General features: G+C 71.0%; 56 protein-coding genes, 1 tRNA gene and 1 riboswitch (1 of these 58 cut by a window edge). Of the genes, 23 read left to right on the forward strand and 34 right to left on the reverse strand.

The genetic code is table 11. The annotated features are described in order from the left end of the window. Positions 1-136: 136 nt before the first annotated feature. Positions 137-1,021: a PucR family transcriptional regulator gene (locus tag ACIGXO_RS32570; RefSeq protein WP_399794113.1), complete on the reverse strand. Its 885-nt coding sequence runs from the start codon at positions 1,019-1,021 to the stop codon at positions 137-139. Between the two features lie 474 nt (positions 1,022-1,495). Between ACIGXO_RS32570 and ACIGXO_RS32575 the strand changes: the two genes are divergently transcribed. The 3 genes from ACIGXO_RS32575 to ACIGXO_RS32585 all read left to right on the forward strand — a co-directional run bounded on the left by ACIGXO_RS32575 (position 1,496) and on the right by ACIGXO_RS32585 (position 4,893). Continuing rightward, positions 1,496-2,125 carry a hypothetical protein gene (locus ACIGXO_RS32575; RefSeq protein ID WP_399794115.1) on the forward strand — a complete coding sequence of 210 codons (630 nt, stop codon included), beginning with the start codon at positions 1,496-1,498 and terminating at the stop codon, positions 2,123-2,125. After that, positions 2,122-3,702 carry an NADH-ubiquinone oxidoreductase-F iron-sulfur binding region domain-containing protein gene (locus ACIGXO_RS32580; RefSeq protein WP_399794117.1) on the forward strand — a complete coding sequence of 527 codons (1,581 nt, stop codon included), beginning with the start codon at positions 2,122-2,124 and terminating at the stop codon, positions 3,700-3,702. Before ACIGXO_RS32575 ends, ACIGXO_RS32580 begins: the two co-directional genes overlap by 4 nt. Before the next feature lie 174 nt (positions 3,703-3,876). After that, positions 3,877-4,893, forward strand: a complete 1,017-nt coding sequence (locus ACIGXO_RS32585; RefSeq protein ID WP_399794119.1) for an SCO0930 family lipoprotein — start codon at positions 3,877-3,879, stop codon at positions 4,891-4,893. On the opposite strand, the gene ACIGXO_RS32590 is transcribed toward ACIGXO_RS32585, so the two are convergent. Together ACIGXO_RS32590 and ACIGXO_RS32595 are read right to left on the reverse strand one after the other, a co-directional pair. Next, positions 4,890-5,579 (reverse strand): class E sortase, encoded by a 690-nt coding sequence (locus ACIGXO_RS32590; protein ID WP_399794326.1) that lies wholly within the window; start codon positions 5,577-5,579, stop codon positions 4,890-4,892. The two genes, ACIGXO_RS32585 and ACIGXO_RS32590, sit on opposite strands and share 4 nt — an antisense overlap. A 199-nt stretch (positions 5,580-5,778) precedes the next feature. Continuing rightward, the gene (locus ACIGXO_RS32595; RefSeq protein WP_399794121.1) at positions 5,779-7,128 is read right to left on the reverse strand and encodes a DUF445 domain-containing protein; all 1,350 of its coding nucleotides are present in this window, start codon (positions 7,126-7,128) and stop codon (positions 5,779-5,781) included. A gap of 260 nt (positions 7,129-7,388) precedes the next feature. On the opposite strand from ACIGXO_RS32595, the gene ACIGXO_RS32600 reads away from it, so the two are divergent. Further along, positions 7,389-8,696, forward strand: coding sequence for an SGNH/GDSL hydrolase family protein (locus ACIGXO_RS32600; RefSeq protein ID WP_399794123.1), 1,308 nt, complete (start codon positions 7,389-7,391; stop codon positions 8,694-8,696). Positions 8,697-8,736: 40 nt separating this feature from the next. Here the strand turns inward: ACIGXO_RS32600 and ACIGXO_RS32605 are convergent, their stop codons facing one another. The 3 genes from ACIGXO_RS32605 to ACIGXO_RS32615 all read right to left on the reverse strand — a co-directional run bounded on the left by ACIGXO_RS32605 (position 8,737) and on the right by ACIGXO_RS32615 (position 11,346). Beyond that, complete coding sequence (locus ACIGXO_RS32605; protein ID WP_399794125.1) at positions 8,737-9,714, reverse strand: ATP-binding cassette domain-containing protein; 978 nt, start codon at positions 9,712-9,714, stop codon at positions 8,737-8,739. 2 nt (positions 9,715-9,716) lie between these two features. After that, positions 9,717-10,481, reverse strand: coding sequence for an ABC transporter permease (locus tag ACIGXO_RS32610; protein ID WP_399794328.1), 765 nt, complete (start codon positions 10,479-10,481; stop codon positions 9,717-9,719). A gap of 61 nt (positions 10,482-10,542) precedes the next feature. Continuing rightward, positions 10,543-11,346 (reverse strand): ABC transporter permease, encoded by an 804-nt coding sequence (locus ACIGXO_RS32615; protein ID WP_399794330.1) that lies wholly within the window; start codon positions 11,344-11,346, stop codon positions 10,543-10,545. A 328-nt stretch (positions 11,347-11,674) separates the two neighbouring features. On the opposite strand from ACIGXO_RS32615, the gene ACIGXO_RS32620 reads away from it, so the two are divergent. Then, positions 11,675-13,969 (forward strand): transglycosylase domain-containing protein, encoded by a 2,295-nt coding sequence (locus tag ACIGXO_RS32620; RefSeq protein WP_399794127.1) that lies wholly within the window; start codon positions 11,675-11,677, stop codon positions 13,967-13,969. Positions 13,970-14,043: 74 nt separating this feature from the next. Here the strand turns inward: ACIGXO_RS32620 and ACIGXO_RS32625 are convergent, their stop codons facing one another. The 3 genes from ACIGXO_RS32625 to ACIGXO_RS32635 form a co-directional block, all read right to left on the reverse strand. After that, complete coding sequence (locus tag ACIGXO_RS32625) at positions 14,044-14,364, reverse strand: multidrug efflux SMR transporter (protein WP_363261438.1); 321 nt, start codon at positions 14,362-14,364, stop codon at positions 14,044-14,046. A gap of 46 nt (positions 14,365-14,410) precedes the next feature. Further along, positions 14,411-14,470, reverse strand: a riboswitch (guanidine-III (ykkC-III) riboswitch). A gap of 122 nt (positions 14,471-14,592) precedes the next feature. Then, entirely contained in the window at positions 14,593-14,895 is a 303-nt protein-coding gene (locus tag ACIGXO_RS32630) for a co-chaperone GroES (RefSeq protein ID WP_019711573.1), read from the reverse strand. A 138-nt stretch (positions 14,896-15,033) separates the two neighbouring features. After that, positions 15,034-15,354 (reverse strand): DUF3618 domain-containing protein, encoded by a 321-nt coding sequence (locus ACIGXO_RS32635; RefSeq protein WP_363261437.1) that lies wholly within the window; start codon positions 15,352-15,354, stop codon positions 15,034-15,036. A 297-nt stretch (positions 15,355-15,651) separates the two neighbouring features. Here ACIGXO_RS32635 and bcp point away from each other — a divergent pair, with 297 nt between their 5' ends. The 5 genes from bcp (at position 15,652) to ACIGXO_RS32660 (ending at position 19,520) form a co-directional block, all read left to right on the forward strand. Continuing rightward, on the forward strand, positions 15,652-16,119 hold the full coding sequence (gene bcp / locus ACIGXO_RS32640) for a thioredoxin-dependent thiol peroxidase (protein ID WP_399794130.1): 468 nt from the start codon (positions 15,652-15,654) through the stop codon (positions 16,117-16,119). Positions 16,120-16,437: 318 nt separating this feature from the next. After that, positions 16,438-17,907, forward strand: coding sequence for an MFS transporter (locus ACIGXO_RS32645; protein ID WP_399794332.1), 1,470 nt, complete (start codon positions 16,438-16,440; stop codon positions 17,905-17,907). Positions 17,908-18,065: 158 nt separating this feature from the next. Continuing rightward, positions 18,066-18,719 carry an HNH endonuclease signature motif containing protein gene (locus tag ACIGXO_RS32650; protein ID WP_399794132.1) on the forward strand — a complete coding sequence of 218 codons (654 nt, stop codon included), beginning with the start codon at positions 18,066-18,068 and terminating at the stop codon, positions 18,717-18,719. Further along, positions 18,716-19,384: an HNH endonuclease gene (locus ACIGXO_RS32655; protein WP_399794133.1), complete on the forward strand. Its 669-nt coding sequence runs from the start codon at positions 18,716-18,718 to the stop codon at positions 19,382-19,384. The genes ACIGXO_RS32650 and ACIGXO_RS32655 overlap by 4 nt, the downstream gene beginning before the upstream one ends. A gap of 52 nt (positions 19,385-19,436) precedes the next feature. After that, positions 19,437-19,520, forward strand: a tRNA-Leu gene (locus tag ACIGXO_RS32660). Positions 19,521-19,599: 79 nt separating this feature from the next. Here ACIGXO_RS32660 and rdgB read toward each other — a convergent pair. From rdgB to ACIGXO_RS32685, 5 genes are all read right to left on the reverse strand, one after another. Then, on the reverse strand, positions 19,600-20,208 hold the full coding sequence (rdgB, locus tag ACIGXO_RS32665) for an RdgB/HAM1 family non-canonical purine NTP pyrophosphatase (RefSeq protein WP_399794135.1): 609 nt from the start codon (positions 20,206-20,208) through the stop codon (positions 19,600-19,602). Positions 20,209-20,335: 127 nt separating this feature from the next. Further along, on the reverse strand, positions 20,336-20,743 hold the full coding sequence (locus ACIGXO_RS32670; RefSeq protein ID WP_399794137.1) for a hypothetical protein: 408 nt from the start codon (positions 20,741-20,743) through the stop codon (positions 20,336-20,338). A gap of 101 nt (positions 20,744-20,844) precedes the next feature. Continuing rightward, entirely contained in the window at positions 20,845-20,997 is a 153-nt protein-coding gene (locus ACIGXO_RS32675; RefSeq protein WP_399794139.1) for an SCO1431 family membrane protein, read from the reverse strand. 199 nt (positions 20,998-21,196) lie between these two features. Then, complete coding sequence (gene rph, locus ACIGXO_RS32680) at positions 21,197-21,928, reverse strand: ribonuclease PH (RefSeq protein ID WP_031063195.1); 732 nt, start codon at positions 21,926-21,928, stop codon at positions 21,197-21,199. Between the two features lie 98 nt (positions 21,929-22,026). Continuing rightward, positions 22,027-22,260: a glucose PTS transporter subunit EIIB gene (locus ACIGXO_RS32685; protein WP_030250235.1), complete on the reverse strand. Its 234-nt coding sequence runs from the start codon at positions 22,258-22,260 to the stop codon at positions 22,027-22,029. Between the two features lie 226 nt (positions 22,261-22,486). Between ACIGXO_RS32685 and ACIGXO_RS32690 the strand changes: the two genes are divergently transcribed. Beyond that, positions 22,487-23,797: a PTS transporter subunit EIIC gene (locus tag ACIGXO_RS32690; RefSeq protein WP_399794141.1), complete on the forward strand. Its 1,311-nt coding sequence runs from the start codon at positions 22,487-22,489 to the stop codon at positions 23,795-23,797. 197 nt (positions 23,798-23,994) lie between these two features. Continuing rightward, positions 23,995-25,248, forward strand: coding sequence for a PTS transporter subunit EIIC (locus ACIGXO_RS32695; RefSeq protein ID WP_399794143.1), 1,254 nt, complete (start codon positions 23,995-23,997; stop codon positions 25,246-25,248). A gap of 90 nt (positions 25,249-25,338) precedes the next feature. Here ACIGXO_RS32695 and ACIGXO_RS32700 read toward each other — a convergent pair whose 3' ends face one another. After that, positions 25,339-26,091, reverse strand: a complete 753-nt coding sequence (locus ACIGXO_RS32700; protein WP_399794145.1) for an MBL fold metallo-hydrolase — start codon at positions 26,089-26,091, stop codon at positions 25,339-25,341. 253 nt (positions 26,092-26,344) lie between these two features. Between ACIGXO_RS32700 and ACIGXO_RS32705 the strand changes: the two genes are divergently transcribed. Continuing rightward, a complete protein-coding gene (locus tag ACIGXO_RS32705) occupies positions 26,345-26,866 on the forward strand; it encodes a type II toxin-antitoxin system PemK/MazF family toxin (protein ID WP_399794147.1) in 522 nt (173 codons plus the stop codon). Between the two features lie 86 nt (positions 26,867-26,952). Here the strand turns inward: ACIGXO_RS32705 and ACIGXO_RS32710 are convergent, their stop codons facing one another. The 7 genes from ACIGXO_RS32710 to clpS form a co-directional block, all read right to left on the reverse strand. Beyond that, complete coding sequence (locus tag ACIGXO_RS32710) at positions 26,953-27,903, reverse strand: PLP-dependent cysteine synthase family protein (protein WP_399794149.1); 951 nt, start codon at positions 27,901-27,903, stop codon at positions 26,953-26,955. Then, positions 27,903-28,181, reverse strand: a complete 279-nt coding sequence (locus tag ACIGXO_RS32715) for a MoaD/ThiS family protein (protein ID WP_399794151.1) — start codon at positions 28,179-28,181, stop codon at positions 27,903-27,905. The genes ACIGXO_RS32710 and ACIGXO_RS32715 overlap by 1 nt, the downstream gene beginning before the upstream one ends. 178 nt (positions 28,182-28,359) lie before the next feature. After that, on the reverse strand, positions 28,360-28,473 hold the full coding sequence (locus ACIGXO_RS32720; protein WP_342668472.1) for a putative leader peptide: 114 nt from the start codon (positions 28,471-28,473) through the stop codon (positions 28,360-28,362). A gap of 148 nt (positions 28,474-28,621) precedes the next feature. Beyond that, entirely contained in the window at positions 28,622-29,056 is a 435-nt protein-coding gene (locus tag ACIGXO_RS32725) for a Mov34/MPN/PAD-1 family protein (protein WP_030250248.1), read from the reverse strand. 93 nt (positions 29,057-29,149) lie between these two features. Continuing rightward, entirely contained in the window at positions 29,150-30,601 is a 1,452-nt protein-coding gene (locus tag ACIGXO_RS32730; RefSeq protein ID WP_399794154.1) for an amino acid permease, read from the reverse strand. 341 nt (positions 30,602-30,942) lie between these two features. Then, positions 30,943-31,545, reverse strand: coding sequence for a DUF2017 domain-containing protein (locus ACIGXO_RS32735; protein ID WP_399794156.1), 603 nt, complete (start codon positions 31,543-31,545; stop codon positions 30,943-30,945). Then, the gene (gene clpS, locus ACIGXO_RS32740) at positions 31,545-31,856 is read right to left on the reverse strand and encodes an ATP-dependent Clp protease adapter ClpS (protein WP_399794158.1); all 312 of its coding nucleotides are present in this window, start codon (positions 31,854-31,856) and stop codon (positions 31,545-31,547) included. Before clpS ends, ACIGXO_RS32735 begins: the two co-directional genes overlap by 1 nt. A gap of 189 nt (positions 31,857-32,045) precedes the next feature. Here clpS and ACIGXO_RS32745 point away from each other — a divergent pair, with 189 nt between their 5' ends. Both ACIGXO_RS32745 and ACIGXO_RS32750 read left to right on the forward strand, forming a co-directional pair. After that, a complete protein-coding gene (locus ACIGXO_RS32745; RefSeq protein WP_399794160.1) occupies positions 32,046-33,374 on the forward strand; it encodes a nicotinate phosphoribosyltransferase in 1,329 nt (442 codons plus the stop codon). Between the two features lie 271 nt (positions 33,375-33,645). Then, complete coding sequence (locus ACIGXO_RS32750) at positions 33,646-34,242, forward strand: isochorismatase family protein (RefSeq protein WP_399794162.1); 597 nt, start codon at positions 33,646-33,648, stop codon at positions 34,240-34,242. Between the two features lie 20 nt (positions 34,243-34,262). Here ACIGXO_RS32750 and ACIGXO_RS32755 read toward each other — a convergent pair whose 3' ends face one another. Next, complete coding sequence (locus tag ACIGXO_RS32755) at positions 34,263-34,598, reverse strand: hypothetical protein (protein WP_399794164.1); 336 nt, start codon at positions 34,596-34,598, stop codon at positions 34,263-34,265. 192 nt (positions 34,599-34,790) lie between these two features. Beyond that, positions 34,791-37,184, reverse strand: a complete 2,394-nt coding sequence (locus ACIGXO_RS32760) for an immune inhibitor A domain-containing protein (RefSeq protein WP_399794166.1) — start codon at positions 37,182-37,184, stop codon at positions 34,791-34,793. A 345-nt stretch (positions 37,185-37,529) separates the two neighbouring features. Here ACIGXO_RS32760 and ACIGXO_RS32765 point away from each other — a divergent pair, with 345 nt between their 5' ends. Continuing rightward, entirely contained in the window at positions 37,530-37,820 is a 291-nt protein-coding gene (locus ACIGXO_RS32765) for a hypothetical protein (protein WP_037800964.1), read from the forward strand. Positions 37,821-37,834: 14 nt separating this feature from the next. On the opposite strand, the gene ACIGXO_RS32770 is transcribed toward ACIGXO_RS32765, so the two are convergent. Together ACIGXO_RS32770 and ACIGXO_RS32775 are read right to left on the reverse strand one after the other, a co-directional pair. Beyond that, positions 37,835-38,440 carry an RDD family protein gene (locus ACIGXO_RS32770; RefSeq protein ID WP_399794168.1) on the reverse strand — a complete coding sequence of 202 codons (606 nt, stop codon included), beginning with the start codon at positions 38,438-38,440 and terminating at the stop codon, positions 37,835-37,837. A gap of 234 nt (positions 38,441-38,674) precedes the next feature. After that, positions 38,675-40,297 (reverse strand): RDD family protein, encoded by a 1,623-nt coding sequence (locus ACIGXO_RS32775; RefSeq protein WP_399794171.1) that lies wholly within the window; start codon positions 40,295-40,297, stop codon positions 38,675-38,677. Positions 40,298-40,551: 254 nt separating this feature from the next. On the opposite strand from ACIGXO_RS32775, the gene ACIGXO_RS32780 reads away from it, so the two are divergent. Both ACIGXO_RS32780 and ACIGXO_RS32785 read left to right on the forward strand, forming a co-directional pair. Then, positions 40,552-41,028, forward strand: coding sequence for an SsgA family sporulation/cell division regulator (locus ACIGXO_RS32780; protein WP_030250286.1), 477 nt, complete (start codon positions 40,552-40,554; stop codon positions 41,026-41,028). Positions 41,029-41,096: 68 nt separating this feature from the next. Beyond that, positions 41,097-41,444: a tetratricopeptide repeat protein gene (locus ACIGXO_RS32785; protein WP_399794174.1), complete on the forward strand. Its 348-nt coding sequence runs from the start codon at positions 41,097-41,099 to the stop codon at positions 41,442-41,444. Between the two features lie 175 nt (positions 41,445-41,619). Here ACIGXO_RS32785 and ACIGXO_RS32790 read toward each other — a convergent pair whose 3' ends face one another. From ACIGXO_RS32790 to hppD, 4 genes are all read right to left on the reverse strand, one after another. Continuing rightward, entirely contained in the window at positions 41,620-43,062 is a 1,443-nt protein-coding gene (locus ACIGXO_RS32790; RefSeq protein ID WP_399794176.1) for a dihydrolipoyl dehydrogenase family protein, read from the reverse strand. Positions 43,063-43,158: 96 nt separating this feature from the next. Then, the gene (locus ACIGXO_RS32795; RefSeq protein WP_399794177.1) at positions 43,159-43,446 is read right to left on the reverse strand and encodes a hypothetical protein; all 288 of its coding nucleotides are present in this window, start codon (positions 43,444-43,446) and stop codon (positions 43,159-43,161) included. Positions 43,447-43,586: 140 nt separating this feature from the next. Further along, positions 43,587-44,951, reverse strand: a complete 1,365-nt coding sequence (locus tag ACIGXO_RS32800; RefSeq protein WP_399794179.1) for an FAD-binding oxidoreductase — start codon at positions 44,949-44,951, stop codon at positions 43,587-43,589. A 131-nt stretch (positions 44,952-45,082) separates the two neighbouring features. Then, on the reverse strand, positions 45,083-46,228 hold the full coding sequence (gene hppD, locus ACIGXO_RS32805) for a 4-hydroxyphenylpyruvate dioxygenase (RefSeq protein WP_399794181.1): 1,146 nt from the start codon (positions 46,226-46,228) through the stop codon (positions 45,083-45,085). Between the two features lie 122 nt (positions 46,229-46,350). On the opposite strand from hppD, the gene ACIGXO_RS32810 reads away from it, so the two are divergent. The 5 genes from ACIGXO_RS32810 to ACIGXO_RS32830 are packed head-to-tail and all read left to right on the forward strand — an operon-like array spanning position 46,351 to position 50,585. Next, positions 46,351-46,818 (forward strand): Lrp/AsnC family transcriptional regulator, encoded by a 468-nt coding sequence (locus ACIGXO_RS32810; RefSeq protein ID WP_031063268.1) that lies wholly within the window; start codon positions 46,351-46,353, stop codon positions 46,816-46,818. A gap of 15 nt (positions 46,819-46,833) precedes the next feature. Then, positions 46,834-47,481: an ABC transporter permease gene (locus tag ACIGXO_RS32815; RefSeq protein WP_399794184.1), complete on the forward strand. Its 648-nt coding sequence runs from the start codon at positions 46,834-46,836 to the stop codon at positions 47,479-47,481. Next, positions 47,474-48,718 carry an ABC transporter ATP-binding protein gene (locus ACIGXO_RS32820; RefSeq protein ID WP_399794186.1) on the forward strand — a complete coding sequence of 415 codons (1,245 nt, stop codon included), beginning with the start codon at positions 47,474-47,476 and terminating at the stop codon, positions 48,716-48,718. Before ACIGXO_RS32815 ends, ACIGXO_RS32820 begins: the two co-directional genes overlap by 8 nt. Beyond that, positions 48,715-49,590 (forward strand): ABC transporter permease, encoded by an 876-nt coding sequence (locus ACIGXO_RS32825; RefSeq protein WP_399794188.1) that lies wholly within the window; start codon positions 48,715-48,717, stop codon positions 49,588-49,590. The genes ACIGXO_RS32820 and ACIGXO_RS32825 overlap by 4 nt, the downstream gene beginning before the upstream one ends. Further along, positions 49,590-50,585 (forward strand): glycine betaine ABC transporter substrate-binding protein, encoded by a 996-nt coding sequence (locus ACIGXO_RS32830; RefSeq protein WP_399794190.1) that lies wholly within the window; start codon positions 49,590-49,592, stop codon positions 50,583-50,585. The genes ACIGXO_RS32825 and ACIGXO_RS32830 overlap by 1 nt, the downstream gene beginning before the upstream one ends. Positions 50,586-50,615: 30 nt before the next feature. Here the strand turns inward: ACIGXO_RS32830 and ACIGXO_RS32835 are convergent, their stop codons facing one another. From ACIGXO_RS32835 to ACIGXO_RS32850, 4 genes are all read right to left on the reverse strand, one after another. After that, positions 50,616-51,395, reverse strand: a complete 780-nt coding sequence (locus tag ACIGXO_RS32835; RefSeq protein ID WP_399794192.1) for a PDZ domain-containing protein — start codon at positions 51,393-51,395, stop codon at positions 50,616-50,618. 23 nt (positions 51,396-51,418) lie between these two features. After that, on the reverse strand, positions 51,419-52,060 hold the full coding sequence (locus ACIGXO_RS32840; RefSeq protein WP_399794195.1) for an IclR family transcriptional regulator: 642 nt from the start codon (positions 52,058-52,060) through the stop codon (positions 51,419-51,421). 306 nt (positions 52,061-52,366) lie between these two features. Then, on the reverse strand, positions 52,367-54,142 hold the full coding sequence (locus ACIGXO_RS32845) for a DEAD/DEAH box helicase (RefSeq protein WP_399794197.1): 1,776 nt from the start codon (positions 54,140-54,142) through the stop codon (positions 52,367-52,369). A 125-nt stretch (positions 54,143-54,267) separates the two neighbouring features. After that, positions 54,268-54,319 carry the 3' portion of an MFS transporter gene (locus tag ACIGXO_RS32850; RefSeq protein ID WP_399794199.1) on the reverse strand. It continues 1,460 nt past the right edge of the window, so 52 of the gene's 1,512 nt are visible here — the last part of the coding sequence; its start codon lies beyond the right edge, outside the window — the gene reads right to left on this strand; its stop codon occupies positions 54,268-54,270.

Below are 54,319 nucleotides of genomic sequence, written 5' to 3' on the forward strand. Positions count from 1 at the left end.
GGGGGGCCCCCCCGCGCCCCCCCGCCGCCCCCCCCCCCCCCCCCCCCCCCCCCCCCCCCCCCCCCCCCCCCCCCCCCCCCCCCCCCCCCCCCCCCCCCCCCCCCCCCCGGCCGCGCTCAGAGGCCGTTCACCCGCGTCAGAGGCCGTTCACCCGCGCCTCCCTGGCGACGCCCAGTGGGCGGATGCCGGAGGTCACCGGCCGGGCCCGGCGCCCGGTCCGGGAGCGGTACCGCCGTACGTGGGCCAGCAGCCGCCGGCTGCGCAGCGCCATCTCCAGCTCGAAGCGGGCACGCGGGTCCCGCAGCTCGGGGCCGAAGAGCTTCTCGATCTGCCGCAGCCGGTACCGCACGGTCTGCGGGTGCACCTGGAGCACCTTCGCCGCCTCGGGCGCACCGCCGCCCTCCAGCCAGGCCAGCAGCGTGACCTCCAGGCGCTCGCTCTGCCGGGGCGTCAGCTCGTCCAGCGGGCCGAGCCGGCGCGAGGCCAGCGCCCTGGTCAGCGACTCGTCCTGGAGGAGCAGCAGCGCCGAGAGGTGGTCGTCGACGAACACCGGGCGCACGTCGGGCCCGCCGCGCGCCGGCCCGAAGGCGAGCAGCGCGCGGGCCCAGCGCAGCGAGGACGCGGCGTCGCCCGCCGGCACGGTGTGGCCGACCGCCGCCGGGCGGCCCTTGAGCGCGGCCTCCAGCCGGGGCCGGGTCTGGGTGTCCGGGTCGGGCACGAAGAGGCAGGTGTCGCCGTCGACGGTGCCGATCAGCGCGTCGCCCAGCGCCGCGGCCAGCTGCGGCGCCTCGGCGGCGGAGCCGAGGACGACGGCCTGGAGGGCGTCCGGTACGGGCCAGCCGGCGCACCGGGCGGGCTCGGCGAGCGCGGCGGGCGGCAGCGGGCGCTGCCCGGCGAGCGCGGCGAAGAGGACCTGCCGGGCGCGGGACACCGGCATCGGCGTGACGACCAGTCCGGCGGGGCGGCGTTCGCACTCCGTCCGCTCCTGGTAACCGAGCGACGTCAACAGGGCCTGTTCCATGGCCCATTGGACCGCTTCTTCTTTGGGTGATTCCGCGAGCAGGCCGGAAAAGGCGGGAAAAGCGATACGCAGCTCTTCCACCATCTTTTCGGCGAGCGACGGGAGTTCCTTTCGCAGAACCCGGGTCCACTCACCTCGGGGGCGTGACCAGATGCGGTTCAGGAGATCACACATCGCTACCTCGTTCCTGCCGTCGGGGGGCGGCTGGGATACGGCCGTTGTGTCTGCGAGCCAGGCTCTGAGTCGGCATCATCCGCACCGGGCACGGTGACGGCGATGCCGGTGCAGGAATTTGTCACAGCGCGATAAAGGTCCGGAAGGCCCCCGGCGCGTCCGCGATGCTGCCGCACACATCACCGCCGGAACGTACGCCAATTCCCGGCCCTTTCCGGGGCGTTACATGCCCTTCCGCGTCCTTACGCATCCTTTCGCTCGATTCCCGCTCGATTCCCGCTCGAATTCCGTGGAGGCCCGATGTCCGCGTCAGCCCGGCGCTCCGGGAGAAGGCTCCCGCTGCGCCCCGCGCTCCCCGCCGCGCTCCTGCTCTTCCTCGCCTTCCTCGCCCGCTCCGGCGCGGCCGCCCGGGCCGCGGACTTCCTGGACTTCGGGGCCGGCGTGCTCGCGCTGGTCGCGCTGACCGGCACCGTGCTGTGGGGCCTGGCCGCCACCGACCGCCGGGTGCTGTCCTCCGGACACCGGCTGCTGGCCCAGGCCGTGCACCGCGGCACGGGCGTGGCCGGACTCGGCTTCCTCGCCCTGCACATCGGGGTGAAGGTGGCCCGCGGCCAGACCACGGGCCGGGCCGCCGCACTGCCCTTCGCCGACGGGCCCCGGCCCGTACTGATCGGCCTGGGCACCCTGGCCGGTTACGCCTTCCTCGCGGTAGCGGTGACGGGCGCGGCCCGCACCGCCTTCACCGGCCGTTCCAGCGCCCGCTGGTGGCGCGCGCTGCACATGACCGCGTACCTGGCCTGGGCCGCGGCCCTGGTACACGGCCTGCGCGCGGGCCGCCCGTCCTCCGGCTGGGTCACCGCCGCATACGCCGCGTGCGTGGCGGCAACGGCCGTGACCTTGGCATACCGGCTCCTCGAGCGGCGCCCATGAGGGCGCCCCTCAGGGGCGCGGGGAACTGCGCGCCCAGCCCCAACGACGCCGCACCCGGCATCGAAATAGCAGCCCCACCCCCGTGGCCGCCCCGCCTCCTGGCAGGCGTCACCACCCCGTACGGCGACGCCGAACGGCTCGACCGCGTAGCGCATCTGACCGTGCACGGCACCGCACCCGTACTCTCCGCGGCCGAACTCGTCGCGCTCTCCGAAAACATCGGACTCCGCGGCCGCGGCGGCGCCGGCTTCCCCCTGGCCCGCAAGCTCACCGCTGTACAGACCGCGCTGCGCGCGGACCGCCGCGCCGCCGTCGTCGTCAACGGCACCGAGGGCGAGCCGAGCTGCCTCAAGGACACCGCCCTGCTCCTGTACGCCCCCCACCTCGTCCTGGACGGCGCACTCCTGGCAGCCCGGGCGCTCGGCGCACAGCAGGTCGCCGTCGGCGTGACCCGCCCCGACGTCGCGGACTCGGTCGGCCGGGCCATCGCCGAACGCGGCCCGATGCCGCAACAGTTACGCGTCACCCGCCTGCCGGAACGGTTCGTCACCGGCGAGGGCTCGGCCCTGACCGATGGCCTCGACGGCGGCCCCGCCCTGCCCTCGGGGCGCCGCGTCCGCTCCAGCGAGCGCGGCCTCGGCGGGCTGCCCACCCTGCTGTCCAACACCGAGACGTACGCCCAGCTCGCCGTCGCCGCCCGGCTGGGAGCACTCGCGTACCGCGGGGTGGGCGTGCCCGACGAGCCCGGCACCCTCCTGCTGACCGTCGCCGGCGCCCGCGTCCTGGAGGCCCCCACCGGCGTGCCGCTCGCCCGCGTACTGGAGTACTGCGGCACCGGTCCCGGCCAGGGCATCCTGATCGGCGGCTACCACGGCACGTTCCTCTCCCCGGCCGCTGCCCGTACCGTCACGCTCGACCGCGCGTCGCTCGCCGCGCACGGCGCGGTCCTGGGCGCGGGCGCCGTGCTCCCGCTCCCCGAGGGCACCTGCGCGGCCGGGGAGGCCGCCGCGGTGGCGCGCTGGCTGGCCGGGGAGTCGGCGGGCCAGTGCGGCCCCTGCGCGCTGGGCCTGCCCGCGCTCGCCGACGCGCTGGAGGCGGTGGTGCGCGGCGGCGGCGAGCGCGCCCTGGCCGCCGTACGGGACCGGTCCCGGGCCATCGCGCGGCGCGGCGCGTGCGGCCACCCCGACGGCACGGTCCGGTTCGTCGCCTCCGCACTGGCCGCGTTCCCCGAGGAGTTCGCCGCGCACGCGTACGGCGGCGGCTGCGGCCGCCCGGTCCTGGGCGCCCTGCCGCTGCCCGGCGGGTCCGCGCGGGCCGCCGCTCCCTCCGCCGCTCGGTCCGCCGCGCGGCCGGCCGCCCGCCCCGCCGCGCCCGCGGCACAGCTGGTCGTGGACTGGACGCTGTGCCGGGGCCACGGCCTCTGTGCCGACCTCGCGCCCGGCGTCGTCCGGCTCGGCCCGGACGGTTATCCGCAGCAGGCGGCCATGCCGCTGCCCGCCCGGATGCGCCGCCGCGCCCGGCTCGCCGTCCGCCGCTGCCCGGCGCTGGCCCTCCGCGTCCGGCCCGACACCGGCTGATCCCGTACGGACGTACGACGATCCGCCTCCGCCTCCGAACCGCCCGTCGCGCACCGCTTTCTGTCGTGAAGTGACAACTTCCGCAGGCGTTGAACGACGGCCGTCCCGCCCCCGTATCCCGGTCCGTATCCCCGTCCCGACGGCACCTCCGCCGCCCCCACCGAAGGAGATCCCATGAACACCCGAGCCGCCTCGGTCAACCGCCGCCAAGCGGGCATCGCGCTCACCGCGCTCGCCGTGCTCGCCCTCACCACCGCCTGCGGCGACAAGGACTACGCGTCGTCCGCCGCCGGCGACCGGGTCCAGCCCGCCGGCCAGGGCACCTCCGACAAGGGCTCCGGCTACGACTACGGGGCGGGGTCGGACAAGGGCGGCGGGTACGGCAAGGACGCGGCCGGCGGCGCCGCGGCCGGCGGGCTGGGCGCGGCCGCCAAGACCCTCGCCCTCAAGGAGGCGCCGGGGCTGGGCAAGGTCGTCACCGACGGCCAGGGCCTGACCCTGTACCGCTTCGACAAGGACACCGCCAAGCCGCCGAAGTCCGCCTGCGCCGGCGACTGCGCCTCGACCTGGCCGCCGGTCCCGGCGGCCGACGCCAAGGCCGCCACCGGCATCAACGCGGCCGACCTCGGCTCGGTCACCCGCGCCGACGGCGAGAAGCAGCTCACGCTCGGCGGCTGGCCGGTGTACCGGTACGCCAAGGACACCGGGCCCGGCGACACCAAGGGCCAGGACGTCGGCGGCGTCTGGCACGCGCTGGCGGCGGACGGTGGCAAGGCCGGCGAGGCGGCCCCGCAGAAGCCCGCCGCCCCCGAGGCGGACGTCTCGGTCGCCGAGAACGCGATGCTCGGGAAGATCATCGTCGACGGCAAGGGCCGCACCCTGTACCGCTTCACCAAGGACAATCCCTGGCCGATGAAGTTCGCCTGCACCGGCGCCTGCCTGGACACCTGGAAACCCGCGGAACCGGCCGACAAGAGCAAGGTCGAGGGGGTGCCGGCCAAGTTGATCTCGACCGTCACGCGCCCGGACGGCACGAAGCAGCTGGCCGTGGACTGCTGGCCCATGTACCTGTTCAAAGGGGACAAGGCGCCCGGCGACGTCAACGGACAGGGCGTCAAGGGCACCTGGTTCACGGTCGGCCCGGACGGCAAGAAGATCACCAAGTCGGCCGCGGCACCCAGCGGGTACTAACGCGGCTCGGCCCTCGCCAGCCGCCCCCAGACCACCAGCCGGTACGTCGAGGTGTACTCCGGTGTGCAGGTCGTCAGGGTGAGGTAGTACCCGGGGCCCGTGTAGCGGTGGCCGGGGTGGACGGAGCTGTACGGGATCCTCGCCAGCACCGTCCCGTCGCCGGGCGTGGTCTGCGGCAGCGTCCGCTCGACGACGTAGGTGTAGCGGGCCTCGGCGGTGTCGATGCGTACGGTGTCGCCGGGCCGCAGCCGGTCGAGGCGGCGGAACGGCTCACCGTGGGTGTTGCGGTGCCCGGCCAGCGCGACGTTCCCCGCGCGGCCGGGCTGCGCCGTCCGCGGGTAGTGCCCGACGTACCCCTTGTCGAGCACGCCCTTCTTGCCGATCCCCTCCGCGACCGGCGCAGTGACGCCGAGGCGGGGGATGCGGAGGACGGCGTACGCGAGGTCGCGGCGCGGGCCCGGCGACGGGGGCGCGGACGGCGCCCCGGACGGGGACTCTTCGACCACCGACCGGTGTTCGGTGCCCATCTGCCGCGGCGGCAGCGGCTCGTAGGACGGCCGCCGCGGCGCACCGCCCCACTCCCGCTCCAGCTCCGCCACCTGCCGCCGGGCGCTCGCCTGCGCCTCCCGGTTGGTCCACCACAGCTGGTGGACCACGAGCAGCATCAGGACGGCGCCGAGCGTCACTGCCAGCTCCGCCGCCGTCCACACCAGCCGCACCACCACCGGTATCCGCACGCGGGGCACGGTAGGGCGTACGGGCGTCAATCACCAGCGTTTTGCCGCGCGCTGGGCCGGGGCATTCTCGGCAACCATCAATTGAGCAACCACCACGGCGCCCAGCCAGGTCCGCGAGAGCGGCGGCGGTTCAGCCGCAAAAGAGGGCTCAGCCGCCGAGCGCGTGGGACACCGCGTAGATGCACAGGCCCGCCAGCGCGCCCACGACCGTGCCGTTGATCCGGATGAACTGCAGGTCCCGGCCGATGTGCGCCTCGATCTTCTTCGAGGTGTGCTCGGCGTCCCAGCCCGCGACCGTGTCCGTGATCAGCAGCGTGATCTCGTCGCGGTACGTCGTGACGACGTACACCGCCGCGCCCTCCAGCCAGCCGTCGACCTTGCCCTGCAGCCGGCCGTCGGCGGCCAGCCGCTTGCCCAGCGACAGCAGCGCGCCGCGCACCCGCAGGCGCAGCTCGCTCCGCTCGTCCTCGGCGGCCGCGACCATCATCGCGCGCACCGAGCCCCACGCCGACGCGATCAGGTCCTGCACCTCGCCGCGGCCCAGCACCTCCGACTTCAGCCGCTCCACCCGCGCCCGGGTGTCCGTATCGGTCTGCAGGTCGCCCGCGAAGTCGGTCAGGAAGCGGTCCAGCGCGCCGCGCGCGGGGTGGTCCGGCATGTCCCGCATCTCCGTCACGAAGCGCAGCAGTTCCTTGTAGACCCGGTCGCCGACCTTGCGGTCCACGAAGCGCGGGGTCCAGCCGGGCGCGCCGCCGGCCACCGCCGCCATGACGGAGCCGGAGTGCGTGACGAGCCAGTCGTGCGCCCGCGCGCACACCAGGTCCACCATCCGGGTGTGCCCGCCGTCCGCGACGATCTTCTCCAGCATCGTGCCGAGCCCGGGGGCGATCTCCTGCGCGTCGGCGCGGCGGGTGATCGCCTCGCCGACCACCGCCTGCACGTCGGAGTCGCGCAGCACGGTCAGCGCGCCGCGCAGCGCCGTCGACAGCTCGGCGGTGACCCGGTCCGCGTGCTCCGGCTCGGCGAGCCAGTGGCCGAGCCGGCTGCCGATGCCGACCTTGCGCAGCCGCTGCCGCACGACCTCGCCGGAGAGGAAGTTCTCCCCCACGAAGTCGCCGAGGCTCTGCCCGAGCTGGTCCTTCTTCGTCGGGATGATCGCGGTGTGCGGGATGGGCAGTCCGAGCGGCCGCCGGAACAGCGCGGTCACCGCGAACCAGTCGGCGAGCGCGCCGACCATGCCGGCCTCGGCGGCCGCCGCCACATAGCCCGTCCAGCCGCCGGCCCCGGCCGCGCCCGCCCACTTCGCCAGCGCGTACACCAGGGCGACGGCCAGCAGCAGACAGGTGGCGAGGGTCTTCATGCGGCGCACCCCGCGCCGCTTCTCCTCGTCGGCCTCGTTGAATGTGAAACCGGCCACAGGGCCGGCGCCCGGTCCGGCCGTGGGAGCTCCCTCCGCGCCGGCGGCCACGTCCGTCTTCGTCCGTTCCATCCGCTCCATCCGTTCGCCCCGTCCCCCGTGTATGTCCAACTGTGACCTAGTCCTGTTCCCGCTCCTGGAACGAACCACGGGTTCCCGTCGTCCCACAGGTCGAGCGCAACGCCTCTTGGCCGTCTCGGCGGGAGGGAGCCGCCGGGCATCCGCACCGGCCGACATGGGATCATGACGGATCGATCGGACTGCGACGGCGCCGCTGATCAGACGCTGCCCTTGCCCATCCGGAGCCAGTGGCTCCGCCTTCTCCAGGAGAACGCCCCCGCATGAACAAAAGTGTGGGTTACGCCCTGCTCGCCGGCCTGGCGGCAGTGGTGGTCCTCGTCTCGACCGCGATCTTCGTCGGGGTCGGCGGCAGCGGCGGCGGCACCGGCAGCGATCCGCACAACCCGAACTCCGCGGCCCCCGCCGTCTCCGGCCAGTGGGTCGGCACCTGGGCCGCCTCCGCCGCGGCCGCCGAGCCGGGCACCCTGGACGGGTACGCGGGCATGTCGATACGGAACGTGATCCACACCAGCGTCGGCGGCTCCAGCGCCCGCATCCAGCTCTCCAACCTCTACGGCACCCGGCCGCTGGCGATCACCCACGCCACGATCGCGCTGGCCGCGGCCCCGAACAACCCGACCGCGGCGGCCGGCACGATGCGCCGCCTCTCCTTCGGCGAGCGCACCTCCGTCGTCATCCCGGCCGGCGGCGCGATAACGAGCGACCCGGTGCGGCTGGACGTGCCGCACGACGCGGACCTGCTGGTCACCACGTACTCCCCGGCCCCCTCCGGACCCGTCACCTACCACCCGTACGCCCGCCAGACCTCCTACCTGGCGCGCGGCGACCGGGCCGCGGACGACGCGGGCACGGCCTTCACCGAGCAGAGCCCGTACTGGCGCTACCTCACCGGCGTGGACGTGTGGAGCCGCGAGGCCAAGGGCTCGGTCGTCGTCATCGGCGACTCGATCACCGACGGCATCACCTCCACCATGGGCGCCAACCACCGCTGGACCGACTTCCTGGCCGAGCGGCTGCGCGAGGAGCCCGGCGCGCCCCGCCTGGGCGTGCTCAACCAGGGCATCAGCGGCAACCGCCTGCTGATCGACGGCAGCCGCTACTCCCCGAACAACGGCCCCAGCGTGCTCACCCGGCTGGACCGCGACGCGCTCTCCCGCTCCGGCGTGCAGGCCGTCATCGTCGAGATAGGGCTGAACGACCTGTTCAAGACGCCGCGCCAGTGGGACCCGAAGAAGCTGGTCGCGGGCATGCGGAAGGTCGTCAAGCAGGCACACGCACGCGGCCTGCGGGTCACCGGCGGAACGCTCACCCCGTTCTACGGCCACCGCGGCTACTCGGTCCGCATGGACCAGGTGCGCCAGGCGGTGAACGCGCAGATCCGGGCCGGAAACGTGTACGACAACGTGGTCGACTTCGACAAGGCGCTGCGCGACCCGTCCCAGCCCAACCGGCTGCTGCCCGAGTACGACTCCGGCGACCATCTGCACCCCAGCGACGAGGGCTACAAGGCAATGGCCCGCTCGGTGGACCTCAAGCACCTCAAGGGGTCGGCGCCGGCCTCGCTGTAAGAGCAGCTGTAAGAAACAGCTGTAAGGGCGGCGGCGCGGGTCACTCGGCGCGTCCCGTGTACATCCGGGCGATCACGTCCTCGATGTCCGGCTCCCGCACGGAGAGGTCCACCAGCGGCCAGCGCTCCGCGACCGCCGCCACCACCGGCGCCGCGCTCTGCGACGCCGGAAACGCCAGCCACTGCCGCGGCCCCTCCACCTTCACCGTCCGCGCGCCCGGCACGCCCTCGATCGGCGGCAGCTCCCGCGCCAGGTCCACCACCAGCGTCCGCTCGCTCTCCCCCACCTCGTGCAGCCCCGCGAGGCCGCCGTCGTACACCAGCCGCCCGTGGTCGATCACCATCACCCGGCGGCACAGCTGCTCGATGTCGGTGAGGTCGTGGGTGGTGAGCAGGACGGTCGTGCCCAGCGAGGCGTTCACCTCGCGCAGGAAGTCCCGCACCCGCGCCTTGCTGATCACGTCGAGGCCGATCGTCGGCTCGTCCAGGTACAGCACCTCCGGGTCGTGCAGCAGCGCCGCCGCGATGTCCCCGCGCATCCGCTGCCCCAGCGAGAGCTGCCGCACCGGCGCCGCCAGCAGCGGGCCGAGATCCAGCAGTTCCACGCACCGGTCCAGGTTCTTGCGGTACGTGTCGTACGGCACCCGGTACATCCGCCGCACCAGCTCATAGGAGTCCCGCAGCGGCAGGTCCCACCACAGGGTCGTGCGCTGCCCGAAGACCACGCCCATCCGGCGCGCCAGCCGGGTGCGTTCGCGGGAGGGATCGATTCCCGCCACCCGGAGGCGGCCCGCGCTGGGCACCAGAATGCCCGTCAGCATCTTGATGGTGGTGGACTTTCCCGCGCCGTTCGGGCCGATGTAGCCCACCATCTCGCCGCGCCCCACGGTGAAGGAGATGCCGTCCACGGCCCGTACCTCGTGCTTGGCGCGCCGCAGCCGGCCCGCCTTGCGCCGCACCTGGAAGACCTTCCGCACCCCTTCCAGTTCGATGAAGCCCGGCTCCGTACCGTCCGTCATGATCAGCTCCCCGTGCTCCGGTAACCGCGCAGCCCCGCCCGCCACGCCAGCGCCGCGCCCCCGCACATCACCGCGGCCACCACGGGCCCCAGGAAGTCCACCCAGCCCGGCAGCCCCAGCGGATCGTCGTGGCCGAGGAGGCGCAGCGCGGGCAGCCAGTTCACGAAGGCCAGCGGAATCACGAAGGTGACGCCGCGGACCAGCTCCCTGGCGAAGACGGTGGGCGGGTACTGCAGCATCGCGTTTCCGCCATATGTGAAGGAGTTCTGCACCTCGGCGGCGTCCTGGGCGACGAACTGGAAAGCCGCGCCGAGGGTGAAGATCGCGCCGTAAATGGCCGCACCGCTCAGCAGCATCGCCACGACCAGCACCACCCGCCCCGGCGTCCAGTCCACCTGAACGCGGGTCAGCGCCCAGCCCAGTACCGCCATGGCCTGCACGGTCCGCCCGATGCGGCGCAGCGCGAAGCGGTCGGCGGCCACCTGCGCGTACACGGGCGCAGGGCGCACCAGGAGGACGTCCAGCGTGCCGTCGCGCACCCGGCTGCCGAGCCGCTCCACATTGCCCAGCAGCAGGTCCGCCAGGCCCAGCGCGGTGGCCGACGCACCGTAGAGCAGGGCCACTTCGGGCAGCCCGAATCCGCCGAGCGCGTCGATGTGCGAGAACATCAGAAGGATCGTCACGAACTCCAGGCCGCTGCCCGCGGCATTGCCGACGGCCATGATCACAAACGACGCCCGGTAGGTGAGTGTGGACCGGACCCACATCGCTACGATCAGCAGGTACGCCCGTATTCCGTGCCGCAGCGACGCGGCCCGCCCGAAGGACTCAGCCACCCTGCACCACCACCTTCCGGGTGGCCTCGGCCTGCAGCAGCCGGCCCGCCGCCAGCAGCACCGCCGCCCAGCCCGCCTGGAACGCCAGCGCACCCAGCAGCCCGGGGCCCGCGTACCGGCCCAGCAGCACGTCGGCCGGCACCTGGTGGGCCGAGGACCACGGCAGCATCCGTACGACCTCGCCGAACGTGCCGGGGAAGACCCGCAGCGGCAGCAGCGTGCCGGAGAAGAACATCGCGGCCAGCCCGCTCAGTACGGCCACCCCCGAGCTGTCCAGCAGCCAGAAGGCGGACAGCGCGACGAGGTAGCGCAGCGCGAAGCTCACCGTCACCGCGAGCGTCACGGACGCCAGGAACGCGGTCCACAGCAGCGGGGAGGCGGGCAGCGCGAGGTCGAAGACCAGCGCGCCGGCCACCATCGGCAGCACCCCGCGGCCCAGCAGCTGGCAGCCGGCCCGGCCCAGGTCGGCGGCGAGCCACCACAGTTGCAGGTCGGCCGGGCGGTAGAGGTCCACCGCGATGTCGCCGCTGCGGATGCGCTCCTGCAGCTCGTCCTGGAAACCGCCGCCCATGGTCAGCGCGACGGTCGCCAGCAGCGCCTGGCCGACCCACACGAAGGTCAGCGCCTGCGCCTGGTCGTACCCGCCCAGGTGCGGCCGCTCGTGCCAGAGCGCCTGGTAGGTGTAGGCGATGATGCAGCCGAAGACGGTGTTGGTGAAGACGCCGGCCGCCGTGGCGGTGCGGTACGTCGCGTACCGCCGGAAACCGCCCCGCGCGACGGCCGCGTACAGACCCACGGCTCCGCCCACTGCCCCGCCCCCCGCCGTCCGGTGCCAAAACACCCGAGGCTAGCCCTGTCGGCGGGGACGCACCACGCGTTTATCACCCGTACCGGTGAGGCAGGAGACCCATTCGGCCGGTCACAGAGCGGTCACATGTGCGTGCCACCCTCTGGGCCTGGAACGCATGATGCGAGAGTTTCTTATCGGGCGACAGTTCTTTATCGGGCGACACCTGCTTTTCCAGAGATAAAGCCTTTTTTCGATGTAGGGCGCGAATCGCCCACCACGACACCGATCCCGCCGCAGCACAACCATCGGCGGCGGCCGAGGAGTCAGTACTGACATGAACGACGATCCGCAGCAGGACGGTCAGGGAAGTAACGGTTCCCCGGAGGACGAACCGGGCACCGCACCGCCCCCCGACAAGAAGAACCGCCCACCGCGCACCGGCTGGCGCCGCGCCGTACCCACCTGGCGCATGACCCTCGGCGGCATCCTGGTGGTCCTGCTGATCATCGTCGGCGGCTTCCTCGCCGGCTACCTCCTCGTCGGCATCCCGCCCGCCAACCAGGCCGCCAAGGCACAGAGCAACGTCTTCCTCTTCACCGACGGCACCCAGCTCGCCCGCGACGGCGAGGTGAACCGCGAGAACGTCAAGCTCAGCCAGATCCCCAAGAAGGTCCAGCACGCCGTCCTCGCCGCCGAGGACCGCAACTTCTACAGCGAGTCCGCGGTCAACCCCGTCGCCATGGTCCGCGCCGCCTGGAACACCGTCATCGGCAAGGGCAAGCAGTCCGGCTCCACCATCACCCAGCAGTACGTCAAGAACTACTACCTCGGCCAGGAACAGACCGTCACCCGCAAGGCCAAGGAGTTCTTCATCGCCATCAAGCTGGACCGCGAGGTGAGCAAGGACGAGATCCTGGAGGGCTACCTCAACACCAGCTACTACGGCCGCAACGCCTACGGCATCCAGGCCGCGGCCCAGGCGTACTACAACAAGGACGTCGAGGACCTGAACGTCGCTCAGGGCGCCTACCTCGCCACCCTCCTCAACGCCCCCAGCGAGTACGACGTCGTCGTCCACCCCGAGAACCGGCAGCGCGCCGAGGCCCGCTGGAACTACGTCATGGACGGCATGGTCAAGAAGGGCTGGCTCACCGGCTCCCAGCGCGCCGCCATAAAGTTCGACCCGCCCGGCGTGGCCAAGACCCCCTCCGGACTCTCCGGCCGCCGCGGCTACTTCGTCAACGCCATCAAGGACTACCTCACCGAGAACGACATCCTCGACAAGGACGACCTCGCCGGCGGCGGCTACCGCATCACCACCACCATCGACAAGAAGAAGCAGCTCGCCCTCGAAAAGGCCGTCGACGACCGCCTGATGGACCGGCTCGACAAGAAGAACCGCGACGCCGACAAGAACGTCCGGGCCGGCGGCGCCTCCATCGACCCCGCCACCGGCAAGGTCGTCGCCATGTACGGCGGCATCGACTACGCCCAGCAGTTCGTCAACGGCGCCACCCGCGCCGACTACCAGGTCGGCTCCACCTTCAAGCCCTTCGTCTTCGCCTCCGCCGTCGCCAACCACGCCACGACCCAGGACGGTCAGACGATCACCCCGCAGACCGTCTACGACGGCACCAACAAGCGGATGACCATCAGCGACGGACAGCCCACCGGCTTCGCCCCCGCCAACGAGGACGACAAGAGCTACGGCCCGATCACCGTCAGCGAGGCCACCGACAAGTCCGTCAACGCCGTCTACGCCCAGATGGGCATCGACGTCGGCCCCGACAAGGTCAAGGACACCGCCGTCGACCTCGGCATCCCCGCGCGGACACCCGGCCTCAGCGAGTCCCAGGGCGCCATCTCCCTCGGCACCGCCACGCCCAGCGTGCTGCAGATGACCGGCGCGTACGCGACCCTCGCCAACCACGGCAAGCACGTCCCGTACACCTTCATCCAGAAGATCACCAAGAACGGCGAGAACCTCACCCTGCCCGACCGGCCCGAGCAGACCGCGATGCCCCGCGAGGCCGCCGACACCACCACCTCCATCCTGCGCAGCGTCGTCGAGAGCCCCGGCGGCACCGGCGCCGCGGCACAGGCCGCGGGCCGCCCCGCCGCCGGCAAGACCGGCACCGCCGAGGAGGACAAGGCCGCCTGGTTCGCCGGGTACACCCCCGACCTCGCCACCGTCGTCGCCGTACTCGGCCAGAACCCCAAGACCGCGGCGCAGGAACCGCTGTACGGCGCGGGCGGCCTGCCCCGCGTCAACGGCGGCGGCTTCCCCGCCGAGATCTGGGCCGACTACACCGCGGCCGCGCTGGAGGGCAAGCCCGTCAAGGACTTCGACCTGGAGCTGGAGAGCGGCGCCACCGAACCGGCGCCCACGGCCACCGCGCCGGCCACCACCCCGGGCGGCGACACCGGGGCGCCCAGCACCCCGGCGCAGACCCCGCCCACGGCCACCCTCCCGCCGACCACCGCGCCGCCCACCACGGTCGAGCCGCCGGAGCCCACCTTCCCGTCCGAACCGCCGCCCACCACGGCACCCACCGAGGACTTCCCGACGGTGGAACCGGGCGGCGGCGGCCCGGGCGGGGCGCCGGACACACCGCCGGGACAGGAGTAGGACGGACGCACCGGGCCCCGGTGGCCACGCGGCCACCGGGGTCCGTTTTTCCGCTCTCGTTTTTCTGCCCGGGCTCAGTGCCCGGAAGTCGCCTTCAGGCCCACGACGGCCACCAGCAGCAGACAGATGAAGAAGATCCGGGCCGCGGTCGCCGGCTCGCCCAGCACCAGCATGCCCACCACCGCCGCACCGGCGGCACCTATGCCCACCCACACGCCGTACGCCGTACCGATCGGCAGCGTCTTCGCGGCGTACGACAGCAGGGCCATGCTCGCGATGATGCCCGCGCCCGTGAACAGGCTGGGCCAGAGCCGGGTGAACCCCTCGGTGAACTTCATCCCGATCGACCAGCCGACCTCCAGCAGACCGGCGACGAGCAGCAGTACCCATGCCATGACGGCACCTCCATGACCAGCGCACCTGCGTGCGCGCATCTACAGGGGTGCGTCGTCTTGTCATGACCCGGTACGGCGCGTCTCGTCGGGATGTCTCCGACCATAGCAAGCCATGCCGAAACGGGCGGTGACGCCGGTCACCGCCCGCGGAACGTGCTGGTCAGGGCCTTACTCGAGTCTTGCCGGCCGAGCAGGGGGCGGAGCGGAGACACCGCCCCGGTGCCCAGGTCAGAGATACAGCCCGGTGGAGTCCTCGGCGCCCTCCAGGCGCTCCGCCGCCACCGCGTGCAGGTCGCGTTCCCGCATCAGTACGTACGCGACGCCGCGCACCTCCACCTCGGCACGGTCCTCCGGGTCGTACAGCACCCGGTCCCCCGGCTCGACGGTACGGACGTTCTGCCCCACCGCGACGACCTCGGCCCACGCCAGCCGGCGGCCCACCGCGGCCGTGGCGGGGATGACGATGCCGCCGGTCGAGCGTCGCTCGCCCTCGGCGATATCGGTACGGACGAGCACCCTGTCGTGCAGCATCCGGATCGGCAGCTTGTCGTGGCTGTCCTGAGTGTTGTTCGGGCTCACGCCAAGACCGTACCCGCACCCGGGCACGGAGCGGGCCCCGGCCCGGCAGGTAAGGCCCCCGTGCGCACGACTGGTGCGTACGACCGGTTACTACGACCGGCGCTTGCGCGCGCTCATCGCGATCAGCCCCACCAGACCCACCGCGACCAGCGCGACCGGCACGATCCGCTCCATCCGCGGCGCGCCGTCCTCCGACACGAGCTGCGCGCGGACGTCGGAGACCGCACGGTTCGCCACTACGTACGCCCGCCCGGCCGTACGGTCCACGGCCGCCGCCGCCTTCGCCTTCGCGTCGCCGACGATCGTCTTGGGGTGCAGCCGCACGCCGATCTCGTCGAGCGTCACGGCGAGCTCCTGCCGCCGGCGGAGAATGTCCGCCTCGATCTGCGCAGGGGTCCTGGCATCCGACACCGCGCTGCCTCCGTCGTTTCGGCCGGTGAGTACAGATATGAGTACAGATCCACGCTGGTTCTGATGGACAGTCTGTCAGCTCGCCTCCCGTCCCGCTCCACGGCACCCCCGATCAACCCGCCCGCGCGGCGTACAAAGAGGGGAACCGGCCGATGGCGTAAGGGCGTGTATCCCCACCCTGGTCGGGCCCTACGGGCCTGTCGGCGGGCCCTCAGTAACCTCGGGACGGAACACCCGCCCACCGAGGTCGGCACGGAGCATCGCCGACCCACCCTTCTTCCCCTTCTGAGGAGAGCCATGAGCGAGCGACTGCAGCCCGGCGACACCGCCCCCGCCTTCACCCTCCCCGACGCGGACGGCAAGCAGGTCTCGCTCGCCGACCACAAGGGCCGCAAGGTCATCGTGTACTTCTACCCCGCGGCCCTGACCCCCGGCTGCACGAAGCAGGCGTGCGACTTCACCGACAACCTCGACTTCCTGGCCGGCCACGGCTACGACGTCATCGGCATCTCCCCCGACAAGCCCGAGAAGCTCGCCAAGTTCCGCGAGAAGGAGGAGCTGAAGGTCACCCTCCTCGGTGACCCCGACAAGTCCGTCCTTACGGCATACGGCGCCTTCGGCGAGAAGAAGCTCTACGGCAAGGTCGTCACGGGCGTCATCCGCTCCACCGTCATCATCGACGAGGAGGGCAAGGTGGAGCGCGCCCTGTACAACGTCAAGGCCACCGGCCACGTCGCCAAGATCATCAAGGACCTGGGGCTGTAAGGCCGGGCGCCGTTCCCGGTCCACGGACCGGGCAGGCGGGGCGGCCCGCTGCCGGGGCCCCCTCCGGCACGCAGCCCGCCCCGCCGCACCGAACCGCCCCACACCCGCCCTAAACGGCCCACACCGAGTGACGAATCTCGCGTTCTCCCTTCAAAGTGGTTTGACCGGCTCCTTATCCGCGCAGGCGCCCCTTTCGAAACGAGCCCACCGCGCAGTGCGCGGACCGACCGCAGCGAGAGGACCGCACTCGTGTCGACCGGCAGTACCGATGCCGCCTCCGGAACCGAGCTGGACCGGGAGGCAGTCAGACGCCACCGCATGCTCTTCCGTGCCGTCGCCCGCCGCCGGAACCCCAAACTCCGGCGCACCGACATCACCATCACCGACGAAAAGATCGTGAAGCGCGCCGTCAAGGCCGCCGCCGTCGGTAATGCGATGGAGTGGTTCGACTTCGGCATCTACAGCTACCTCGCGGTCACGATCGGCCACGTCTTCTTCCCCAGCGGCAGCGACACCGCGAGCCTGCTCTCCTCGTTCGCGACCTTCGCCGTGGCCTTCCTCGTACGGCCCATCGGCGGCGCGTACTTCGGCCCACTCGGCGACCGCATCGGCCGCAAGAAGGTCCTCGCCTTCACCATGATCATGATGGCCGTCGGCACCTTCGCCATCGGCCTCATCCCCTCGTACGCCACCATCGGCGTCTGGGCGCCCGTCCTGCTGATCCTCTTCCGGCTGGTCCAGGGCTTCTCGACGGGCGGCGAGTACGGCGGCGCCTCGACGTTCATCGCCGAGTACGCCCCCGACAAGAAGCGCGGTTACTTCGGCAGCTTCCTGGAGTTCGGCACCCTCGCCGGGTACACCGGCGCCGCCGGCCTGGTCCTGCTGCTGAACACCCTGCTGGGCTCCGAGGCCATGGGCGACTGGGGCTGGCGCCTGCCCTTCCTCGTCGCGGGTCCCCTCGGCATAGTCGGTCTCTACCTCCGGATGAAGCTCGACGAGACCCCGGCCTTCCAGAAGCTGGAGGCCAGCGAGACGCACAGCGCGACGGGCTCCCCCTCCGAGGAAGAAGCGGAGTTCTCCCACCTCTCCGAGAACGCCCCCAAGAAGAAACTCGGCGAGATCTTCTCCCAGCAGTGGCCCGCGCTCATCCTGTGCATCTGCCTGGTCGGCGCGTACAACATCACCGACTACATGCTGCTGTCGTACATGCCGACGTACCTGACCGACACGCTCCACTACAAGGAGTCGCACGGCCTGCTGGTGCTGCTCGGCACCATGGTCGTCCTGATGCTGGTCATCAACTACGTCGGCCGCCTCAACGACCGCTTCGGCCGCAAGCCACTGCTCATGGCCGGCATGCTCGGCTTCTTCGTCCTCTCCATCCCCTCCTTCATGCTGGTCAAGAACGGCAGCCTGCTGTTCGTCTGCATCGGCATGCTGCTGATGGGCTTCTCCCTGGTCTGCCTGCTCGGCACGATGTCGGCGGCCCTCCCGGCCCTCTTCCCGACCAACGTCCGCTACGGCTCCCTCTCCATCGGCTACAACCTCTCCACATCCCTCTTCGGCGGCACGACCCCCCTGGTCATCACCGCCCTGATGGGCGCCTTCCACGGCAACGAGATGGTCCCGGCGTACTACGCCATGGGCGCCGCCCTCATCGGCGTCATCGCCGTCCTCTTCATGAAGGAAACCGCCCAACAGCCCCTGGAGGGCTCCCCGCCCTCCGTAGCCACCCACGAAGAAGCGGTCGAAATGGTCTCGGCCCAATCCCCGGACCCCCGCTTCTGAGGCGCTCTCCTCCTACTCCCCGAATCCCCCGATCACCCGATCGGGGGATTCTTCATTCCGCCCCCTCACCCTCCGTAACCATTACCGCGCCCCAGCCGTTGACCCGTTCGACACCAGAACAACCGGCCCCCTCACCCGGCCGCCGAACGGGGAACACAATGCCCACCAGCCCCTACACCCACGCCCGCCTCTCCGAGGTCGCCGCTTCCTCCCGCACCCTCTCGGAAGCCTTACGCCAACTCGGCATCGACCCGAACAGTCCGACCCGCAGCTACCTCCGCACCCGCATGAAGTCCCTGGGCATAGACACCTCGCACTTCGAACGCGAGGGCGCTCGCTGGACGAAGGACGTCCTGGAAGCCGCCGTAGCCTCCTCGACCAGCATGTGCGAGGTCCTGCGCCACCTGGGCCTCAACGTCGTCGGCGGCCACCACACGCACATCAGCCGCCGGATACGGGCGTTGGGAATCGACACGTCGCACTTCAGCGAGACCGGACGCACAAAGCGCAGCCCGCGTCGACGGCGCACCCTCGAGGAACTCCTCGTGGAACAGGACCCGGCCAACGCCCGCCGCACGCACCCCGACCGTCTGAAGGGCGCCATGCTGGCCCGCGGCGTGTCAGAGCGCTGCTCCCTCTGCGGAACGGGCACACGCTGGCGCGGCTGCCCGCTTCCTCTGGAGGTGGACCACATCGACGGCAACTGGCGGAACAACCGCCTGGAGAACCTGCGCCTGCTCTGCCCCAACTGCCACTCCACGACCGATTCCTACCGCGGGCGCAACAAAACACGGTCAGGGATGCCGCGATGAGCGTGAGCGTCCGGTACACGCGCGAGCTTCTGACGGAAGCGGCACGCCGTTGCAGCAGCATTGAGGAAGTCATCACCTATTGCGGCGGCCGTGTCCACCGCGGGGCGCGACGGCATCTGGTGAGGCGCTTCGCACACTTCGGAATCGACATTTCGCACTTTGATCACGTGCCACGACGCACGGACCGCTCTCGCCCCACCAAAGCGGTACTGCAAGAAGCTGTCAGCGCGTCGGTCTCCATAGCGGCGGCCCTTCGGCATCTCGGCAAACCGGCGAACTCCCGCGCCCGGGCCCTGTTCCATCAGTGGGTAACGGAAGAGGGCATCAGCACCAGCCACTTTCTGGGGCAGGCGCACCAGCGCGGAAACCCGGGCACTACACCCACGAAGCCGCCTGAGCGCATCTTGGTGAAACACGACGGAAGGTACCGCACAAAGTCGGCGATGCTCCGGCGCGCTCTCAGGCAGACCGGAGTGCCCGAGCGCTGTGTCGAGTGCGGAACAGGTCCGACCTGGGGCGGAAAGCCCATGACGCTGGAGGTCGACCACATCAGCGGCGACTGGAGCGACGACCGGGCCGAGAATCTGCGGCTGCTCTGCCCCAACTGCCATGCCATCACCCGGACCTGGTGCAGGGGAGGGAGTAGGCGCCCGAGCAACTGCTGACCCCGGTCGCAGACGCACCACAGCCGCCAGCCGGTACCATGGCTGGCGGCTAGCGGCCGTGGCGGAACTGGCCTACGCGCAGCACTTAGGATGCTGTGGGAGAAATCCCTTGAGGGTTCGAGTCCCTCCGGCCGCACTTGCTTTTTGACCATGCTTTCGAAGGCCCGGCCCCCTACTTCGGGGGACGGGCCTTCGGCGTGCTGCGCGGCCGCTGATCAGCCCAGCAGTTCGCGTACGACCGGGGCCAGGGCTCGGAACGCCTTGCCTCGGTGGGAGATGGCGTTTTTCTCGTCCGCCGTCAGTTCCGCGCAGGTGCGGGTTTCGCCTTCGGGCTGGAGGATCGGGTCGTAGCCGAAGCCGCCGGTGCCGGCGGGGGTGTGGCGGAGGGTGCCTTCGAGGGTGCCCTCGACGACGCGCTCCGTGCCGTCGGGGAGGGCCAGGGCCGCGGCGCAGGCGAAGTGGGCGGCGCGGTGTTCGTCGGCGATGTCGGAGAGCTGGGCGAGGAGCAGGTCGAGGTTGGCCTGGTCGTCGCCGTGGCGGCCGGCCCAGCGGGCGGAGAAGATGCCGGGGGCGCCGCCGAGTACGTCCACGCAGAGGCCGGAGTCGTCGGCGACGGCGGGGTGGCCGGTGGCCCGGGCGAGGGCGTGGGCCTTCAGGAGCGCGTTCTCGGCGAAGGTGACGCCGGTTTCCTTGACGTCGGGGACGTCCGGGTACGCGTCGGCGCCGACCAGCTCGATGTCGAGGCCGGCGTCGGCGAGGATCGCGCGGAGTTCGGTGATTTTGCCGGCGTTGCGGGTGGCGAGGATCAGGCGCTGGTGCTTCATGGTGAGCGATTATCCCGGTCGCGGCACAGGAGATGAGCGGGCCCCGCCCAGCGCCCGTCCGGTCGGGCCGCGCCCGCCCCGTCCGGCGGGGCGGCCCCTCGGCAGGCCGCCCCTCATGTCTCCCCGATCAGCCCGGCGTGCAGATCTTGGTGAGTTCCGAGGCGGCGGATTCGATGGGGGCGGTGTCGGGGGTCTTGCCCTGGTCGAGGGCCTGCTGGGCGTCCTTGACGCCGCGGGAGAGGTCGTCGACGGCCTTGCCGATGTCGGCGTTGTCGCTCTGGTCGCCGAGCTCGTCGAGGTTCTTGTCGATCTTGTCGAGGGCCTGCTGGGCTTCCTCGGGGTTCTCGGCGCCGCCGGAGAACGCCTGCTGGAGCTCGTCGACGTTCTTCCCGACGGCGGTGGCGGTCTGGGCGCAGTCCATGGCCGTCTGGACGGCCCCGCAGCCGGTCAGGGCGGGAACGGCCAGGGCGATGACGGCCACGGCGGAGGCGGCGGTCGCGGCCGTTCGGCGGCGGACGGAGCGGTGTGCGGACATGGACGGGCCCTCCCTATGCAATGAACAGGTAAAGGGAAGAACGCGTGGCGGCCGGTTTTGGTTGCCGACCGCGCGAGGTTCTCCCTGAAGCCGGACGAGGGTCAGACGAGGCCCGTCTGGGTCAGGAACATCGCGAGGACGACCACGAGGGTCCAGCCGAGGACGTGTTCCATCCACGGGGAGTGGTCGTCGTCGGGGCCGCCCGTGCGGGCGGCGGGTGCGTCGAGGGCGGCGGCAGCGGCTTCAGCAGGCATGACGGTGCGGTTCCTCGTCGTGGGGTGCTGGGGGACGCGCACCCGGGTACCTGCGCACGCCTGCGCGGTACGGGGTGCACGTCCCACCTTGCGCCTGTGGCACGTGCATTCCTAGAGATGCACGCCCCACGAGGGGAACCTCACAGATCACCGGCAGGGCACGGAAACCGGCAGAGCCAGCGAGTGCCCCGCGCCCCCGTCAGAGCGTCGCGGCGAGCGCCTCGCGCTGGGCCTTGTCCAGGTCCGTGCAGCCGGTGACGGCCAGGTCCAGGAGGGCGTTGAGTTCGTCGCGGGCGAAGGGCTCGGCCTCGGCGGTGCCCTGGACCTCGACGAAGCGGCCGTCGCCGGTGCAGACGACGTTCATGTCGGTCTCGGCGCGGACGTCCTCCTCGTAGCAGAGGTCGAGGAGCGGCGTGCCGTCGACGATGCCGACGGAGACGGCGGAGACGGTGCCGGTGAGCGGCTTGCGGCCGGCCTTGATGAGCTTCTTGCCCTGGGCCCAGGCGACGGCGTCGGCGAGGGCGACGTACGCGCCGGTGATCGCGGCGGTGCGGGTGCCGCCGTCGGCCTGGAGGACGTCGCAGTCCAGGACGATGGTGTTCTCGCCGAGGGCCTTGTAGTCGATGACGGCGCGGAGCGAGCGGCCGATGAGGCGGGAGATCTCGTGCGTACGCCCGCCGATCTTGCCGCGGACGGATTCGCGGTCGCCGCGGGTGTTGGTGGAGCGCGGGAGCATGGAGTACTCGGCGGTGACCCAGCCCTCGCCGCTGCCCTTGCGCCAGCGCGGTACGCCTTCGGTGACGGAGGCGGTGCAGAAGACCTTGGTGTCGCCGAAGGAGATGAGGACGGAGCCCTCGGCGTGCTTGCTCCATCCGCGCTGGATGGTGACGGGGCGGAGCTGTTCGGGGGTGCGGCCGTCGATTCGAGACATGGGGTCGACCCTATCGGGAATGCCGAAGGCCCCGTTCCGGTGCGTACGTACGCACGAAAGGGGCCTCGGCGGGAGCGCGGCGGAGCCGTCGGCTCAGCTCACATCATGTCTTCGATGTCCGCGGCGATCGGGTCGGCGTCGGTGCCGATGACGACCTGGATCGCGGTGCCCATCTTCACGACGCCGTGCGCGCCGGCGGCCTTGAGCGCGGCCTCGTCGACGAGGGAGGGGTCGACGACCTCGGTGCGGAGACGGGTGATGCAGCCTTCGACCTCTTCGATGTTGTCGAGGCCGCCGAGCCCGGCGACGATCTTCTCAGCCTTGCTGGCCATGTCCACTCCTGCTTGTCTCGGCCGTCGGCGGTTGTGCCGAAGGATTCCACACGGTAACGCACGTTCAGCCCTGTTGGACGGGCGTATGTCCGTTGCCTGGCGAATGATGGCGACCACCTGGAGTTGCCTCCGGGAGGCCCCGTAGCGCCACTACGAATGGTCTACACCACCAGTATGCGGCAAGCACGAGTCGGCCGTCGCGGGGCCGGCGGCCGGGAGGATGCGGATGAGTTCGGACGCGGCGGCGGCGCCGAGGAAGAAGTGGGGCGGCGGGCTGTTCCAGGGCCTGCAGAAGATGGGGCGCAGCCTGCAGCTGCCGATCGCGGTGCTGCCGGCGGCGGGCATCCTGAACCGGCTCGGGCAGCCCGATGTCTTCGGCGCTGACGGGCTGGGCTGGGACGACGTGGCGAAGGTGTTCGCGGGTGCCGGCCAGGCGCTGCTGGATTCCTCGCTGGGGCTGCCGCTGCTGTTCTGTGTGGGCGTCGCGATCGGCATGGCGAAGAAGGCGGACGGGTCGACGGCGCTGGCGGCCGTGACGGGCTTCCTCGTGTACTACTACGTGCTGCATCAGTTCCCGGTGGACTGCGCGAGCGGCGCGACGTTCGTGAGCGGCGGGCCGCTGGGGGGCGCGTGCGTGGCGAAGGACGGGACGGGGACGCCGGCCGGGTACCAGAATCCGGGGGTGTTCGGCGGCATCGTGATCGGGCTGCTCTCCGCGTGGTTCTGGCAGCGGTATCACCGTACGAAGCTGGTGGACTGGCTGGGCTTCTTCAACGGCCGCCGGCTCGTGCCGATCATCATGTCGTTCGTGGCGCTGGCCTTCGCGGTGATCTGCCTGTTCGTGTGGCCGCCGATCGGTGACGCGCTGACGAGTTTCAGCAAGTGGATGGTGGATCTGGGGGCGACGGGCTCCGGCATCTTCGGCGTCGCCAACCGTGCGCTGCTGGTGATCGGCATGCACCAGTTCCTGAATACGTTCATGTGGTTCCAGTTCGGCGACTTCACCAAGCCGGACGGGACGGTCGTGCACGGCGACATCAACCGGTTCCTGGCGGGCGACCCGACGGCGGGCCAGTTCACCTCGGGCTTCTTCCCGATCATGATGTTCGCGCTGCCGGCCGCGGCGCTGGCGATCGCGCACTGCGCGAAGCCGCACCGCCGCAAGGAGGTCACCGGCATGATGCTCTCGGTCGGCCTCACGTCCTTCGTCACCGGCATCACCGAGCCGATCGAGTTCACGTTCCTGTTCATCGCGCCGGTGCTGTACGGGATCCACGCGGTCCTGACCGGCGTCTCGATGGCGGTGACCTGGCTGCTGGGCGTGCACGACGGGTTCAGTTTCTCGGCGGGTCTGATCGACTACGTCATCAACTGGGGCCTGGCGACCAAGCCGTGGCTGATCATTCCGATCGGGCTGTGTTTCGCCGTCGTCTATTACGTGATCTTCCGCTTCGTGATCACCAAGTTCGATCTGGCGACTCCGGGGCGCGAGCCGGAGGAAGTGGGCGACGCGATGGAGCAGCAGAACGTGAAGTAGGTACTCCCCTGCGTGGTCGGGAAACGGCTCCGGAATACTGGATTCCGGAGCCGTTCCGCGTGCCGCCGTAACGATCAGGAGGAACGGATTCCTTTATGCGGTGACGACATGCTAAGTATGGTCTAAACCACTCAGTGGTGTAGACCAGACTAGCGGGCTGCCCTTTCCCCCGAGCCCGCCTCACCAGGAGGAATCCGATGAGTACGGCCACCGCCGGCAAGGCGGCACCCGCGAAGAAGCGGGGATCCGGCCTGTTCCAGGGCCTGCAGAAGATCGGTCGCAGCCTCCAGCTGCCGATCGCCGTCCTGCCCGCCGCGGGCATCCTCAACCGGCTGGGCCAGCCCGATGTCTTCGGCAAGGACGGCCTGGGCTGGATCGACGTGTCGAAGGTCTTCGCCGCTGCGGGCGGTGCGGTCTTCGACAACCTGCCGCTGCTGTTCTGCATAGGCGTGGCCATCGGCTTCGCGAAGAAGGCCGACGGCTCCACCGCGCTGGCCGCCCTGGTCGGCTTCCTGGTCTACAGCAACGTCCTCAAGGCATTCCCCGTCGAGGAAGGCCACATCGACCACGGCAAGTGGGTCGAGCCGGTGGTGAACAACCCCGGCGTGCTCGGCGGCATCATCATGGGCCTGCTGGCCGCGGTCCTGTGGCAGCGCTTCCACCGCACCAAGCTGGTGGACTGGCTGGGCTTCTTCAACGGCCGCCGGCTGGTCCCGATCATCATGGCCTTCGTCGGCACCGCGGTCGGCGTGCTCTTCACCCTGGTCTGGGAGCCGATCGGCGACGCGATCTCAAGCTTCGGCGAGTGGATGACCGGTCTCGGCGCGTTCGGCGCGGGCCTCTTCGGCCTGATCAACCGCGCGCTGATCCCGATCGGCATGCACCAGTTCGTGAACACCGTCTCGTGGTTCCAGCTCGGCGACTTCACCGACGCGGCCGGCAAGGTCGTGCACGGCGACATCGGCCGCTTCTTCGCGGGCGACCCGAGCGCCGGCCAGTTCATGTCCGGCTTCTTCCCGATCATGATGTTCGGCCTGCCGGCCGCCGCGCTGGCCATCGCGCACACCGCGCGCCCGGAGCGCCGCAAGGCCGTCCTGGGCATGATGATCTCGCTCGGCCTGACCTCGTTCGTCTGCGGTATCACCGAGCCGATCGAGTTCACCTTCATGTTCATCGCGCCGGTGCTGTACGGGATCCACGCGGTGCTGACCGCCATCTCGATGGCGGTGACCTGGGCGTTCGGCGTGCACGACGGCTTCACGTTCTCCGCCGGCTTCATCGACTACGTACTGAACTGGAACCTCGCGACCAAGCCGTGGATGATCATCCCGATCGGTCTGGTCTTCGCGGTGGTCTACTACGTGCTCTTCCGCTTCGCGATCACGAAGTTCAACCTCTCCACCCCGGGCCGCGAGCCCGAGGAGGAGGTCGAGGACCTCACCAAGGCGTGAGCCCGCACCGCCCATGGGGAAGGCCCCGGAACCGTACGCCGGTTCCGGGGCCTTCCCCATGGGTCCTCGAGGCATGGCCCTCAAGGGGCGTCAGATCTCGTACACCGCGCCCGCCTTGGCGACCTCCACCGGGCCGTTGAAGACCTCCTGCGCGTCGCGGAGGTTGATGCCGGGGTCGGTCCACGGGGGGATGTGGGTGAGCACCAGCCGGCCGGCCCGGGCGCGGGCCGCGTGCTCGCCCGCCTCGCGGCCGTTGAGGTGCAGGTCGGGGATGTCTTCCTTGCCGTGCGTGAAGGACGCCTCGCAGAGGAAGAAGTCGGTTCCCTCGGCGAGGGTGTCCAGCGCCGCGCAGACGCCGGTGTCGCCGGAGTACGTCAGCGACCGGCCGCCGTGCTCGATGCGGAAGCCGTACGCCTCCACGGGGTGGCTGACCTGTTCCGTACGGATCGTGAAGGGGCCCACGGTGAAGGTGCCGGGGGCCAGCGTGCGGAAGTCGAAGACCTCGCTCATGGCGTGGTCATGGGGCAGGTCGGCGTGGGCGGCGGTGAGGCGCCGGTCCGTACCGGCGGGGCCGTAGACCGGCATCGGGGCGCAGCGGCCGCCGTCGGGGCGGTAGTAGCGCACGACGAAGTATCCGCAGAGGTCGATGCAGTGGTCGGCGTGCAGGTGGGAGAGGAGTACCGCGTCGAGGTCGTAGAGACCGCAGTGGCGCTGCAGCTCGCCGAGGGCACCGTTGCCCATGTCGATGAGCAGCCTGAAGCCGTCGGCCTCCAAGAGGTAGCTCGAACAGGCCGATTCCGTCGAAGGGAACGACCCCGAGCAACCGACGACAGTGAGCTTCATAGGGGCGTGAACCTCCGTGGGCGGGGGGCGGTGCGGCGGGTCCATGCGGGGCTGGGGCCGTGCTCGGCCGGTCCGTACCAGTCGTTGCAGTGCCCACGAGGGTAAGGCGCGAAAGGGCCGGTGGCTCCTCCAGCGGGGCGAGCTGTGGGCGGAATCACCAGTCCGGGTGGGCCTTTGTGCCGGGAGGGGCGGGGGCCGGTATATACGGTCGCCTGGCGGGAAGATCTTCCGGGCGGCGAGCGAGGAGGCAGGCGTGGACACCTCATGGTGGCCGGCGGTGCTGGCCGTGGTCGTACTGGCGCTGGTGGCGGCGGTCGTCGACGGGCGGGCCCGCTCGGACCGCGGTCCGCGGCGCGGCGGCCGGCGGCCCGGGCGCGGACCGCGCCGGGACGGCGGGCGCGGTACGGGGCGTACCTCGCGGCGCCCCGGTGATCTGCCGGTCCGTACGCGGCCCGGCAAGGGCGGTGCTCCGGAGCCGGGCGAGATCTGGTGGGCGAAGGTGCCGTTCGAGGACATGGCGGCCGCGAAGGACCGGCCGTGCCTGGTGCTGGCCGTACGGGGCGGGTCCGCGCTGGTCGCGAAGATCACCAGCCGGTACCACGACGAGCGGCCCGGGGTGATCCCGCTGCGGCCCGGGACGGTGGGCGACGCGCAGGGCCGGCCGAGCTTCCTGGAGACGGACGAGCTGCGGGAGGTCGCGGTGGCCGACTTCCGGCGCCGCGCGGGCACGGTGGATCCGCTGCTGTGGGACCAGGTCCGGCATCTGGCCCGGTAAGCGCCCCGGAAGGCCCCGGAGAGAGCGAAGGCGCCCGGCCGCAGGGGCCGGGCGCCTTCGTGAAGCGAGTCAGCTCGCGGACGGGCTCACGCCCACAGCTGGCCGTGCAGCGTCTCGATGGCCGCTTCGGTGCTCTCCGCGGTGTAGACGCCGGTGGAGAGGTACTTCCAGCCGCCGTCGGCGACGACGAACACCACGTCGGCGCTCTCGCCGGCCTTGAGGGCCTTCTTCGCGACGCCGATCGCTGCGTGCAGCGCGGCGCCGGTGGAGACGCCCGCGAAGATGCCTTCCTCGGCGAGGAGTTCACGGGTGCGGCGTACCGCGTCCGCCGAGCCGACCGAGTAGCGGGTGGTCAGCACGGACTCGTCGTAGAGCTCCGGGATGAAGCCCTCGTCGAGGTTGCGCAGGCCGTAGACGACGTCGTCGTAGCGCGGCTCGGCGGCCACGATGTTGACGCCGGGCACGTGCTCGCGCAGGTAGCGGCCGACGCCCATGAGGGTGCCGGTGGTGCCGAGCCCCGCGACGAAGTGCGTGACGGAGGGCAGGTCGGCGAGGATCTCCGGGCCGGTGGTGGCGTAGTGGGCGCCCGCGTTGTCCGGGTTGCCGTACTGGTAGAGCATCACCCAGTCGGGGTGCTCGGCCGAGAGCTCCTTGGCGACCCGTACGGCGGTGTTGGAGCCGCCGGCGGCGGGGCTGGAGATGATCTCCGCGCCCCACATGGCGAGCAGCTCGCGGCGCTCCTGGGAGGTGTTCTCCGGCATGACGCACACGATGCGGTAGCCCTTGAGCTTGGCCGCCATGGCGAGCGAGATGCCGGTGTTGCCGCTGGTGGGCTCCAGGATCGTGCAGCCGGGGGTGAGCCGGCCGTCCTTCTCCGCCTGCTCGATCATGTGCAGCGCGGGGCGGTCCTTGACGGAGCCGGTGGGGTTGCGGTCCTCCAGCTTGGCCCAGATCCGCACGTCGTCGGCGGGCGACAGCCGCGGCAGGCGCACCAGGGGGGTGTTGCCTACCGCGGCGAGCGGGCTGTCGTACCGCATCAGCGCATGCCGCCGGCGACGGCGGGGAGGATCGTCACGCTGTCGCCGTCGGCGACCTTCGTGGAGATGCCCTCGAGGAAGCGGACGTCCTCGTCGTTCAGGTAGACGTTGACGAAGCGCCGCAGCTGCCCGCCGTCCACCAGGCGCTCCTTGATGCCGGCGTGCCGGGTCTCCAGGTCGTCGAAGAGCTCGCCGAGGGTGTCGCCGCTGCCCTCCACGGCCTTCTGGCCGTCGGTGTGGGTGCGCAGGATGGTCGGGATTCGGACCTCGATGGCCATGAGGATGCTCCTGTTTCGGCTGGCTGGGACGCTTCCCGGAAGGGCCGGAGAGCGAGTCTGGAGTGCGCCGCTGCGGGGCGCGTCGGGCGAGGGCGCGTCCTGGGACGCGGGCGGGGCATACGTTCAGCCCGCCGGCCGTTCTCGGCCGGGCGCCTGTCGTGCGGGCAGGCGGAACCGGTCAGCCGGCTGCGCGGCGCGGACACATCGCGCTGGCAAGGCGGCACAGGTCGACGTGCAGCCGCGCAACGAGCAGCATGCCCGGCGTCTTCTCGCTCACGTCGTGGTCAACCATGCGGTCATCGTATCGATTCCCGGTCCGGGTACTGGAACCCGGTCTCGGGATGCGGACGGACGGTGCACACCATGTGGGATGCGGCCAATCAGGACGCCCCGGCGGGCCGTGCGCCGCCGGGGCCGTCACGGGCAAGAGGTGACCGGTGTCACGCGTACGCGTCGACGACCTCGACCTCTTCTTCGGTGATCACACCGTCCACGATCCGGTAGGAGCGGAACTGGAACGGGCCCGCGTCATCGGTGTCCGCGGTGGAGACCAGGACATAGTGCGCGTTCGGCTCGTTCGCGTACGAGACGTCCGTACGGGACGGGTACGCCTCGGTCGCGGTGTGCGAGTGATAGATGACGACGGGCTCCTCGTCCCGGTCGTCCAGCTCGCGGTAGAGCTTGAGCAGATCGGTGGAGTCGAATTCGTAGAACGTGGGCGAGCGTGCCGCGTTCAGCATCGGGATGAACCGCTCGGGGCGGCCGTCGGCGGGCGCCGGCGTCGGGCCCGCCAGGACCCCGCACGCCTCGTCGGGGTGGTCCTTGCGGGCGTGCTCGACGATCTGGTCGTAGAGGGCCCGGGTGATGGTCAGCATGGTGACCAGAATAAGCATCGGGCCCGTACGTACCACCAAGTGATACGTACGGGCCCGGATGCTGGACGGCGAAGTGCAGACCGCCGCGGCGGGTCAGTCCTTCTTCGAGCTGTCGACGGGGCTCTTGGCCGCGAAGACGTTGGGGTCCCGGCGCTTGATGACCAGGTAGCCGATGCCCATGACCGCGGCCCAGATCGGCGCCGCGTACAGCGAGATCCGGGTGTCCGGGTCGATGCCCATCATCACGATGACCATGGCGATGAAGGCCAGCGCGAAGACCGAGGTGTACGGCGCGCCGGGGGCCTTGAACTCCGACTGCGGCAGCAGGCCGCGCTTCGCCTTGGCCCGGTAGCGCAGCTGCGAGAGCAGGATGACGATCCAGGCCCACATGCCGGAGATGGTGGCGAAGGAGACGACGTAGTTGAAGGCTTCGCCCGGCCACTGGTAGTTGACCCACACGCCGACCAGCATCATCGCGACGGAGACGCCGGTGCCGGTGGTCGGCAGGCCGTTCTTGCTGAGCCGGTCGAAGATCTTCGGGCCCTGGCCGTTGCGGGACAGGTCACGCAGCATGCGGCCGGTGGAGTACATGCCCGAGTTGGCCGAGGACAGCGCCGCGGTGAGCACGACGAAGTTCACGATGCCGGCGCCGGCCGGCAGGCCGATCTTGGCGAAGGCCGCGACGAAGGGGCTGACGCCCGGCTCGAAGACGGTCCAGCTGACGACGGACAGGATGATGATCAGCGAGCCGATGTAGAAGAGGCCGATCCGCCACGGCACGGTGTTGATCGCCTTGGGCAGGACCTTCTTCGGGTCGGTGGCCTCACCCGCGGTGACGCCGACCAGCTCGACGGCGAGGAAGGCGAACATCACGATCTGCAGGGTCATCAGCGTGCCGCCGATGCCCTTGGGGAAGAAGCCGCCGTCGGACCACAGGAGGCTGAAGGACGCGGTGTCACCGGCGTCGGAGAAGCCCAGCGTGATCACGCCGAGGCCGATCAGGATCATGCCGATGATGGCGGTGACCTTGACCATGGAGAACCAGAACTCCAGCTCACCGAAGATCTTCACGGAGATCAGGTTGATCCCGAAGAGGGCGACGGTGAAGACCAGTGCGGCCACCCATTGCGGGATGTCCTTGTTCCAGTACTGGACGTATGTCGCGGCCGCCGTGACTTCCGTGATGCCGGTGACGACCCAGAAGAGCCAGTACGTCCAGCCGGTCACGAAGCCCATGAAGGGGCCGAGGAACTCGCGGGCGTACTCCGAGAAGGAGCCGGACACCGGGCGGTACATGAGCAGCTCGCCCAGCGCGCGCATGATGAAGAAGATGACGAGCCCGACGATGGCGTAGGCGAGGATGATGCTCGGCCCGGCCTTGGAGATCGCTTTGCCCGCCCCGAGGAACAGGCCCGTTCCGATGGCGCCACCAATGGCGATCATCTGGATCTGCCGGTTTCCCAAACCGCGCTGATAGCCCTCTTCGGGGGCAGACCCGGTGGCGTCCTTGACGCCTTGCTGACTGTCGACCTGCGCAGAGGTCATGTGTGGTGCGCCTTTCTCCATTCCGACCCGGTCTGTTCCGGATCGGGTCCCGATCCCCCCGGATGGAGTCCTGCATCGCCAACGGTCGGCCGGCGCAGCGCTCCCGCGGCGACAGGGGTGGCGTCACCTACGGCAGGTCGAGAGTTTTTACCACGACCACTTGGGATGTACTACCGGGACACCGTAGGGCACAACGACGAAAAGCCGACAAAATTCAAAAGGCGCAGGAAGGGCGGGCGCAGCAGTAATGCGATCGTTATCCGGATTTGATCGTCCGTTGAGCGAACGCATCTCCGTACGTAGTCGGGCGTACCGTCCGGGTCACGAAGGCGCTGATCCGGTCACTCCGGCAGCAGCGTCTCGATCAGGCTCTCCTGGAGCCCGCCCAGCCAGAGGTACGCCATGGCCATCGGCTTGCGCGGGTCCTCGTCCGGCAGGCCGAGCAGCTCGCTGCCGTCGTCCTCGTCGGTGACCTCCAGCCGGGTGCCGATCGCCAGCCGCAGGTCGTTCAGCGCGCCCAGCCACTGCTGGGACTCGTCCGGCTTGAGCCGCAGCACCGCTTCCTCGGAGCCCTTGCCGCCCTCGGCGGACAGCGCGTCCAGGGAGCGGACCACCGCGAGGGCGTCCTCGCGCTTGCGGGTCCGCAGGTCGTTCTCCGTGAAGCGGCGGAACTCCGCCGAGGCGGCGCGCGCGTCGTCGTCCGGCACGTGGTCCGGGCCGCCGTAGGCGTCGGGGAAGAGCCGGGCCAGCGCCGGGTCGGACGGCGGCTCGCTGGGCCCCTCGGCGAAGAGCGCGTCCAGCGGGTCCTCGCCCTCCGCGGGCTCGTCGCCGGGGCCCACCAGCTCCATCAGCTGGACGGCCAGGCTGCGCAGGATGGAGATCTCGACCTCGTCGAAGGCGGCCGTCGCGCCGCCGCCGGGCAGGGCTTCGAAGTGGCCGGCCATCAGCGGTCCTGCGTGAGGGTCGCCCAGAGGCCGTAGCCGTGCATCGCCTGCACGTCGCGCTCCATTTCTTCGCGGGTACCGCTGGACACGATCGCGCGGCCCTTCCGATGGACATCGAGCATGAGCTTGCGTGCCTTCTCCTTGGAGTACCCGAAGTACGCCTGGAACACGTAGGTCACGTAACTCATGAGATTGACGGGGTCATTGTGAACAACGGTCACCCAGGGGACATCGGGCTCCGGCACCTCGAAGGGTGCTTCCGTCGTTTCGGGACGTTCGATCTCCGTCGGTGCGACACTCACGCGTCCCATGCTGCCACCCGGCGTGGGCCAACGCACAAACGACCCCAGGGGCGCGCGCACAAATGACCCGGGGAAATCGTCAATGTGACGAGTACGCGAGGTAGCATCGTCGCATGACTGCATCCTCCGGGGGATAACCCCCGGACCCCCAGCCGGTCCGGTGCGGTTTCGGGACGTCGAATTGCGAGGTAAGTGAAAGTGAACGTTGCCGATCTGGGGCTGCCGGTGGCCGTGCCGTCGACTGCGCTCTTCACCGACCAGTACGAACTCACCATGGTGCAGGCCGCGCTGCGGTCCGGCACCGCCGACCGGCGCTCGGTCTTCGAGGTCTTCACCCGGCGGCTGCCCGAGGGGCGCCGCTACGGCGTGGTCGCGGGCACCGGCCGGCTGCTGGACGCGGTGGAGAACTTCCGCTTCGACGCCACCATCCTGGACTTCCTCACCGAGCGCGGCATCCTCGACGAGACCACCCGGAAGTGGCTCGCCGACTACCGCTTCCGCGGCGACATCTGGGGCTACCCGGAGGGCGAGGTCTACTTCCCTGGCTCCCCCATCCTGCGGGTCGAGGGCACCTTCGCCGAGGCGGTGCTGCTGGAGACGGTGATCCTCTCGATCCTCAACCACGACTCGGCGGTGGCGGCGGCCGCCTCCCGGATGTCGGTCGCGGCCGGCGACCGCCCGCTGATCGAGATGGGCGCCCGGCGCACCCACGAGCTGGCCGCGGTGGCCGCCTCCCGGGCCGCGTACGTGGGCGGCTTCCACACCACCTCCGACCTCGCGGCCGGCTTCCGGTACAACATCCCGACCGCCGGCACGAGCGCGCACTCCTTCACCCTGCTGCACGACAACGAGCGGGACGCGTTCACCGCGCAGGTCGACAGCCTCGGTGCGGGAACGACTCTGCTGGTGGACACCTACGACGTCGCGGAGGCGGTCCGTACCGCCGTGGAGGTGGCCGGGCCCGGCCTCGGCGCCGTCCGCATCGACTCCGGCGACCTGCTGCTGCTCGCCCACCGGGTGCGCCAGCAGCTGGACGAGCTGGGCGCGACCGAGACGAAGATCGTGGTCACCAGCGACCTGGACGAGTACGCCATCGCCTCGCTGGCCGCCGCGCCCGTGGACGCGTACGGCGTCGGCACCCAGCTGGTCACCGGCAGCGGCCACCCGACCTGCTCGATGGTCTACAAGCTGGTCGCGCGCGCCGACAGCGACGGCGACGGCGCGCCGCTGCGGCCGGTCGCGAAGAAGTCCATGGGCGGCAAGGCGTCCCACGGGGGCCGCAAGTGGGCCGCGCGCCGCCCGGACGCGGACGGCGTGGCGGAGGCCGAGGTCATCGGCACCGGGCCGGTGCCGGCCGAGCTCGCCGACCGGCAGCTGATGGTGCCGCTGGTGCGCGGCGGCGAGGTGGTCGCCCGCGAGCCGCTGGACGCCGCGCGCGAGCGGCACATCGCGGCGCGCGCCGGGCTGCCGATGTCCGCGATGCAGCTCTCGCGCGGCGAGGCCGTGCTGCCGACGGAGTACGTCTGAGGGGCCGCGGCCACGGCCCCTCCGGGGGCCGGCACCCCGGTACCTCGGTACGTGGGTGTCCTCGTGCGGCCGAACGGGTGGCGCGGTACGGGCGGGACTTCTCCGTGCGCCGTCCCGTGCCCCCTGGCCTGCCGCGGCGTGTCCCGAACCGCCGTACGGCGCCCACTCCCGCAGCGCGGGGCGAGTGGCTACCCTCGGTCACATCGGCGTTTGCCGTAGCCCCCACAGCCGCCACACCCTCCCCCCATTTCCCATCCGGAAGGCACGCACCATGCACCGGGCATTGATCGTCGTGGACGTCCAGAACGACTTCTGTGAGGGCGGCAGCCTCGCGGTAGCGGGCGGCTCGGACATCGCCGCCGCCATCACCGACCTGGTGGGCGAGGCGGCGGGCAGCGGATACCAGTACGTGGTCGCCACGCGTGATCACCACATCGACCCCGGCGACCACTTCTCCGTCCGGCCGGACTACCAGCACAGCTGGCCCGCGCACTGCGTCGCGGGCACCGAGGGCAGCGGCTTCCACCCCAATTTCGCGCCCGCGATCGTCTCCGGAGCGATCGACGCGGTCTTCTCCAAGGGGGAGCACTCCGCGGCGTACAGCGGCTTCGAGGGCGTGGACGAGCACGGCGCCCCGATGGCGGACTGGCTGCGCGCGCACGACGTGACCGAGGTCGACATCGCCGGCATCGCCACGGACCACTGTGTGAAGGCCACGGCGCTGGACGCGGTGCGCGAGGGGTTCCGCACCCGGGTCCTGCTGGACCTGACGGCCGGCGTGGCCGCGCACACGACGGAGGCGGCGGTCGCGGAGCTGCGCGAGGCGGGGGCGGAGCTGACGGGCAAGCCGGTGGTCAGCGCGGGCTGAGCCACCGGCCGCCGGGCGTCTCAGCTCGGACTGAGCTGCTCCGGGACGGACGGGCGCAGCAGGGCCCGTATCGGGTGCCAGGACTCCGTGTCGTCCTCCGGGGCGCCGCGCCAGACCAGCCCGTCGGGGTGGTGGAGTACGGCCGTGACCTCGTCCGGCGTGGGCGGCTCGGTGTTGCCGCGCAGGTAGACGGCGCGCAGGCCGAGGTTGCGCAGCCTGGTCAGGGCGCGCGGGCGGTTCGCGGCGTGGACGAGGACGCGTACGCGGTGGCCGCTGCCGCCCGGTCTGGGCAGCGAGAGGGCCACCACCACGCTTCCGCCCGGAAGCCTGATGAAGCCGGAGCCGGTCAGGGTCATGTTTCCCCCGTGCATGGTCGGTGCAGCGGTCGGTGCATGGTCGTGCGGCCGGCGCACGCCGGGTCGGGGCATGCGTCGGGAACCCCTCGTGAGACTACGTGTCAGCAAGAAGGCCGCAGGAGGCATCTAAACGCGATCGGCCGCCGCCCGCTAGGGGGCGACGGCCGATACGTCTTTGACCTGCGGTTTTATTTACTTCTTAGCCGCGGGTCCGACCTGGAGGACCACCGTGGAGCCGTCGTGGGCCTCGTTGGCGATCTTGATCCGGGTGTTGGTGTCAGGAACGATCACGCCACCGGTCGGGTTCGCCGTGTCGTAGTAGACCCCGTTGCGGTCGTCGAAGACGGTCACGCCCTTCTGCGACGCGATCTTCGCGGCCGTGCCGTTCTTGTGCAGGGTGAGCGCGTCGGTACGGGCGCGGGTGAAGGTCGAGTCGTAGGTCTGGAAGCGGTTGCGCATGAGCTTGCCGTCCGCCCACCTCGTGGCCTTCGGGTGCGCGTCGACCGGGAGGATCTGGCCGGCGCCCGGGTGCTCACCGACGTTGTTGTCCGCCTGCGAGGTGTCCCACAGCCAGATCAGCACGCCGTTCTGGAAGGGGAAGTGCTCGACCCAGTTCGGCCGGGTGGAGGCGAAGCCGAAGTTGTACGGGCCGGTCTTCAGCGTCCTGTCGTACGAGACGTACTGGCGGTTCTCGGCGAGGTAGTACTGCGGGTAGTCCTTGGTGAAGGACTCGCCGATGCGCGAGAAGCCCTTGGCGGTCCAGCCGTTGTCGTCACCCTCGGCGTTGTCCGTGAAGAGCGGGGCGCCGTCGGCCACGATGCTCAGCGCGTCGGCCGCGAAGCCCTTCTGGGCCACGCCGCCGTCGGTCTGGTAGCGGAACCGCAGGTCGATCTTCTTGCCCGCGTAGGCGTCCAGCGAGTAGACGAGGTCCTGGTACGCGTCGACCGTGCCGGTCAGCGCGGGCTTGTCACCGGCGTCGCGCGGGATGGCCCGGCCGTTCGCGGTGCCGTCCACCGGCGTCCAGTTGGCGCCGCCGTCCGTGGAGACCTCGGCGTACAGGTAGTCGTACTCCGCCTCGATGTCCCACCAGCCCTTGAGGTTCAGGGACGCCTTGGACTTGCCGGTGAGGTCGACGGACCGGGTGAGGGTGTTCTTCAGGTCGTCACCCATGCCGCTCCACCACTGCTTCGAGCCCTCGGCGGGCTTCACGACCGAGGTGGTGACGGCCTTCTTCGGCAGCTCGACGACGAGCGCCTGCTTGTGCTTGGTGTTGTACTCCGCGACGCCCAGCTTGTGCGTGGAGGCCGTCGCCGCCTTCGCGGTGCCGTAGTTGAGCCAGCCCAGCTGCAGCTTGTCCCAGGCGCTCATGTCGCCGGGCAGGTCGCCGATGGAGTCCTTGCCCTCGCCGAGCCAGGAGCCGGAGGACATCAGCGACCAGAAGTCGACGGAGGACTCGCCGGTCCCGCCGGTGTCGTACTCGTCCGGCAGGCCCAGGTCGTGGCCGTACTCGTGGGCGAAGACGCCGAGGCCGCCGTTCTCCGGCTGCATCGTGTAGTCGCCGACCCAGATTCCGGTGTCACCGATCTGCGCGCCGCCGGCCTTGTTCTCCCCCGGGCCGGTCCGGCCGGCGTCGGTGCCGTACGCGTACCAGCGGTGCGCCCAGATGGCGTTGGTGCCCTGGGCGCCGCCGCCCGCGGACTCGTCCTCGCCCGCGTGCACGATCTGGAAGTGGTCGATGTAGCCGTCCGGCTCGTTGAAGTTGCCGTCGGCGTCGTAGTCGTAACGGTCCCACTGGTCGTACTTGGCCAGGTCCGCCTTGATCTGCGCGTCCGTGCGGCCCTGGGCCTTCTGGCCCTTCGCCCACTGGTTCACGCCGTCGCGGATCAGGTCCCAGGCGTTGGAGCAGTTGGTCTGGCCGCAGTAGTTGGAGCCGTAACGGGCCTCGTTCCAGTCGACCTTGACCCAGTCGGAGACCTCGCCCTCGACCGAGTAACGGCCCGAGGACTGCTTCTCGTAGTACTTCGCCAGGGACTCCTTCTTCTTGTCGTGCGAGAAGTAGAGGTCCTGATAGTGCTGCTGGTTGAAGTCGGGCTGCCAGTCCGTGCTGTTGTCCGTCGCACGGTCCGGCTCGGCTATCTCGTTGTGCGCGGGACCGGCCTCGCCACCGTACTTCTTCACCGGCGGCTTGGGGCCGTCGCCGTCCGGGTCGTACATCGTGGTGTCGTCGACCTTGGTGCCGAAGTCGACCAGGATCGTGAAAATCTTGTCGGTCTTCTCCCGGCCCAGCTCGACGTACTTGCCCTTGTCCAGCTTCACCACCTGCGAACCGCCGCGCTCGGTGGTCCTGGCGTCGCCGGCTATGACCTGCCGGAGCGCTTCCTCGCGCTGCGCCTCCTGGCGGTCGCTGAAGGGGCCCTTGAGGTCGTGCTCCACCGACCGCTCGGCGGGCGCCGGGTCGTTGGACGGGCTCGCGGCCGGATCACGGCCGTCGGCCTGTGCGGCCCCCGACGCGAAAACGGCCGCCCCGATCGCGGCGGTTGCCGTGGCCAGGGCGGCCGATCTGAACAGCAATCTCTGGGATCTCACGTGCGCTGTCCTCCCCTGAATGAACGGTCGTTGGAGGCATTGCACCGGAACGCCGGGGGAAAAGACAGACCTTGTTTTGAACACATCAGCGAAGTACGTTACTTGGCTCATGATGTACGGGTATCGGACGCGTACCGGGTGATGTCCGTCCCGCACGGAGGACCCAACGGGAGCGCCGCGAGAGGCGGTTCGCCGGACGCATGAATCGGTGCGCCCCCTGTGCACCGGGCCAGTGGGTCAACTCACGCTTACCGGACGTTCCGCTCGGGCAGTAAGGACCGTAGAGTCTTTTGGCGGCGCGCCAAGTCGACTGACACCCCTGATGCTTCCGAGGACGGACCCGCCATGCCTCGACCGACTGCCGCACAGCTCGCCTACGGTTCGGCCACCGTCGTGCTCTCCACCCTCGCCATGCTGCTGCTCTCGCAGACCAGGGCGGGCATCGGGGTCGCGGTCATCGCCATCGCCGGGCTCGGGCTCGGGCTCCTCGTCGCGGTCACGGCGCCGCTGCCGCGCTTCGCGCGCGCCCGCCGGACGCGCGTCGCCGCCCCACAGGTACGGCCCGAGGGCTTCGTGGGGCGGCGTACGTCGCCGACCCGGCCTGCCGAGGCCCGGGTCGGCGAACACTCCCGTTAAAAGCTGCCTTCGAGTCAGGCGGCGGAGACCACCACCGTGCGGGCCGCCTTGTCGTGCAGGCACTGCTGGTACGGCTTGTCCCAGGTGCACCACAGGACGTTGACCAGCCAGAAGATGGGGCCGCAGCAGGGGACGATCTCCGGCAGGGTGTAGACGGCGGCGCGCACCCAGCCCGCCTGGACCGTGGGGATCGCCCCGTTCTCCAGCATCGCCACCCTGATCTTCATGGCCATCTTGCCGACGGTCTGGCCCCGGGTGGTGAGCATCAGCGCCTCGTAGATCAGATAGGCCAGCATCGTGACGCCGCTGACCACGGTCTGCTTGCCGCTGTCGTCGGTGGTGCCGGGGTAGTCCACGCCGCCGACGATGAACCACATGATCAGGCCGACCGGCACGCCGATGAGGATGCCGTCGATGATCCGCGCGAGCAGCCGCCTGCCGCGGCCGGCGAGCGGCGGCATCCCGGCGAGCGGATCGGGGGCGCCGTACGGGCCCTGGGGCGCGCCGCCGTACGGGTCACCGCTGTCCGGCGGCGGCTCCTGCGGGTGCTGCGGCTTCTTCCGGAACGGATCGTTCTCCGGCGGCTCGCCGGATCCGGGCCTCGGCTGGTCGGTACTCATGGCCCGAGTCGACCGCGTACCACCGGGCGCCGCATCCGGCGTGCGCCGTTCGGAGGAAGTGCGACGCCCCGGAGCGTGGCGCGCGCCGTGCGCGGGCGCGGCCGGACACTCCGGGGCGCACGGCCGCGCGCCGGTCCGAAGCCGTCGTCAGGACCCCGGGCGGCGCGGCCCGGCACTCAGCTCTCTGCGCTCAGCTCTCGGGGCCCTCAGCCCCCAGCCCTCAGCTCTCGGCGCTCAGCCCTCGGCCACGAACGTGCGGGCCGCCTTGTCGTGCCAGCACTGCCGCCAGGGCCGGTCGATCAGGCACCACAGGGCGTTCACCACGCCGATGACCAGCGCGCCGAGCAGGCCGTACACCAGCCAGCGCTTGGCCGCCGCGCCGAACCCCGGGGTCTCGTGCCCCTCGATGTCCAGCACCTGCACGCCGCAGACCTTCTTGCCCAGCGTGTGTCCCCACTTGGCGGTGGGCAGCGCTTCGACGAGCAGCCCGACGACCAGCAGAGCCGCGATCACGATGGCCAGATAGCCGCTGGTCGTGCCGTCCAGGAGGTAGACCGTGGTCTGCACGCCGGACTGCTTCGCGGCCTCGACCTTGTCGCCGATGTGGTCGGCCGCCGCGCTCCACAGCGGTACGACGACGCCCGCGAGCAGCGCGCACAGCACGACCGTGTCGATCAGCCGGGCGGCGAACCGGCGGCCGAGCGGCGCGGGCCGCCCCTGGGTCTGCGAGGCCGCGAAGGGGTTGTCGACCGGCGGCTTCCAGGGGATGACGCCCTCCGGCGCGCCGCCCTGCTGCGGAGCCGGGGAGGCGGGCGAGGCGGACGGGCCGGGGTAGCCGTACCCGCCGGGACCGCCCTGCTGCGGGGTCGCGGGGGCCTGCTGCGGGTAGCCGTAACCGCTCTGCTGGGGAGCCGCGGGGCCGGGCTGCGGGTAGCCGTAGCCGCCCTGCCGGTCGGCCTGCTGCGGGTAGCCGTAACCGCCCTGGCCGGGCACGGACGGGCCGCTCTGCTGCGGATAGCCGTAGCCGGTGCGGGCGGGGGCGGACTGCTGCGGGGCGGCCGGCGACTGCGCGGCCGCGGGGCCGGCTGCCGGCGCCGGCCGGTCGCGGCCCGGCCGGTCGCCGCCGCGGTCGATCCGGATCGCCATCGTGCCGTCGGCGACGGGCGGCGTGCCGGAGCCCATCGCGCGGATGGCCATGGTGCCGTCCTTGGGCACATCGGCGGCGGCGCCCTGACGCGGGCGTGCCTGGCCGGAAGCCTGCTGACCCGAAGCCTCCTGACCGGAACCTTCCTGCGCGGCCGCGGCGGCGTCCTCGCGCGGCGCGTCGCCCCACGGCTGGGCCTCGCCCGGCGCGCCCGGGGCCGCGCCCTCGCGCTGCGGCGGGACCGCGCCCCAGGACACCAGCTGGTCCTGCTCGCCGCCGAAGCCGGCCTGCCGGGAGGCGTCCGCCTGCCAGGAGGCGCCCCCGTCGGGGCTGGTGCCGTGCAGCCGCTGCGGGTCGTCCCACGTGGTGGCGGCGGACGGGACGTCCACCTCGCCGCGGTCGCGCGTCGCGAGCGCGGCGCCCTCGGGGTCCTCCCCGTCGACCTGTCCGGAGTCCCCCTCCTCGTCGAAGAAGACCGGGCCGGTCTCCTCGGCGGTGGACGGCTGCCCGGTGGACGGCGCTGCCGGGGCCGGCTCGGCCGCGGCACCCGCCGGCGGGGCCGGCATCGGCTCGCCGTCCGCGGGCGCCGGGCGGCTGGTGCCGGGCACCCAGGAGGAGCCGTTCCAGTACCGGATGTAGCCGGGGATGGACGGATCCGGGTAGTACCCAGGCGTGGGGCTGCCGCCGGCGGATCCTGACGAAGGCGCGCTCATGTCCAAAATCCCGTATCTGTGTTCAGGCCGGAGGGGGCTGACGTGGTGGAGCTACTGCAGTCTGCCGCAACGCAGCGACCACATCTATCAGACGGGGGGTGATCGCCGGGTATGTCCGGGCGCCGGACCCCTCGGAAGGGGGTTTTGAAAAAAGTTGTACGAAGTCGCGTAATGGGCCGGGAGCTACGGCCTCTATCCCTGTGCGGGCGGTTGTTCACGGGGTGCCCGCACCGGAACGTAGAGAGGCGTGACTCATGCACACCGTGGTGGAACGAGAGCTGGAACTGGGTCTGGTGCTGTCGCCGGAGCGCAGCGTCGCGGTGCCGGCCCGGCTGACCTACCGTACCGACGACCCCTATGCCGTCCACGTCGCTTTCCACATCGGCTCCGACTCCCCCGTCAACTGGACGTTCGCCCGCGAGTTGCTCGTGGAGGGCGTCTTCCGGCCGTGCGGCCACGGGGACGTGCGGGTGTGGCCGACCAAGCTCGACGGGCGCAGCCTGGTCTGCATGGCGCTGAGCTCGCCGGACGGCGACGCGCTGCTGGAGGCGCCGGCCACCGCGGTCTCGGCGTGGCTGGAGCGCACGCTGCGGCTGGTGCCGCCGGGCACCGAGGAGGATCACCTCGGGATCGACAAAGGGCTGAGCGAGCTGCTGGCGCCGGCCGCGCGCGACGAGCTGTGGCTGCGCGACCCGTGGCCGTCGGACGAGTCGCCGGAGAGCGGCGCGTAGGCGGTACGTGCGGTGCCGTCCCGGCGGCGTAGTGGAATGTTCAACCACTCCGGTGCGTTGCCGACACCATGACCGAGACGTACTACACGCACGGCAGCCCCGCCGAGCGCTGGGACCGTGCGGGCCTCTTCTTCGACGCCAAGGACTACACGACCGCGGCGCGCATCCTCGAGGGCCTCGTCGACGAGGTGCCCGAACTGGTCGCGCCGCGGCTGCTGCTGGCCCGCGCCTACTACCACTCCGCGCAGCTGTGGCGTGCGGAGACGGAGCTGCGCGCGGTCCTGGAGCGGGACCCCGTCGAGAGCTACGCCCAGCTGATGCTGGGCCGCACGCTCCAGCGGCAGGGCCGCGACGCCGAGGCCGCGGCTTACCTGCGGATGGCCGCGGCGATGACGGGCGACCCCGACCTCGCCTGACGGCCCCGGCGGCGGGGTGACGGCCCCGCCGTCGGAGTGACGATGGCGCCCCGCGCGCGGCACCGTCGTGGTTGCTCGCGCCCACGCGGCGGAGCCGCACATCGACACTTCCCCGCGCCCCTGAAGCAGCACCCTTCGGGCGCGTCCTCAGCCGGCGGCCGGGACGGACTCGCTGTCAGCCCCGGTACGTCTCCAGCAGCCTCAGCCACACCTCGCTGATCGTCGGATAGGCGGGGACGGCGTGCCAGAGCCGGGCGATGGGGACCTCGCCGGCCACCGCGACCGTCGCGGAGTGCAGCAGCTCGCCGATGGCCGGGCCGACGAAGGTGACGCCGAGCAGCACCTCGCGGTCCAGGTCGACGACCATCCGGGCGCGGCCGCGGTACCCGTCCGCGTACAGGCTCGCGCCCGCCACGCCACCCAGGTCGACATCGACGCTGCGGACGCGGTGGCCCGCGCGCTCGGCCTCCTCCGCGGTCAGCCCGACCGAGGCCGCCTCGGGGTCGGTGAAGATCACCTGCGGGACGGCGGCGCTGTCGGCGGTCGCGGCATGCGCGCCCCAGGGGTCGGTCTCCAGGAGGGGGACGCCCTGGGCGCGCGCCGCGATGGCCGCGCCCGCGATGCGTGCCTGGTACTTGCCCTGATGGGTGAGGAGGGCGCGGTGATTGACGTCACCGACCGCGTACAGCCAGCCCCCGTCGACCGCCGTCACCCGGCAGCTGTCGTCCACCTCCAGCCAGCTGCCCGGCTCCAGGCCCACGCTCTCCAGGCCGAGATCGTCGGTGCGCGGCGCGCGTCCGGTGGCGAAGAGCACCTCGTCCGCCTCGACGCGGTCGCCCCCGCCGAGGGTGAGCGTGACCGGGCCGTCCGGGCCGGGGCGGTGCACCTCCTCGACGGAGGTGTCCCAGCGGATGTCGGCGCCGCCCTCCTTCAGCGCCTCGGCGACCAGTTCACCCGCGAACGGCTCCATGCGGGCCAGCAGCGCGGAGCCCCGTACGAGCATCGTGACCCGGGAGCCCAGCGCCTGGAAGGCGGTCGCCATCTCCACGGCGACCACGCCGCCGCCGACCACCGCGAGCCGCCGCGGGACCGACTGCGCGCTGGTCGCCTCGCGGCTGGTCCAGGGCTTGGCCGTGTCCAGGCCCGGCAGGCCGGGGAGCGCCGCGCGGCTGCCCGTGCAGACCACGACGGCGTGCCGGGCGGTGAGCTCCTGACCGCCGTCGACGGTCACCCGTTTGGGCCCGGCCAGCCGGCCCCGGCCGCGCACCAGGTCGATGCCGGCCGAGTCCAGCCAGGCGACCTGGCCGTCGTCCTTCCAGTGCGAGGTGAAGGCGTCGCGGTGGGCGAACACGGCGCGGGCGTCGAGCGGCCCGGCCACCGCCTCCGGCACGCCGGGCACCCGGCGGGCGTCGGCGCGCGCGGTGACCGGCCGCAGCAGCGCCTTGGACGGCATGCACGCCCAGTACGAGCATTCGCCGCCGACCAGCTCGTTCTCCACGATGACGGCGCTCAGGCCGAGGGCGTGCGCGCGGTCGGCGACGTTCTCACCGACCGGGCCCGCGCCCAGCACCACGACGTCGTACTCCCTGTTCGCTGCGGGTTCTGCGGTCTGTGCCATCGGCGCTCTCGCTCCCTGCGTCGGGCTGTTCCGGCGATGGCCGGTCGTCGGGCCCATCCTCCGCCCGCGGGCCCGCGGGGGCCAGACGAACGGCGGTCAGCGTATTCGCGCCTCGACCGCCGCCTTGGCCTCGGCGAGCCCGGCGCCCGTCAGCTGCCGGTAGCGCTTGATCGCCTCGATCTTGCGGTCCCGGCGGAGCAGGTCGTCCACCTCGGCCATCCCCGGCCGCTCGGCGGAGATGCCGTGGTGGTCGAGCAGCAGGTCGAGCTTGCGGTCGAGCTCGCGCAGCCGGCGGTCCAGCCGACGGTTCCGGCCGTCCGGCAGGGAGATGGCGAGAACGAAGACGAGGATGACGAGGGCCACCCATGACAGTGCGGAGTCCATGACTGGACTGTAGAGCCTGCCACTGACAGTGACGGCGGCACGGACCGACAGCCGCGCGGGGCCGGCCGGTCGGTCACCCGGACCGGACAGCCGTACGTGGCCGGTCAGTTACGTGGGCCTGGCAGCCGTGCGGCCCGGCGTCAGAAGACCTTCCCCGGGTTCAACAGCCCATGCGGGTCGAAGACCTGCTTGATGCCGCGGTGCAATTCCAGGGAGACCGGGCCCAGTTCGCGGGCGAGCCAGTCCTTCTTCAGTATGCCGACGCCGTGTTCGCCGGTGATCGTGCCGCCCAGCTCCAGGCCGAGCCCCATGATCTCGTCGAAGGACTCGCGGGCCCGCCGGGACTCGTCGGGGTCCGCCGCGTCGAAGCAGACGGTGGGGTGGGTGTTGCCGTCGCCCGCGTGCGCGCAGACGCCGATGGTGAGGTCGTACTTCTCGGCGATGGCGGCACAGCCGTTGAGCAGGTCGGCGAGGCGCGAGCGGGGTACGCAGACGTCGTCGATCATGGTGGCCGTCTTCACCGCTTCGAGCGCGGTGAGGGTGAGCCGGCGGGCCTGGAGCAGCAGGTCGGACTCGGCGGCGGTCTCGGCGGGCACGACCTCGGTGGCGCCCGCGGCCTCGCACAGCGCGCCGACGGCGGCCAGGTCGGCGGACGGGTCCGGGCTGTCGAAGGCCGCGAGCAGCAGCGCCTCGGTGGAGTCCGGCAGCCCCATGTTGGCCATGGCGTTGACCGCGCGGATGCTCGTACGGTCCATCAGCTCCAGCAGCGAGGGGGCGTGGCCGCGGGCCATGATCTCGCAGACGGCCGCGCACGCTGCGTCCGTGGAGGGGAACTCCGCCGCCAGCGCGAGCTGCTGCGGCGGCTCGGGCCGCAGGCCGAGGACGGCGCGCACGACGACGCCGAGGCTGCCCTCGGAGCCGACGAAGAGCCGGGTGAGGTCGTAGCCGGCCACGCCCTTGGCGGTGCGCCGGCCGGTCTGCAGCAGCCGGCCGTCGGCGAGGACGACGTCCAGGCCGAGCACGTACTCGGCGGTGACGCCGTACTTCACGCAGCACAGGCCGCCGGACGCGGTGCCGATGTTGCCGCCGATGGAGCACATCTCCCAGCTGGAGGGGTCCGGCGGGTAGTACAGGCCGTGCTCGTTCACGGCGCGGGAGAGGGTGGCGTTGATGACGCCGGGCTCGACGACCGCGATCCGGTCGACGGGGTTGATCTCCAGGATGCGGTCCATCTTGGTGAGCGAGAGGACGATGCAGCCGTCGGAGGCGTTGGCGGCGCCGGACAGGCCGGTGCGGGAGCCCTGCGGTACGACGGGTACGCGCAGCTCGGTGGCGGTGCGCATGACGTGCTGGACCTGCTCGACGGTGCGCGGCAGGACGACGGCGGCGGGGCTGCCGGCTTCGCAGAAGCTGGCCATGTCGTTGGCGTAGGAACCGGTGACGTCGGGGTCGGTGAGGACCGCCTCTTCGGGAAGTCCGGCGCGCAGCTGTGCGATGAGGTCCATGGCGTCAGCCTTGCATCTATGTTGCATACACGGAAGATCGCGGAAGTAAGTTTCCGCCGTGCGCCGCGTTCCGCCGGGGCCCGGACGCAACACACCCGGGCCCGGGCGAACACCCGGGCCCGGCTGCGCCTTTACAAATTCCCGCGCTTCTCCTGCTCCCGCTCGATCGCCTCGAACAGCGCCTTGAAGTTGCCCTTGCCGAAGCCCATCGAGCCGTGCCGCTCGATCATCTCGAAGAAGACGGTCGGGCGGTCCTGGACCGGCTTGGTGAAGATCTGCAGCAGGTAGCCGTCCTCGTCGCGGTCGACGAGGATCTTCAGCTCGCGGAGCGTCTCGACGGGGACGCGGGTCTCGCCCGCCCACTCGCCGAGGGTGTCGTAGTACGAGTCGGGGGTGTCCAGGAACTCCACGCCGGCCGCGCGCATCGAGCGCACCGTGGCGACGATGTCGTTGGTGGCGAGCGCGATGTGCTGGACGCCGGCGCCGCCGTAGAACTCCAGGTACTCGTCGATCTGCGACTTCTTCTTCGCGATCGCGGGCTCGTTGATCGGGAACTTGACCTTGCGGGTGCCGTCCGCGACGACCTTGGACATCAGCGCGGAGTACTCGGTGGCGATGTCGTCGCCGACGAACTCCTTCATGTTCGTGAAGCCCATGACCTTGTTGTAGAAGGCCACCCACTCGTTCATCCTGCCGAGCTCGACGTTGCCGACGCAGTGGTCGATGGCCTGGAAGAACCGTTTCGCCGGGGGCTCGACGATCGGGTCGGCCGCGACGAAGCCCGGCAGGTAGGGGCCGTCGTAACCGGACCGCTCGACAAGGGTGTGCCGGGTCTTGCCGTACGTCGCGATGACCGCGCGCACGACCGTGCCGTGCTCGTCCTTGGCCTCGTACGGCTCCTCGATGCCGCGCGCGCCGTGCTCGACGGCGTAGGCGTACGCGGCGCGGGCGTCGGGGACCTCGATGGCCAGGTCGATCACGCCGTCACCGTGCGCGGCGACGTGGTCGGCGAGGAAGCGGCCCCACTCGGTCGAGGGCTTGATGACGGAGGTGAAGACGAAGCGGGCGCCGCCGGACTCCAGGACGTAGGAGGCGGTCTCGCGGCTGCCGTTCTCCGGCCCCGAGTACGCGACGCGCTTCATGCCGAAGGCCGTGGAGTAGTAGTGCACGGCCTGCTTGGCGTTGCCGACGGCGAAGACGACGGCGTCCATCCCCTTCACCGGGAAGGGGTCCGCCTGCGCTGCCGTACCGGGTGAATGATCGATGGTCTCAGTCATGGCGGCAGATTCCCTCCGAACCACAAGGTGCGCAACAGTTTGCGTTTCGTCTGCGCATATTGATCAGCGACCGGCCAGTACTCTCGGGCGATCTGTACAGCATGACCACCGGAAGGGGCCCTATGGCGATCGATCATCTGGACGGCCGGCTGATCCAGCTGCTCGCGGAGGAGCCGCGGATCGGCGTACTGGAAGCGTCCCGCCGGCTCGGTGTCGCGCGCGGCACGGTGCAGGCGCGGCTGGACCGCCTTCAGTCGAATGGAGTGATCCGGGGATTCGGTCCCGATGTGGATCCGGCGGCGCTGGGCTATCCGGTGACCGCTTTTGCCACCTTGGAGATCAAGCAGGGCCAAGGGGCGGACGTTCGTAATCATTTGGCAACCGTCCCTGAGGTCCTTGAGCTGCATACAACGACTGGACATGGGGACATGCTCTGCAGATTGGTTGCACGTTCCAACGCCGATCTGCAACGTGTCATCGACCGGGTTGTCGGCTTTGATGGCATCATGCGGGCCTCGACCGCGATTGTCATGGAAAATCCGGTTCGGCTGCGCATCATCCCCCTGGTGCAACAGGCGTCGGGGGACTGACCGAGGAGACGCCGAGTGAGCTTCTGGGAGTACGTCACCGGCCGGCACACCCAGCTGCTGATCGACACGTATCAGCACGCCAGCGCGGTGTTCCAGTGCATGGTCCTCGCCACCCTCATCGGGGTGCTCATCGGCGTCCTCACCTACCGCAGCGAATGGGTGGGCAACCTCGCCACCACCGCGACCGCGACGATCCTGACCATCCCCTCGCTGGCCATGATCGGCCTGCTCATTCCCATCGTCGGCCTGGGCGTCGCGCCCACGGTCGTCGCCCTCACCCTGTACGGACTGCTGCCGATCGTCCGGAACGCCGTCGTCGGCCTGCGCGGGGTGGACCCCACGCTGGTCGACGCGGCGAAGGGCATCGGCATGTCCCGGGCCGCCCGGCTGTTCAAGGTCGAACTGCCGCTCGCCTGGCCGCCCATCCTGACCGGCATCCGGGTCGCCACCCAGATGCTGATGGGCATCGCCGCGATCGCCGCGTTCGCCTCGGGCCCCGGCCTCGGCAACGAGATCTTCCGCGGCATCGCCTCCCTGGGCAGCGCCAACGCGCTGAACCAGGTCCTCGCGGGGACCCTCGGCATCGTGATCCTCGCGCTCCTCTTCGACGCCGCCTACGTCCTCATCGGACGCCTGACCATCCCGAGGGGGATCCGTGCCTGAGCAGACCACAACGGGCGCCGCCATCCAGCTGGAAGACCTCACCAAGCGTTACCCGGGCAGTGCGGTCCCCGCGGTGGACGACGTCACCATGGACATCAAGGCCGGCGAGATCGTGATCCTCGTCGGGCCCTCCGGATGCGGCAAGTCCACCACCCTGAAGATGATCAACCGGCTGATCGAGCCCACCTCGGGCCGCATCAGGATCGGCGACGAGGACGTCACCGACATGGACCCGGTCAAGCTGCGCCGCAAGGTCGGCTACGCGATCCAGTCCTCCGGCCTCTTCCCGCACATGACGGTCGCCCAGAACATCGCGCTGGTGCCGAAGATGGTCGGCTGGTCCCGGGCGAAGATCAAGAACCGGGTCGAGGAGATGCTGGACCTGGTCGGCCTGGACCCCCGCGAGTTCCACGGCCGCTATCCGCGCCAGCTCTCCGGCGGCCAGCAGCAGCGCGTCGGCGTGGCCCGCGCGCTCGCCGCCGACCCGCCCGTACTCCTGATGGATGAGCCGTTCGGCGCGGTCGACCCGATCACCCGCGACCACCTCCAGGACGAGCTGATCCGGCTCCAGCACGAGCTGCACAAGACGATCGTCTTCGTCACCCACGACTTCGACGAGGCCATCAAGCTCGGCGACCGGATCGCCGTACTGCGCGAGCGCTCGCACATCGCCCAGTTCGACACCCCCGAAGCCATCCTCACCAACCCCACCGACGACTTCGTGTCCGGCTTCGTGGGCGCGGGCGCGGCCCTGAAGCGGCTGAACCTCACCCGCGTCCGCGACGTGGAGATCGTCGACTTCCCCACCGCGACCATCGAGGACCCGCTGCAGTCCATCTTCGACAAGCTGCGCGACGGCGCCAGCAACGAACTGCTGCTGCTGGACCGGCACAACCGGCCGTACAAGTGGCTGCGCCGCGGCGACCTCACGCTGGCCAAGGGCTCGCTCGCCCGGGCCGGCACGCTGGTGCACGACACGGTCACCAGGGACGCCACACTGCGGGACGCGCTGGAGGCGGTACTCACCGACAACGCGGGCCGGGTCGCGGTCACCGGGCGGCGCGGCGAGTACACCGGCGTCGTCGACATGGAAACGCTGATGAACAACGTGCACGAGCTGCTGGACGCGGACCGGCTGGACGCCATCGAACACCGGCACGAGCTGGAGGAACAGCGCGCCCACCAGACCCACCGCGAGCAGGAGGGCACCGACAGCGCCCACGGGGCCTCGGCATGAGCCCGCGCGAGGAGCGGACCCCGCGGGACACCCGTCCGCCGGGCGAGCACGAGGTCATGGGGCTGGCCTTCCGGGACGAGGTGCGCGGCGGCGAGCGCGAGGAGGAGCCGCCGGCGCCGCCCCCGCGGCAGCCGAACCGCATCACCTGGCAGAAGGCCACCTTCCTGCCGTTCGTCCTGCTCGCCGCGCTGCTCGCCACCTGGCTGTGGTTCCGCGGGGCGCACCTGGACTCCATCGCCCACCAGGCCGTCGACGACGGCAAGGTGTGGCTGGCGCTGCGCCAGCACATCTGGCTGACCGCGGTCTCCACCTTCTTCGTACTGATCATCGCGATCCCGCTGGGCATCGCGCTGACCCGGGCGAAGCTGCGCAAGGCGACCCCGGCGGCGATGGCGGTCGCCAACCTCGGCCAGGCCATTCCGGCCCTGGGTCTGCTGGTGCTGCTGGTCATCTGGCTCGGCGTCGGCCCCAGGGCCGCGATCATCGGCATGATCATCTACGCCGTGCTGCCCGTACTCGCCAACACCATCGCCGGGCTCCAGGCCATCGACCCCACCCTCACCGAGGCGGCCCGCGGCGTCGGCATGTCGCCGCTGGGCGTGCTCACCAAGGTCGAACTGCCGCTGGCCGTACCGCTGATCCTGGCCGGCGTGCGCAACGCGCTGGTACTGAACGTGGGCACCGCCACCCTCGCCACGTTCGGCGGCGGCGGTGGCCTGGGCGACCTGATCTCGGCCGGCATCGTCACCCAGCGCATGCCGGTGCTCGTCCTGGGTTCCGTACTGACCATTGCACTGGCCCTGCTGGTCGACTGGCTGGCATCGCTCGTCGAACTGCTGCTGCGGCCGCGCGGCCTGGAGGGGACGACCTGATGGGGAACCGGCGTACGTACCGCAGCACCGCCCTCGCGGCGGCCGGGGCGCTCCTCGCGACGCTCGCGCTGGGCGGCTGCGGCCTGGTCAGCGGCAGCCCGATGACGGACGAGGTCACGCCCGGCAAGCACGCGGGCTATCAGGGGCAGCCGCTCAAGGGCGCGGAGCTGACCGTGACGTCCAAGGAGTTCACCGAGCAGATCGTGCTCGGCCAGATCATGGGGCTGGCCCTGAAGGCGGCCGGTGCCACGGTCGTGGACAAGACCAACATCCAGGGCTCGATCGGCGCGCGCGAGGCGGTCACGTCCGGCACGGCCGACGGCAGCTACGAGTACACGGGCACGAGCTGGATCACCTACCTCGGCAACACCGAGCCCATCCCCGACGAGCGCAAGCAGTGGGAGGCGGTGAAGGCCGCCGACAAGAAGAAGGACCTGGTCTGGCTGCCGTACTCGGAGCTGAACAACACCTACGCGCTGGCGCTCACGCCGGCCGACCAGAAGAAGTACGGCGTCTCGAAACTCTCGGACCTGGCCGGGCTGCTGAAGAAGAACCCGGGCGCGGTCACGCTGTGCGTGGAGAACGAGTTCGCGACCCGTAACGACGGCCTGCCCGGCATGGTCAAGAAGTACGGCCTGAAGATCCCGTCGGCGAACGTCAAGCGGATGTCGGCCGGGGTCATCTACACCCAGGTCAAGAAGGGCGGCACCTGCACCTTCGGCGAGGTGTACACGACCGACGGGCGCATCCAGGCGATGGGCCTGAAGACGCTCGCGGACGACAAGCACTTCTTCCCGAACTACAACGCGGCGCCGCAGATGTACGCGCCGACGATGAAGAAGTACCCGGCCATCGCCGACGTGCTCGCGCCGATCACCAAGGCGCTGAACAACAAGACGGCGCAGCGGCTCAACGGCAAGGTCGACGTGGACGGCGAGGACCCGCACCAGGTCGCCAAGGACTGGCTGGTGCAGGAGGGGTTCATCAAGAGCTGAGCGCCGCGGCGGTACGAGGTGCCCGGCTGCTCAGCAGCTGGGCACCTTGCCGCCGGAGTTCAGCGCCTTCAGCGTGTCCACCGCGCCGGTCAGCGTGGTGACCGGGATCAGCCGCATGTCCTCCGGGAGGTTGGCGCGGGCGTCGGAGCACTCGGCGCGCGGCACGAGGAAGTACTTCGCGCCCTCGCGCTGCGCGGCCTGCGTCTTCAGCGCCACGCCGCCGACCGGGCCGACCTTGCCGTCCGCGGTGATCGTGCCGGTGCCGGCGATGGACCGGCCGCCGGTCAGGTCGTGGCCCGCGCCGTCCCCGTCGATCGTGTCGATGATCCCCAGCGTGAACATCAGGCCGGCGCTCGGGCCGCCCACGTCCGCCAGCTTCAGGTCGACCTGTACGTCCTTCGGGGAGCGGTGCAGGTACCGCAGGGCCGCCTCGACCGCCGCGTCCTGCGACTGCTTCATCTGCGCGGCGTTGTGCTTCGCGACCTCTTCGGTGCTGTCGCCGACCGGGTAGACCGCGTCGCGCGGCATCACGGCCTCGTCGCGGCGGAACCAGCCCTTGAGCACGTCCGGCAGGTGCGCCGAGACCTGGGGGCCGGTGGCGACGATGGCCGTCATCCGCAGCTCGCCGCTGGTCTTCCGGGCCTTGGCGCCGTGCACGGTGATGACCGGCTCGCCCTTGTGCTTGCCGAGTACGTTCGCGGCCGGCCCCGGGTAGGCGACCGAGAACGGCAGCGGTACGAAGGCGGCGACGGCGAGGAGCGCGATGACGAGGGCGGAGCAGACCGCCAGGGCGCGGGCGCGAGAAGACACCCCGCCACCCTAGATGACCACCCTCACCGCAGCGCCTCCGCCACCTCCTTGGCCGCCTCGACGACGCGGGCGCCGACCCGCTCCGGTACCACGTCGGCGAGGAGTACCACGCCGACGCTGCCCTCGATGCCGCTCACCCCGAGCAGCGGCGCTGCGGCACCGCTCGCGCCGGCCTCCAGCTCGCCGTGGGTCAGCACGAGCCCCTCGCCTTCCGGGCAGCCCTGCCGGGCGGCCAGGACGGCCCGGCCCGCGGCCCCGCGGTCCAGCGGGTGCCGGAACCCGGCGCGGTACGCCACGTGGTAGTCCGTCCAGGTCGGTTCGACGACGGCGACGGCCAGCGCTTCCGTACCGTCGACGAGCGTGAGGTGGGCCGTGGCACCGAGGTCCTCGGCCAGCGAGCGCAGCGCCGGCAGCGCGGCCTCGCGGACCAGGGGGTGCACCTGGCGGCCCAGGCGCAGTACGCCGAGGCCCACCCTGGCCCGGCCGCCGATGTCGCGGCGGACCAGCGCGTGCTGTTCCAGGGTGGCCAGCAGCCGGTAGACCACTGTCCTGTTGACGCCGAGCTTGTTGGAGAGCTCGGTGACGGTCAGGCCGTGATCGGTATCGGCGAGCAGCTTGAGGACACGCAGTCCTCGGTCGAGCGTCTGGGAGGTCTCCGCGGTCACGACGCCCCCTCCTCGGGTGAGTGGCGGCTCTAGGGGGAGGTCGCGCTGCCGGTCCCACGGCAGCGCTGACGAGGCCGCCGGTTCGGCACCGGCTGCGCTCCGCGGCGGCGCTGCCACGGGGCGTGTTCGTGACGGGGACAGTAGCGATCCAGTCCGGTCAGCGGAAGAGTCCGTCCAGAATCCGGTCTCAGCTGACCGCTCTATCCGCATTGGTCCCGGCGTGACGGCACTCGATGCCACCTCTACGCCACAGGAAAGAGGGCGCTCCCCGCCTCGGGACCGCCCTTTCCGCTGCTCCTCGGATGCTCACCGCATCCGCGTGGCCCACTCCTGGACCTTCTTGATCCGCTCCCGGATCTGCCCGGCGGTGGCCTCCGCGCTCGGCGGCCCGCCGCACACCCGGCGCAGCTCGTTGTGGATCACTCCATGCGGCTTGCCGCTCTGGTGCACATACGCGCTGACCAGCGTGTTCAGCTGCTTCCGCAGCTCCAGCAGCTCCTTGTGGGTGACCACGGGGCGCCGCTCGGCCGGCAGCTCCAGCAGGTCCGCCTCCTCGGCGGGCCGCTTCTTGCTGTGCGCGATCTGCCGGGCCTGCCGCTTCTGGAGCAGCATCTGCACCTGGTCCGGCTCCAGCAGCCCGGGGATGCCGAGGTAGTCCTGCTCCTCCTCACTGCCCGCGTGCGCCTGCATGCCGAACTCGGCGCTGTTGTAGAGCACCCGGTCGAAGACCGCGTCGGACTCCAGCGCCTCGAAGGAGAACTGCTCCTGCTCGCCGGTGTCCTCGTCCTGCTCCTTGTTCGCCTCGTCCATCTCCTTCTCGGACTCGGCGTACGGGTCTTCCTCGCCGTCCTTCTTCGGCTTGTCGAGCACGTGGTCGCGCTCGACCTCCATCTCGTTGGCGAAGCCGAGCAGCATGGGGACGGTCGGCAGGAAGACCGAGGCCGTCTCGCCGCGCCGCCGCGACCGTACGAAACGGCCCACGGCCTGCGCGAAGAACAGCGGCGTGGAGATCGTCGTGGCGTACACGCCGACCGCGAGGCGCGGCACGTCGACGCCCTCCGACACCATCCGGACCGCGACCATCCACCGGTCGTCGGAGTGCGAGAAGTCGTCGATGCGCTTCGAGGCGCCAGTGTCGTCGGAGAGGACGAGCGTCGCCTTGTGCCCCGTTATCTCGCGGATCAGCTTCGCGTACGCGCGCGCCTGCTCCTGATCGGACGCGATCACCAGCGCGCCCGCGTCCGGAATGGACTTCCGTACCTCCGTCAGCCGCTGGTCGGCGGCGCGCAGCACGTTCGGCATCCACTCGCCGCGCGGGTCCAGCGCGGTCCGCCACGCCTGCGAGACGGCGTCCTTGGTCATCGGCTCGCCCAGCCGCGCCGCGATCTCGTCACCGGCCTTCGTCCGCCAGCGCATATTGCCGCTGTAGGACATGAAGATGACGGGGCGGACGACGCCGTCGGCCAGCGCGTTGCCGTAGCCGTACGTGTAATCCGCCGAGCTGCGCCGGATGCCGTCGTTCCCCTCCTCGTACGTCACGAAGGGGATCGGGTTGGTGTCCGACCGGAAGGGCGTACCGGTCAGCGCGAGGCGCCGGGTCGCCGGCTCGAACGCCTCCTGGCACGCCTCGCCCCAGGACCGGGAATCACCGGCGTGGTGGATCTCGTCGAGGATCACCAGGGTCTTGCGCTGCTCGACGCGGTTGCGGTGCAGCATCGGCCGGACACCGACGCCCGCGTACGTCACGGCCACGCCGTGGTACTCGCGGCTCAGCGGCCCGGCGCTGTACTCCGGGTCCAGCTTGATGCCCAGCCGGGCGGCCGCCTCCGCCCACTGCTTCTTCAGGTGCTCGGTGGGCGCCACCACGGTCACCTGCTGCACGACGTGGTGGTGCAGCAGCCAGGAGGCGAGGGTGAGCGCGAAGGTGGTCTTGCCCGCGCCGGGGGTCGCGACCGCGAGGAAGTCCCGCGGCTGGGTCTCGATGTACTTGTCCATCGCACCCTGCTGCCAGGCGCGCAGCTTGTTCGCGGTACCCCAGGGGGCCCGTCCCGGGAACGCCGGGGACAGGTGCTGGTTGTTCATGGCGCTGGTGGTAGTACTCACGGTCTCCGTCGGCTGGCTCGGCGATCGGCAACCGCGTCAGCGTACCCGTGCCGTCTCCTCCGCCGCGGAATTCGGGCCGGGCGGCGGAGCGGGTGCGACTCAGCTCACACCGCCGGCTCCGGTGCCCGCCGGTCGGTCGGTACGGGTCTCAGCCGG

The organism is Streptomyces sp. NPDC053542, assembly GCF_044544685.1.
Classification (GTDB): Bacteria; Actinomycetota; Actinomycetes; order Streptomycetales; family Streptomycetaceae; genus Streptomyces.

What these genes read in the sequence shown, in the direction of transcription:
- ACIGXO_RS32610 (WP_399794328.1), bottom strand. Translation starts at nt 10,481, where the DNA reads ATGTGGGTCCGGTCCACACTCACCTACCGGGCGTCGTTTGTGATCATG.
- ACIGXO_RS32695 (WP_399794143.1), top strand. Translation starts at nt 23,995, where the DNA reads ATGAGTACGGCCACCGCCGGCAAGGCGGCACCCGCGAAGAAGCGGGGA.
- bcp (WP_399794130.1), top strand. Translation starts at nt 15,652, where the DNA reads ATGAGCGAGCGACTGCAGCCCGGCGACACCGCCCCCGCCTTCACCCTC.
- ACIGXO_RS32750 (WP_399794162.1), top strand. Translation starts at nt 33,646, where the DNA reads ATGCACCGGGCATTGATCGTCGTGGACGTCCAGAACGACTTCTGTGAG.
- ACIGXO_RS32670 (WP_399794137.1), bottom strand. Translation starts at nt 20,743, where the DNA reads ATGTCCGCACACCGCTCCGTCCGCCGCCGAACGGCCGCGACCGCCGCC.
- ACIGXO_RS32770 (WP_399794168.1), bottom strand. Translation starts at nt 38,440, where the DNA reads ATGAGTACCGACCAGCCGAGGCCCGGATCCGGCGAGCCGCCGGAGAAC.
- ACIGXO_RS32720 (WP_342668472.1), bottom strand. Translation starts at nt 28,473, where the DNA reads ATGGTTGACCACGACGTGAGCGAGAAGACGCCGGGCATGCTGCTCGTT.
- ACIGXO_RS32645 (WP_399794332.1), top strand. Translation starts at nt 16,438, where the DNA reads ATGCTCTTCCGTGCCGTCGCCCGCCGCCGGAACCCCAAACTCCGGCGC.
- ACIGXO_RS32765 (WP_037800964.1), top strand. Translation starts at nt 37,530, where the DNA reads ATGCCTCGACCGACTGCCGCACAGCTCGCCTACGGTTCGGCCACCGTC.
- ACIGXO_RS32655 (WP_399794133.1), top strand. Translation starts at nt 18,716, where the DNA reads ATGAGCGTGAGCGTCCGGTACACGCGCGAGCTTCTGACGGAAGCGGCA.
- ACIGXO_RS32700 (WP_399794145.1), bottom strand. Translation starts at nt 26,091, where the DNA reads ATGAAGCTCACTGTCGTCGGTTGCTCGGGGTCGTTCCCTTCGACGGAA.
- ACIGXO_RS32630 (WP_019711573.1), bottom strand. Translation starts at nt 14,895, where the DNA reads ATGCTGCACGACAGGGTGCTCGTCCGTACCGATATCGCCGAGGGCGAG.
- ACIGXO_RS32675 (WP_399794139.1), bottom strand. Translation starts at nt 20,997, where the DNA reads ATGCCTGCTGAAGCCGCTGCCGCCGCCCTCGACGCACCCGCCGCCCGC.
- ACIGXO_RS32785 (WP_399794174.1), top strand. Translation starts at nt 41,097, where the DNA reads ATGACCGAGACGTACTACACGCACGGCAGCCCCGCCGAGCGCTGGGAC.
- ACIGXO_RS32585 (WP_399794119.1), top strand. Translation starts at nt 3,877, where the DNA reads ATGAACACCCGAGCCGCCTCGGTCAACCGCCGCCAAGCGGGCATCGCG.
- ACIGXO_RS32650 (WP_399794132.1), top strand. Translation starts at nt 18,066, where the DNA reads ATGCCCACCAGCCCCTACACCCACGCCCGCCTCTCCGAGGTCGCCGCT.
- ACIGXO_RS32755 (WP_399794164.1), bottom strand. Translation starts at nt 34,598, where the DNA reads ATGACCCTGACCGGCTCCGGCTTCATCAGGCTTCCGGGCGGAAGCGTG.
- rdgB (WP_399794135.1), bottom strand. Translation starts at nt 20,208, where the DNA reads ATGAAGCACCAGCGCCTGATCCTCGCCACCCGCAACGCCGGCAAAATC.
- ACIGXO_RS32605 (WP_399794125.1), bottom strand. Translation starts at nt 9,714, where the DNA reads ATGACGGACGGTACGGAGCCGGGCTTCATCGAACTGGAAGGGGTGCGG.
- ACIGXO_RS32780 (WP_030250286.1), top strand. Translation starts at nt 40,552, where the DNA reads ATGCACACCGTGGTGGAACGAGAGCTGGAACTGGGTCTGGTGCTGTCG.
- ACIGXO_RS32825 (WP_399794188.1), top strand. Translation starts at nt 48,715, where the DNA reads ATGAGCCCGCGCGAGGAGCGGACCCCGCGGGACACCCGTCCGCCGGGC.
- ACIGXO_RS32625 (WP_363261438.1), bottom strand. Translation starts at nt 14,364, where the DNA reads ATGGCATGGGTACTGCTGCTCGTCGCCGGTCTGCTGGAGGTCGGCTGG.
- ACIGXO_RS32730 (WP_399794154.1), bottom strand. Translation starts at nt 30,601, where the DNA reads ATGACCTCTGCGCAGGTCGACAGTCAGCAAGGCGTCAAGGACGCCACC.
- ACIGXO_RS32810 (WP_031063268.1), top strand. Translation starts at nt 46,351, where the DNA reads ATGGCGATCGATCATCTGGACGGCCGGCTGATCCAGCTGCTCGCGGAG.
- ACIGXO_RS32595 (WP_399794121.1), bottom strand. Translation starts at nt 7,128, where the DNA reads ATGGAGCGGATGGAACGGACGAAGACGGACGTGGCCGCCGGCGCGGAG.
- ACIGXO_RS32775 (WP_399794171.1), bottom strand. Translation starts at nt 40,297, where the DNA reads ATGAGCGCGCCTTCGTCAGGATCCGCCGGCGGCAGCCCCACGCCTGGG.
- hppD (WP_399794181.1), bottom strand. Translation starts at nt 46,228, where the DNA reads ATGACTGAGACCATCGATCATTCACCCGGTACGGCAGCGCAGGCGGAC.
- rph (WP_031063195.1), bottom strand. Translation starts at nt 21,928, where the DNA reads ATGTCTCGAATCGACGGCCGCACCCCCGAACAGCTCCGCCCCGTCACC.
- ACIGXO_RS32685 (WP_030250235.1), bottom strand. Translation starts at nt 22,260, where the DNA reads ATGGCCAGCAAGGCTGAGAAGATCGTCGCCGGGCTCGGCGGCCTCGAC.
- ACIGXO_RS32690 (WP_399794141.1), top strand. Translation starts at nt 22,487, where the DNA reads ATGAGTTCGGACGCGGCGGCGGCGCCGAGGAAGAAGTGGGGCGGCGGG.
- ACIGXO_RS32790 (WP_399794176.1), bottom strand. Translation starts at nt 43,062, where the DNA reads ATGGCACAGACCGCAGAACCCGCAGCGAACAGGGAGTACGACGTCGTG.
- ACIGXO_RS32735 (WP_399794156.1), bottom strand. Translation starts at nt 31,545, where the DNA reads ATGGCCGGCCACTTCGAAGCCCTGCCCGGCGGCGGCGCGACGGCCGCC.
- ACIGXO_RS32830 (WP_399794190.1), top strand. Translation starts at nt 49,590, where the DNA reads ATGGGGAACCGGCGTACGTACCGCAGCACCGCCCTCGCGGCGGCCGGG.
- ACIGXO_RS32795 (WP_399794177.1), bottom strand. Translation starts at nt 43,446, where the DNA reads ATGGACTCCGCACTGTCATGGGTGGCCCTCGTCATCCTCGTCTTCGTT.
- ACIGXO_RS32725 (WP_030250248.1), bottom strand. Translation starts at nt 29,056, where the DNA reads ATGCTGACCATCACCCGGGCCCTCTACGACCAGATCGTCGAGCACGCC.
- ACIGXO_RS32715 (WP_399794151.1), bottom strand. Translation starts at nt 28,181, where the DNA reads ATGGCCATCGAGGTCCGAATCCCGACCATCCTGCGCACCCACACCGAC.
- ACIGXO_RS32845 (WP_399794197.1), bottom strand. Translation starts at nt 54,142, where the DNA reads ATGAACAACCAGCACCTGTCCCCGGCGTTCCCGGGACGGGCCCCCTGG.
- ACIGXO_RS32800 (WP_399794179.1), bottom strand. Translation starts at nt 44,951, where the DNA reads ATGGACCTCATCGCACAGCTGCGCGCCGGACTTCCCGAAGAGGCGGTC.
- clpS (WP_399794158.1), bottom strand. Translation starts at nt 31,856, where the DNA reads ATGGGACGCGTGAGTGTCGCACCGACGGAGATCGAACGTCCCGAAACG.
- ACIGXO_RS32570 (WP_399794113.1), bottom strand. Translation starts at nt 1,021, where the DNA reads ATGGAACAGGCCCTGTTGACGTCGCTCGGTTACCAGGAGCGGACGGAG.
- ACIGXO_RS32580 (WP_399794117.1), top strand. Translation starts at nt 2,122, where the DNA reads ATGAGGGCGCCCCTCAGGGGCGCGGGGAACTGCGCGCCCAGCCCCAAC.
- ACIGXO_RS32710 (WP_399794149.1), bottom strand. Translation starts at nt 27,903, where the DNA reads ATGCGGTACGACAGCCCGCTCGCCGCGGTAGGCAACACCCCCCTGGTG.
- ACIGXO_RS32620 (WP_399794127.1), top strand. Translation starts at nt 11,675, where the DNA reads ATGAACGACGATCCGCAGCAGGACGGTCAGGGAAGTAACGGTTCCCCG.
- ACIGXO_RS32575 (WP_399794115.1), top strand. Translation starts at nt 1,496, where the DNA reads ATGTCCGCGTCAGCCCGGCGCTCCGGGAGAAGGCTCCCGCTGCGCCCC.
- ACIGXO_RS32600 (WP_399794123.1), top strand. Translation starts at nt 7,389, where the DNA reads ATGAACAAAAGTGTGGGTTACGCCCTGCTCGCCGGCCTGGCGGCAGTG.